This is a genomic window from Streptomyces jumonjinensis, assembly GCF_009600885.1.
GTDB classification, from domain to species: Bacteria; Actinomycetota; Actinomycetes; order Streptomycetales; family Streptomycetaceae; genus Streptomyces; species Streptomyces jumonjinensis.
In genome coordinates this window covers 1-41864 of the sequence record NZ_VCLA01000047.1, presented here as the reverse complement: position 1 = coordinate 41864, position 41864 = coordinate 1, and the positions used below count along the sequence as shown (strand labels likewise).

Annotated in this window: 35 protein-coding genes; 19 read left to right on the top strand and 16 right to left on the bottom strand. The window is 71.3% G+C overall.

From position 1 onward, the window contains the following. Both FF041_RS06175 and FF041_RS06170 read right to left on the bottom strand, forming a co-directional pair. Positions 1 to 2301, bottom strand: a 2301-nt coding sequence (locus FF041_RS06175; protein WP_153521384.1) for an ATP-binding SpoIIE family protein phosphatase, incomplete at its 3' end; no start/stop codon positions are given. Between the two features lie 263 nt (positions 2302 to 2564). Beyond that, positions 2565 to 3032 carry an SRPBCC family protein gene (locus FF041_RS06170; protein ID WP_153482518.1) on the bottom strand — a complete coding sequence of 156 codons (468 nt, stop codon included), beginning with the start codon at positions 3030 to 3032 and terminating at the stop codon, positions 2565 to 2567. 163 nt (positions 3033 to 3195) lie between these two features. Here FF041_RS06170 and FF041_RS06165 point away from each other — a divergent pair, with 163 nt between their 5' ends. Both FF041_RS06165 and FF041_RS06160 read left to right on the top strand, forming a co-directional pair. After that, complete coding sequence (locus FF041_RS06165) at positions 3196 to 4242, top strand: Rv2578c family radical SAM protein (RefSeq protein WP_153521383.1); 1047 nt, start codon at positions 3196 to 3198, stop codon at positions 4240 to 4242. 43 nt (positions 4243 to 4285) lie between these two features. Beyond that, positions 4286 to 4696, top strand: a complete 411-nt coding sequence (locus tag FF041_RS06160; protein ID WP_153521365.1) for a RidA family protein — start codon at positions 4286 to 4288, stop codon at positions 4694 to 4696. Positions 4697 to 4739: 43 nt separating this feature from the next. Here the strand turns inward: FF041_RS06160 and FF041_RS06155 are convergent, their stop codons facing one another. Continuing rightward, entirely contained in the window at positions 4740 to 6200 is a 1461-nt protein-coding gene (locus FF041_RS06155; RefSeq protein ID WP_153521364.1) for a helix-turn-helix transcriptional regulator, read from the bottom strand. A 187-nt stretch (positions 6201 to 6387) separates the two neighbouring features. On the opposite strand from FF041_RS06155, the gene FF041_RS06150 reads away from it, so the two are divergent. Beyond that, the gene (locus tag FF041_RS06150; protein ID WP_153521363.1) at positions 6388 to 6990 is read left to right on the top strand and encodes a hypothetical protein; all 603 of its coding nucleotides are present in this window, start codon (positions 6388 to 6390) and stop codon (positions 6988 to 6990) included. Between the two features lie 75 nt (positions 6991 to 7065). Here the strand turns inward: FF041_RS06150 and FF041_RS06145 are convergent, their stop codons facing one another. Then, positions 7066 to 7638: an adenylosuccinate lyase gene (locus tag FF041_RS06145; protein WP_153521362.1), complete on the bottom strand. Its 573-nt coding sequence runs from the start codon at positions 7636 to 7638 to the stop codon at positions 7066 to 7068. Between the two features lie 373 nt (positions 7639 to 8011). Here FF041_RS06145 and FF041_RS06140 point away from each other — a divergent pair, with 373 nt between their 5' ends. The 12 genes from FF041_RS06140 (at position 8012) to FF041_RS06085 (ending at position 24076) form a co-directional block, all read left to right on the top strand. Continuing rightward, the gene (locus tag FF041_RS06140; RefSeq protein ID WP_153521361.1) at positions 8012 to 9793 is read left to right on the top strand and encodes a 3-hydroxyacyl-CoA dehydrogenase family protein; all 1782 of its coding nucleotides are present in this window, start codon (positions 8012 to 8014) and stop codon (positions 9791 to 9793) included. Between the two features lie 256 nt (positions 9794 to 10049). Then, positions 10050 to 10907 (top strand): TetR family transcriptional regulator, encoded by an 858-nt coding sequence (locus FF041_RS06135; RefSeq protein WP_194291944.1) that lies wholly within the window; start codon positions 10050 to 10052, stop codon positions 10905 to 10907. 514 nt (positions 10908 to 11421) lie between these two features. After that, complete coding sequence (locus FF041_RS06130) at positions 11422 to 14190, top strand: glycosyl hydrolase family 95 catalytic domain-containing protein (RefSeq protein ID WP_228388049.1); 2769 nt, start codon at positions 11422 to 11424, stop codon at positions 14188 to 14190. Positions 14191 to 14568: 378 nt separating this feature from the next. After that, complete coding sequence (ccrA, locus tag FF041_RS06125; RefSeq protein WP_323391347.1) at positions 14569 to 15906, top strand: crotonyl-CoA carboxylase/reductase; 1338 nt, start codon at positions 14569 to 14571, stop codon at positions 15904 to 15906. Between the two features lie 10 nt (positions 15907 to 15916). After that, positions 15917 to 17938 (top strand): protein meaA, encoded by a 2022-nt coding sequence (locus FF041_RS06120; RefSeq protein ID WP_153521358.1) that lies wholly within the window; start codon positions 15917 to 15919, stop codon positions 17936 to 17938. After that, positions 17935 to 18903 (top strand): HpcH/HpaI aldolase/citrate lyase family protein, encoded by a 969-nt coding sequence (locus FF041_RS06115; protein WP_153482670.1) that lies wholly within the window; start codon positions 17935 to 17937, stop codon positions 18901 to 18903. Before FF041_RS06120 ends, FF041_RS06115 begins: the two co-directional genes overlap by 4 nt. Positions 18904 to 18909: 6 nt before the next feature. Further along, positions 18910 to 19467 (top strand): MaoC family dehydratase, encoded by a 558-nt coding sequence (locus FF041_RS06110; RefSeq protein ID WP_153521357.1) that lies wholly within the window; start codon positions 18910 to 18912, stop codon positions 19465 to 19467. Beyond that, a complete protein-coding gene (locus FF041_RS06105; protein WP_153521356.1) occupies positions 19467 to 20672 on the top strand; it encodes an acyl-CoA dehydrogenase family protein in 1206 nt (401 codons plus the stop codon). The genes FF041_RS06110 and FF041_RS06105 overlap by 1 nt, the downstream gene beginning before the upstream one ends. 169 nt (positions 20673 to 20841) lie before the next feature. Further along, positions 20842 to 21489, top strand: coding sequence for a phosphatidylserine decarboxylase (locus FF041_RS06100; RefSeq protein WP_153482666.1), 648 nt, complete (start codon positions 20842 to 20844; stop codon positions 21487 to 21489). Continuing rightward, complete coding sequence (pssA, locus tag FF041_RS06095; protein ID WP_153482665.1) at positions 21476 to 22336, top strand: CDP-diacylglycerol--serine O-phosphatidyltransferase; 861 nt, start codon at positions 21476 to 21478, stop codon at positions 22334 to 22336. The genes FF041_RS06100 and pssA overlap by 14 nt, the downstream gene beginning before the upstream one ends. 171 nt (positions 22337 to 22507) lie before the next feature. Further along, on the top strand, positions 22508 to 23578 hold the full coding sequence (locus tag FF041_RS06090) for an ADP-ribosylglycohydrolase family protein (protein ID WP_153521355.1): 1071 nt from the start codon (positions 22508 to 22510) through the stop codon (positions 23576 to 23578). A 15-nt stretch (positions 23579 to 23593) separates the two neighbouring features. Then, complete coding sequence (locus FF041_RS06085; RefSeq protein ID WP_153482718.1) at positions 23594 to 24076, top strand: NUDIX domain-containing protein; 483 nt, start codon at positions 23594 to 23596, stop codon at positions 24074 to 24076. 136 nt (positions 24077 to 24212) lie between these two features. On the opposite strand, the gene FF041_RS06080 is transcribed toward FF041_RS06085, so the two are convergent. The 4 genes from FF041_RS06080 to FF041_RS06065 all read right to left on the bottom strand — a co-directional run bounded on the left by FF041_RS06080 (position 24213) and on the right by FF041_RS06065 (position 28234). Beyond that, positions 24213 to 24707: a methylated-DNA--[protein]-cysteine S-methyltransferase gene (locus FF041_RS06080; RefSeq protein ID WP_153482662.1), complete on the bottom strand. Its 495-nt coding sequence runs from the start codon at positions 24705 to 24707 to the stop codon at positions 24213 to 24215. 13 nt (positions 24708 to 24720) lie between these two features. Continuing rightward, positions 24721 to 26196 (bottom strand): AlkA N-terminal domain-containing protein, encoded by a 1476-nt coding sequence (locus FF041_RS06075; protein WP_153521354.1) that lies wholly within the window; start codon positions 26194 to 26196, stop codon positions 24721 to 24723. A gap of 101 nt (positions 26197 to 26297) precedes the next feature. Next, complete coding sequence (locus FF041_RS06070; RefSeq protein ID WP_407698116.1) at positions 26298 to 26822, bottom strand: O-acetyl-ADP-ribose deacetylase; 525 nt, start codon at positions 26820 to 26822, stop codon at positions 26298 to 26300. Continuing rightward, positions 26819 to 28234 carry a phytoene desaturase family protein gene (locus FF041_RS06065; RefSeq protein ID WP_153521381.1) on the bottom strand — a complete coding sequence of 472 codons (1416 nt, stop codon included), beginning with the start codon at positions 28232 to 28234 and terminating at the stop codon, positions 26819 to 26821. Before FF041_RS06065 ends, FF041_RS06070 begins: the two co-directional genes overlap by 4 nt. A gap of 126 nt (positions 28235 to 28360) precedes the next feature. Here FF041_RS06065 and FF041_RS06060 point away from each other — a divergent pair, with 126 nt between their 5' ends. Then, entirely contained in the window at positions 28361 to 29134 is a 774-nt protein-coding gene (locus tag FF041_RS06060; protein ID WP_153521353.1) for a nucleotidyltransferase domain-containing protein, read from the top strand. A gap of 195 nt (positions 29135 to 29329) precedes the next feature. Here FF041_RS06060 and FF041_RS06055 read toward each other — a convergent pair whose 3' ends face one another. After that, entirely contained in the window at positions 29330 to 30154 is an 825-nt protein-coding gene (locus tag FF041_RS06055; protein WP_153521352.1) for an inositol monophosphatase family protein, read from the bottom strand. A gap of 41 nt (positions 30155 to 30195) precedes the next feature. Continuing rightward, entirely contained in the window at positions 30196 to 31965 is a 1770-nt protein-coding gene (locus FF041_RS06050; protein WP_323391340.1) for a gamma-glutamyltransferase family protein, read from the bottom strand. A gap of 183 nt (positions 31966 to 32148) precedes the next feature. On the opposite strand from FF041_RS06050, the gene FF041_RS06045 reads away from it, so the two are divergent. Further along, on the top strand, positions 32149 to 33207 hold the full coding sequence (locus FF041_RS06045) for a lipoate--protein ligase family protein (RefSeq protein ID WP_153521351.1): 1059 nt from the start codon (positions 32149 to 32151) through the stop codon (positions 33205 to 33207). A gap of 169 nt (positions 33208 to 33376) precedes the next feature. On the opposite strand, the gene FF041_RS06040 is transcribed toward FF041_RS06045, so the two are convergent. The 6 genes from FF041_RS06040 to FF041_RS06015 form a co-directional block, all read right to left on the bottom strand. After that, positions 33377 to 34378, bottom strand: coding sequence for a TIGR03842 family LLM class F420-dependent oxidoreductase (locus FF041_RS06040; protein ID WP_153482656.1), 1002 nt, complete (start codon positions 34376 to 34378; stop codon positions 33377 to 33379). A gap of 76 nt (positions 34379 to 34454) precedes the next feature. Continuing rightward, the gene (gene hydA / locus FF041_RS06035; RefSeq protein ID WP_153482655.1) at positions 34455 to 35861 is read right to left on the bottom strand and encodes a dihydropyrimidinase; all 1407 of its coding nucleotides are present in this window, start codon (positions 35859 to 35861) and stop codon (positions 34455 to 34457) included. 132 nt (positions 35862 to 35993) lie between these two features. Then, a complete protein-coding gene (locus FF041_RS06030) occupies positions 35994 to 37271 on the bottom strand; it encodes an aspartate aminotransferase family protein (RefSeq protein WP_323391337.1) in 1278 nt (425 codons plus the stop codon). Beyond that, the gene (locus FF041_RS06025; RefSeq protein WP_153482653.1) at positions 37268 to 38110 is read right to left on the bottom strand and encodes a nitrilase-related carbon-nitrogen hydrolase; all 843 of its coding nucleotides are present in this window, start codon (positions 38108 to 38110) and stop codon (positions 37268 to 37270) included. The genes FF041_RS06030 and FF041_RS06025 overlap by 4 nt, the downstream gene beginning before the upstream one ends. Positions 38111 to 38260: 150 nt before the next feature. Continuing rightward, entirely contained in the window at positions 38261 to 38653 is a 393-nt protein-coding gene (locus FF041_RS06020) for a PPOX class F420-dependent oxidoreductase (RefSeq protein ID WP_153521350.1), read from the bottom strand. Positions 38654 to 38847: 194 nt separating this feature from the next. Further along, a complete protein-coding gene (locus FF041_RS06015) occupies positions 38848 to 39840 on the bottom strand; it encodes a GlxA family transcriptional regulator (protein ID WP_153521378.1) in 993 nt (330 codons plus the stop codon). Between the two features lie 136 nt (positions 39841 to 39976). Between FF041_RS06015 and FF041_RS06010 the strand changes: the two genes are divergently transcribed. Together FF041_RS06010 and FF041_RS06005 are read left to right on the top strand one after the other, a co-directional pair. Next, positions 39977 to 40567, top strand: a complete 591-nt coding sequence (locus FF041_RS06010; RefSeq protein WP_153521349.1) for a cysteine hydrolase family protein — start codon at positions 39977 to 39979, stop codon at positions 40565 to 40567. Between the two features lie 202 nt (positions 40568 to 40769). Beyond that, positions 40770 to 41864: hypothetical protein (locus tag FF041_RS06005; RefSeq protein WP_153521348.1), on the top strand; the 1095-nt coding region annotated here is incomplete at its 3' end.

Here is a 41864-nt window from a genome sequence, read left to right as displayed (position 1 = left end):
CCCCCACTCCCGCGCCAGCGCGGCGACCACCCGCAGTCCCCGGCCCGACTCCGCCAGCGGCCCCGCGTCACAGAGCGTCGGCAGGGTGGGGTCCTCGTCCATCAGCTCGCACTGGAGGGACCCGGCCAGCACCAGCCGCAGTTCGGCACGGTGCCCGCGCGCATGGCGTACGGCATTGGCGACCACCTCGCCGACCAGCAGCTCCACCGTCTCCAGCAGCGGGGAGAGCCCCCAGGAGCGCAGCTGCCCGCGGACCAGTCGCCGTAACCTGGGGGCCTCCGCCGGCTCCAGCGTCAGCTCCCAGGACGCCACCGACTCCTCGGGAATGCCGTTGAACCGGGCCATCAGCAGTGCGAGATCGTCCTTCCGCCCGCCCTTGGCGCGCAGGGTGCGGATGATGGTGTCGCAGGCGTCGTCCATGGAGGCGGCGGGATGGGCCGCGGACTCGCAGAGCGCGGCCAGGCCCACGGCGATGTCCTCGCCCCGCACCTCCACCAGCCCGTCCGTGCACATGACCAGCCGGTCGCCGGGCGCCACCGGCACGGTGACGGACTCGAAGGGCACCCGGCCGACGCCGATAGGTGCCCCCGTCGGCAGTTCGAGCAGCTCGCCGCGGCCGTCGGCGGCGCGGACGATCACCGGCGGCACATGCCCCGCGTTCGCGATCACCAGCTCCTCGCGGATGGGGTCGTAGACGGCGTACAGACAGGTGGCGAGCGAGCTCTCGCCGAGCCGCTGGGCGAGTGCGTCCAGCTGGCTCAGCAGTCGCGCGGGCGGCAGATCGAGGGCGGCCATGGTCTGTACGGCCGTACGGAGCCGTCCCATCATCGCCGCCGAGTCGATGCCATGGCCCATCACATCGCCGACCACCAGCGCGGTGCGCGCGCCCGGCAGCTTGACGGTGTCGAACCAGTCGCCGCCGACCCGGCCGAGCAGGGTGGCGGGGAGATAGCGGGCGGCGATGTCGCAGCCGGCTCCCTTCGGCGCGGCCTGCGGCAGCATCGAGTCCTGGAGGGTCCCGGCGGCGTTCTCCTGGTAGGTGTACATCCGGGCGTTGTCGAGGACCAGACCGGCGCGGGCGGCCAGCTCCGCTCCGGTGCCCCGGTCCATGGCGGTGAAGTCGGCGCGGCCCGGGCGGCGCAGCAGGATCATGAACCCGAGGACCGCGTCGCGCGCCGTCAGCGGCACGGCCAGCAGGGAACGGCCGTTGATCAGCGGCCGGATGTCCCGCTTCTCGAACCGTGCGGCGATGGCGGCGGCCATGGGCTCGTCGATCCGGGGCACCAGCACCGGTTCGCCGGTGGTGACGCACTGGAAGAAGGGGGTGTGCTCGGGGAAGGGCAGGGACTCCCCGACCGGCACCGGATCGTCCCAGCGGCCCGGCTCGCCGGCCTGTTCGACGGCGACCCGGTGCCAGAGCGTGGTGGCGTCCGGCGGTCCGCCGAGGAATCCCTCGCCCGCGACGACCTGTTCCCGCAGATAGACGTCGGCGATGTCGGCGAAGCGCGGTACGACGGCGGTGCTGATCTCCTGGACGGTCCGGGCGAGATCGAGCGAGGAGCCGATGCGTCCGCTGACCTCGTTCAGGAACTCCAGGCGCTCGCGCACGGCCGCGTAGGGCGGGTCCGCCCCGGCTCCGGCGGCGGACCGGCCGGGCTCGGCGCACTGGGCCGCCGCCCCGTCGGGGATGACCGGGACCCGGTCGTGACGGCTGAATTCCAGGACCGGATAGCCGAGGTCGAGGAGCTGGGAGACGATCCGGGCCGAGTCCCGGACGCTCAGCCCGGGAAGGAGCTCCGGCAGTGCCCGCGCGAGCGCGTCCGCGCCGGGCACTTCGGTGTGCGGTGCGAATCCGGGCGCTATCCGGCGTCCCCGCTCGCCCTCGCCGCCCTCTCCGTCCTCGGCGAACCGGGCGGCGTCCGTGGCCAGGACGATCAGCCGCTCGTCCCCGGGTCCGGCCATGGGGTACGCCCACCACAGCGCGTCGACCCGGGCCCGCCCGGGGCCGGAGAGCCGGGCCCGGCCCGCGGTGGGGTAGAGCGTACGGCCGGTCAGCGGTCCGTCCAGTCCCGGACCGCCGTCGTACGCCGCGTACTCGCCGGCCGGGGCGAGCGCTCCGGAGACCGGGAGCAGATCGAGTGCGGGGCTGCCCACCGCGGACTCGCGGGTGGGCCCGAAGAGCTGTCGCGCGCCGGCCGACCAGTGGGAGACCAGGCCGCTCCGGTCCACGACGACCACGGCGAGCGGCATCCGGCCCACGGCGTACCGCTGTGGCTCGCTCGGCGGCGCACCACGGTCCATGGGTGGAAGGCTCCTTCCCCGCCGCCGGGATGCGCGGCCTCGCCACCCACGGTACGGGCCTGCGCACACCGCGCGCGGGGCAACGGCCGAAGAAGTCGTGCGCCCGCGCACTTCCGGTGCGGCTGTGCTCCGTTGTACGGGGCGGGAGAGGCGGGGCGGGCGCACCGAAGGGGCTTTCCCGTGGTCCGCCGCGCCGGATCACCGGCCGATACCACGGGAAAACCACCTGAAATGGTGATGAGCGGCGCGAAACGCTCCGGAGGTTACTCCTTGCCGGCCGCCCCGGCGGGCTTCTCGGCCTCGGCCGCGAGATTGGCGAGAATGGCGTCGTAGATACGGGCAAGCCCCTTGGGGGCGAAGGTCCGCTCGAAGAACCCGCCGATGCCGCCCGCGCCCTTCCAGACGGTGGTGACGACGGTCTTGGACCTGTTCTCACCGGCCGGGGTGACGGTCCAGGTGGTGACCATGGTGGAGTTGCGGTCCTTCTCGACGAGCTGGCCGTCGGTCGGCTCGGTGACCTCCAGCAGACAGTCACGGACCCGCTTGCTGGTCGCCTGGAGCTTCCAGTGGACGAGCGTGCCCTCGCCGTCGCCGCCCTCGCGGACCTCGTACTCGCTGAACTGGCCGGGCAGCAGAGACGCGCGCGTGTTCGCGTAGTCGGCCAGTGTGTCGATCACGGTCTCCGCGTCCGCCGCGATGATCCGTTCCGTCGTGGCCTCGACCTGCGCCATAGCTGTTCCTCCAGCACTCGGTTGTTCGGGGGTGCCGCTTGGGCCTGGCTTAGCCAACCACCTCGGGTGCGGGCGCCCAAATCCGGGGCTCCCGCCCTCCGCCCCAAAGCGATCATGGGAACAAATGTTCTATTCTCAGACCAGAGCAACCGAGGAGGCGACCATGCGCTGGGACCATCTGGCCGAGAACCCCGCGGCCGGCCCGAACGCCGCGCTGTTCGGTACATCCGCCGTGACCACCAGAACCTTCGACGCACCCGAGTTCAGCGGCATCACCTTCCACGAGGTGAGAGCGCGTTCGATTCTGAACCGGGTGCCGGGAGCCTCCCGTATGCCGTTCGAATGGACGGTCAACCCCTACCGCGGCTGCACACACGCCTGCGTCTACTGCTTCGCCCGCAAGTCCCACGGCTATCTGGACCTCGACACCGGACTCGGCTTCGACTCCCAGATCGTGGTGAAGATCAACGCGCCCGAGCTGCTCCGCCGCCAGCTCGCCGCGCGCGGCTGGCAGGGGGCGCATGTGGCGATGGGCACCAACGTCGACTGCTACCAGCGGGCGGAAGGCCGCTACCGGCTGATGCCCGGGATCATCGCGGCGCTGCGCGATCGCGCCAATCCGTTCTCGATCCTCACCAAGGGGACGCTGATCCTGCGCGATCTGGAGCTGCTGCGCCAGGCCGCGGAGGTGACGGAGGTCGGTGTCTGCGTCTCGGTGGGCTTCCTGGACCACGCTCTGTGGCGCGATGTGGAGCCGGGCACTCCGGCCCCCGGGCGGCGGCTCGACGTCGTCCGCACCCTGACCGGCCACGGCATCGGCTGCGGGGTGCTGATGGCTCCGGTGATCCCCTTCCTCGGCGACCACCCCGACCAGCTGCGCGCGACGGTACGGGCGATAGCCGCCGCGGGGGCGACCTCCGTGACCCCGCTGACGCTGCATCTGCGGCCGGGCGCGCGCGAATGGTTCATGGCCTGGCTCGGGGAGCGTCATCCGCATCTGGTGGCGCGCTACGAGCGGCTGTACGCGGCCGGTGCGTACGCGCCCACCTGGTATCAGCGCCGGATCACCCGCCAGGTGCACGAACTGGCGGCGGAGTTCGGCATCGGCCCGGCGGACCGCGGGCTGCCCCGGCGGCCCGGGACCCCGGAGCGGTCGGCGGACCCGGACCCTGGATCGGACCCCGGACAGACCCAGCTGACCCTGTTGTGAGCACCGGCCCGGCCGCCGCACCCGGATGGGCGATCATGATCGTATGAGCACAGAGATCACACGTGTACAGGCCCCCCGGGGCGTCGCCGCCAGCGCCCACTACAGCCATGTCGTCTGGGGCTCCGGCCGTTTCGTCGCGGTGTCCGGGCAGTGCGCCTTCGACGAGCGCCGCGAGGTGGTGGGCGTCGGCGACCCCGGGGCGCAGGCCCGGCAGGTGTTCGAGAATCTGCGCCGCTGTCTGGCCGAGGCGGGCGCGACCTTCGACGATGTGGTGAAGCTGACCTACTTCGTCACCGACATCAGCCACATGGAGCAGGTCAGGATCGCCCGCGACGAGGTACTCCACCCGGACCGGCTGCCCGCGAGCTCCGCCGTACAGGTCTCCGCGCTGATCCTGCCCGAACTGCTGGTCGAGATCGAGGCGTACGCGGTCCTCGGCGAGGACGCCCCATAACGGCGGCGGCTCCGGTGCGGGAGGGCCGCACCGGAGCACGGGCTCACCCGGCGGGGATCCAGCGGCCCGCGATGGTGTCGTACTCGTAGGCGGGGCGGTCCCGGACCCCGCTGGTGCGGAACGGGCGTCCGCCGTCGTCGATGCGCACGGTCCCCGAGCGGTCGCCGCTGCTCCAGTCCAGCTCCAGATACCAGTCGCAGTCGCACTCCGTCGTACGGCCGGTGACCAGCAGAACCTCCGGGTCCCGTACCGAGACCCGATAGGGCAGCGCGACGGCCGGGATCTCCACGCCCGCGTCGCTGCCCGCCACCGAGCGGACGGTGGGGCGGGGCCGGTCGAGGTCGACGTCGAACACCCGGGGGGTGATCGCGCCGCCGCAGCCGAGGCTCATCCGGTAGGCGTTCCGCTGGAGCGGCGCGCGTTTGGCTGCCACCCGGACCCGCAGCGCCTGGAGGACCACCGCCCGCTCGTCCCTGCCCTGCACGGTGAGCCTGACGACGGTGTCGCCGCCGTGGACCGCGCGGAGGGCGCCGGCCCAGGGCCGTGCGTCGGCCTCGGCGGGCGGCGGAGGGACGTCGCCGGGCGGGCGGTCGACGAGATAGGTGTGCTGGCAGGAGTGCTGCCAGCGGTGCTGATCGGCTGTCACGGTGAACGGAATGCCGCGGCCGGGGCGTTTCACCGGGGCGGGCGGCTCCGCCTCGGCGGACGCCTTCGCCGATGGGCCGCGCGCGCCCGGACGGCTCGCGCCGGCGGTCCCGCCCGCCCGCTTCGAGGGCTCGGCCGAGGAGCCGGATGCCCCAGATGATCCGGACGGGGACGCGGTGGGGGCGGAGACGGAAGCGGACGGGGAGCGGGCGGCGGGGCCGGGGCCGCCGCCACGGGTCAGCTGGGCCTCGGTCCCGTCACGGCCGGACCCGGTGAGCGCGATCCGGTCGAAGGCCACCAGGACCATCAGAGCGATGACCGTCGTCAACACCACGGCGGCGGCATAGGCGGTACGGCGGCGCGGACGGCGATCACGGACGGCGGCTCCGCCGGGGCGGCCGGGGCCTTCGCCCGGAACCTCGGCGCCGCCGGGGACAGGGCCCGGGTCAGGGTCGGCATCGGCATCGGCGCCGGAGCCGGGATCAGAGCCCGGACCGCCGGTCGCCCGGACCGGTCCCGGAGCGCCCCCGGTCTCCGGGACCCCGGCCCCGGACGGCACGAGCCCGTCCCCACCCCCGGCGCCGCTCGCCGTCTCCTGACGGCGGCGGCGCTCCGCGTCCGCGAGCACCCACAGCCGGTGCAGCGCGACCAGTTCCTCCCCCTGGCAGCCGCACACTCTCGCCAGCCGCTCGACCGGGGCGAACTCCATCGGCACCGTACGGCCCGAGCAGTACCGGTGCAGCGTGGACGCGCTGACCCCCACCCGGCGTGCCAGCGCGCCGAAGCTGCGCCCCGACTCCTCCCGTATCGCGTGCACTCTCCGCGCGAACGCCTCCGTGTCCGTCTCACGCGTGCTCAACCGCCCCAGCTCCCCCGGCCGTTCCAGGGCGGCATTCCACCCCCTCTGAATAACCCCACGTCAGCGGGGGTGGAATGGTTCCACCGTTCCAGCGGCGCCGGATCGCTTGTCCCAGCCGGGACCGGCTGGCCAGGCTGATGACCGTTCAGCCAAGCCCATCGGCGCCTCATCAGGGGGAAGCAACTCCATGAACGTGTTCCGCACCGCGGCCGTCACCGCCGCGACCGCCGTCCTGACCGTCGCATCGCTCTCGGCGGCCACCGCCGCTCCGGCCCCGGCCCCGGCCCCCGAGTTCCTCGCCGCGAAGGAGCTGCCCGCCTCGCAGACCCCGTGGACGGCGAGCAAGGTGAAGGAGGGCGTCGCCGACGACTTCTGCACCGGGAAGATCGCGCCGAAGTCGTCCAGCACGTACCGCACCTTCAGGACGGAGCTGGACACAGGGGCCCATCAGACGGTCACCGTCGCGGCGACCGGGGCCGAGGCGAAGGCGCTCGTCGGCAAGCTCCGCTCCTCGGTCGAGGACTGCCTCGGCAAGCTCAAGAAGGAGTACCCGGGCCTCAAGGGCACCTCCCGCTACCAGGGCAAGGTCTCCGTAGAGGAGGGCGCGTACGTCTACAGCATCGACACCGCCGACCCGAAGTCGGGCTCCGACGACATCCGGCTCTACTCGGTCGGCCGGGACGGGAAGACCGTGACGGTGATCGGCTGGGGCCGGCTCGGCGATCTCGACGGCACGCCGCTGAAGGGCTTCAAGAAGACCACGCGCACCGCCGTCGCCAAGCTCCGCTGACCGACGCGCCCGGCGCACCCGGCGCACCCGTCCGCCCGGCGACACTCCGGGCGGACGGGACTTCGACGACACGGCCTACGCCGCGCCCAGTCTCGCCAGCGCCGCCTCGGCGGCGGCCACCAGCCGGGGATGGGCGCGCGCCACCGTCAGCACGCCGTCCGCCCGTCCGTCGCCGAGCGCGCCCAGCCCTTCGACGCACGCCAGCGCCAGCCGCCAGTAGGGATCGCCCGGCGTCAGTCTGCGGTGCAGCACGGTGATCAGCGCCGGTACGGACTCGGGGGCGCGCAGCCGGATGAGCAGCCGGACCGGCACCAGGGCGTAGGCAACCCGCAGTTCATTGGTGGCGAGCGCGGCAGCGGCGCGCGCCGTGCGGGGATCGGCCAGTTCGAACAGGGCGTGGGCCGCCGAGACACAGCGCTCGGGGTCGCGGTGGTTGAGCAGCAGCACCAGGGACTCGAAGGCCCTGCGGTCTCCGGCGCGGCCGAGTCTGAAGGCCGCCATCTCCCGTGCCCACAGGGGGCGTTCCCGTTCGGTGAGTACGCTCGCCAGTTCTTCGTGGTCCCCTGTCACGAGCAGTCGCTCATACGCCGCCGACCCGCCCGACTCACCCCTCAGCCGCTGAGCCAGTGACCGTAACTCGTCGTCCATGCACTCAGCGTATCGACGGGCGGGCCGGTGGACACCCGGCGATCCAGATCACATCCGCTCACATCCGCACGGGTCTGGTGCGCTCGTTACTCGCGAGTTAATCTCATGTGAGCGGATTACCCCCGCACAGCTCCCGGTGGCCTGGTGACGCAGCCACCGCGAGTGCAGTCGGTTCGGCACAGCCGTGGTGCGCGCGTCGGTCGCGCACCGATCACGGCGCGGCTCCGGGACAGAGTCCGCCGCCCCCGTAACACGCCCCGCGACCGGCGTGCGCCCAGCGAGCTCCGGCGCGCGTTCCCGTTCACCGCCGCGCCCGGCGGCCGGGGTCCGCGTGTGTCCTCTTCTCAGCCGTCACTCACCCTGGAGTCCCCCGATGGACACCTCTCTGCACACCATCGCCGTCGTCGGCCTCGGCACCATGGGCACCGGTATCGCCGAGGTGCTCGCCCGCGCCGGACACGAGGTCGTCGGCGTCGACGTCAGCGCCGCCGCGGTCCGGCGGGCGGTCGCCGCGCTCGAAGCCTCCACGGCGCGCGCCGTGGAGCGCGGACGGATCACCGGGGAGGAGCGCCGCGCGACCCTCGCGCGGTTCCGCGCCTCCGGCGATCTCACGACCGCCGCCGGCGCCGACCTCGTGATCGAGGTGGTGTCCGAGTCGTACGAGGCCAAGCAGCGGGTCTTCCGTGAGCTGGACGCGATCGTCCGGCCCACCGCGATCCTGGCCACCGGCACCAACGCGCTGTCCGTGACCCGGCTGGCCGCCGAGTCCGCCCGTCCCGAGCGGGTGCTCGGGATGCACTTCTTCCATCCCGCTCCGGCGATGAAGCTGGTCGAGGTGGTCTCCTCGGTGCTCACCGCGCCCGCCGTCGTCGAGGCAGTCACCGCGCTCGCCCGGGAGCTCGGCAAGGAGCCCGTCGCGGTGGGCGACCGGCCCGGCTTCGTCGCGGACGGGCTGCTGTTCGGATATCTCAACCAGGCGGCGGCGATGTACGAGTCCCGGTACGCGTCCCGGGAGGACATCGACGCGGCGATGCGGCTGGGCTGCGGACTGCCGATGGGACCGCTCGCGCTGCTCGATCTGATCGGCGTCGACACGGCCCGTACCGTCCTCGAAGCGATGCACTCCGCGTCCCACGACCGGCTGCACGCCCCCTCCCCCATCCTGCGGCAGCTCAGCGACGCGGGGCTGACCGGGCGGAAGGCGGGGCGCGGCTTCTACACCTACGCGGCGGCCGACACCGCCGAGGTGGTTGCGGACTCCCTCACTCCGCAGCCGGTCGCGCCGCAGGGGATGGGCCGCCAGGTGCGTTCCGTGGGGATCGCGGGCTCCGGCACCATGGCGAGCGGCATCGCCGAGGTCTTCGCCAAGGCGGGTTACGAGGTGGTGCTCGCCGCCCGTTCGGCGCGGAAGGCGGAGGACGCCCGGTCCCGTATCGCCGCCTCGCTCGCGCGCTCCGTCGACAAGGGGCGGATCACCGCCGAGGCCGGGGCGAGGACCCTGGCGCGGATCGTCACGGCCGACGCGCTGGACGCCTTCGCCGAGGCGGATCTGGTACTGGAGGCCGTGGCGGAGGATCTGGAGGTCAAGCGGGAGCTGTTCGCCGCGCTGGACAAGGTCTGCCGGCCGGGCGCGGTGCTCGCCACCACCACCTCCTCGCTGCCGGTGGTCGCCTGCGCCCGCGCCACCGCGCGCCCGCAGGACGTGATCGGGCTGCACTTCTTCAACCCGGCTCCGGCGATGAAGCTGGTCGAGGTGGTGCGTACGGTGCTGACCTCGGACGATGTCCACGCCACCGGGCGCGCGGTGATCGCGACCCTCAAGAAGCATCCGGTGGACTGCACGGACCGGGCCGGTTTCGTCGTGAACGCGCTGCTCTTCCCGTATCTGAACAACGCCGTCAAGATGGTCGGCGAGCACTACGCCTCGCCGGATGACATCGACGCGGCGATGCGGCTGGGCGGCGGCTATCCGATGGGGCCGTTCGAGCTGCTCGACACCGTGGGGCTCGATGTCTCGCTGGCGATCGAGAAGGCGCTGCACCGCGAGTTCCGCGACCCGGGGCTGGCCCCCGCGCCGCTGCTGGAGCATCTGGTGGCGGCGGGCTGCCTCGGCCGTAAGACAGGGCGCGGCTTCCGCGAGTACGCCCGGCGCTGAGAGCGCCCCGTACCGACGCCCGGCGCTGAGCGCCCCGTACCGACGCCCGGCGGGTCCGGCGGTCCCGGATCCGCCGGGCGGCGGGGCACGGGCGGCCCCGGCGGCACGCGCCCCGCGGCTGCTGGATCCATGCGCTCCGCCGCCCCGGCCGACGGCCGCGGACGTGCCCGTTCCGCACCGTCGGCGGCCCGCGTCCGGGAGCGGCGCTCCTCCCCCGCAGGCGCGCTCTCCTGCGCGGATGCAGTACGTTCGGGTCATGTCCCAGCCCGCCAAGGCCCCTCGCCCGAAGACCTCCGCCGACGCCCCCGAGAGCGCCGCCGGTACCCGCGCCGCCGCCCAGCGGCTCAAAATGCGCCGTGAGCTGGCGACGGCGGCCATGGAGCTGTTCGCGACCAAGGGGTACGAGACGACGACCGTGGACGAGATCGCGGCTGCCGCCGGAGTCGCCCGACGGACGTTCTTCCGCCACTTCCGCTCCAAGGAAGAGGCGATCTTCCCGGACCACGACGACACTCTCGTCCGCGCGGAGGCGGTGCTGCACGCGGCCCCCGCCCATGAGCATCCGCTCGACACCGTGTGCCGGGGCATCAAGGAGGTCATGCGGATGTACGCGGCCTCCCCGGCGATCTCCGTGGAGCGCTACCGGCTGACCCGGGAGGTGCCCACGCTGCGGGAGCGGGAGATCGCCTCGGTGGCCCGTTACGAGCGGCTGTTCACCCGCTATCTGCTGGGCCATTTCGACGAGCGCGACCATCACGTGGGCAATGACGATCCGCTGCTGGCGGAGGTGGCCGCGTCCGCCGTCGTCACCGCGCACAACCATGTGCTGCGCCGATGGCTGCGGGCGGGCGGTCAGGGCGATGTGGAGGCGCAGCTCGACCACGCGTTCGCAATCGTCCGGGAGACCTTCGGCACGGGCATCGGCGCGGGCCGCTCGCTCGCCGTGGAGCCGTCCCCGGAGGCCCGGGAAGCCCGGGAGACCACAGCCCCGGCCGCCGCCCCGGTCTCGGTGAAGAGCGGGGACGAGGTGCTGGTGGCCGTGGCCCGGACGGACGCGCCGCTGGACGATGTGATGCGCACCATCGAGCGGGCGCTGAAGGAGCACCGCGCCTGACGCGCCCGCGCGGGTGAGCCGCCGGAACCGGGGGCCGTCCGCACCTCATCCCTCCGGCGGGCCCCGCGAGCCTCGTGCACCCCGCACATCCGGCACACCCCACGTACCCCGCGTACCCCAGCGGGCCCCGCACATCCGGCACACCCCACGTACCCCGCGTACCCGACACACCCCACGTACCCCGTGCACCCGCCCGCGCCCCCCGGCGACCGCTCGCCGCGCCGCTCCCGGGCACCCGGGGCCTGTCTGATGTGGCCCATACCCCACCCCCTCAATCCCCCGATGATTCATCCCCCTTGACGCCTCAGTAGTCTCTTCCTACGCTCCACACCAGTTCAATCATCGGATCAATGTGCACGTCCTTAGACGGAGTTGATCAGTGATGCCGGTAAGCAGGCGTGGGTTCCTGGGACGGATGGCCATCGGAGCGGCAGCGGGTACCACCGGCTCGATGGCGACCGGAGCCCCGGCCGGAGCCTCCCCGGCGGGCGAACAGCGACCCGGTGTACGGGGCATGAGCACCGATCACGAGTGGGAGCGTTTCCTCGCGGATCAGGACCTCATCTGGAAGCGGCTTCCGCGCACCTGGTACGAGGGCCCCTTCCTCGGCAACGGGCTGCTCGGCTCGATCCTCTACGCCGAGCCCGGCGACGACGCGCTGCGCTTCACCGTCCACCACAGCCAGGTCCAGGACCACCGGCCGGAGTTCGGCAACGAGTGGGGCGTGGCCCGGCTGCCCGTCGGCAATCTCGTCCTCACCCCGGTCGGTGCCGTCACCGGCGTCGATCTGCGGCTGGATCTCTGGAACGCCGAGATCGTCGGCACCGTGACCACCGACCGGGGCACGCTCCGGCTCCGCGCCTTCGTCCACAACGACCGCACCCTGCTGAGTGCGACGGTCCGGGCGAGCCGGGGCGAGGAGGACTTCCGCTGGGAGTTCCGGCCCTCCCCGGCGGTCAGCCCCCGGATCGTCCGGGAGAACCCGCCGAAGGGCTTCGCCCCCAATCCGCCGCCGGTCGCCCGGCAGGAGGAGGACGGCACCGGAGTCGTCACCCAGGAGCTGTACGCGGGCGGCCAGACCGCCTCCGCCCACCGGGAGCGCCGCCGGGGCCGCGAGCGCACCATCCTGCTGGCCGTGTCCCACTCGTACCCCGCGAGGGACGCCGAGGAGCAGGCGCTCGCCGCCGTACGCGACGCCGCCGCGCGCCCGCTCACGGCGCTGCGGCGCACCCACCGGGAGTGGTGGCACTCCTTCTACCGCAAGAGCTTCATCTCGGTGCCCGACCAGCTGATCCAGAGCTTCTACTGGATCCAGCTCTACAAACTCGCGTGCGCCGCCCGCGCCCACGCCCCGGTGATGGCGACGACCGGTCCCTGGCTGGAGCCGACCCCCTGGCCGAGCGTGTGGTGGAATCTCAACGCGCAGCTGGAGTACTGGCCGGTGTACGGCTCCAACCATCTGGAGCTGGACGCGATCCCCCGTACCCTCCGGGAGAACACCGACATCCTCATCGGCGCGCTCAAACCCCCCTATCGGCATGACTCCGCGGGCCTGCGGCGCTCCACCGACGCCCAGTGCGACGACGCGGGAACGGTGGGCGTGCCGGGGGTGGGCGACCCGGAGGTGGGCGATCTGCCCTGGGCGCTGCACAACGTCTGGCTGAGCTACCGGCACAGCCTGGACCTCACCATCCTGGAAGAGGTGCTCTATCCGCTGCTGCGCCGCTCCACCAACTACTATCTGCACTTCCTGTTCCCGGGCTCGGACGGGAAGCTGCATCTGCCCAGGACCTTCTCGCCGGAGTACGGCAGCGCGCCCGACTGCACCTACGATCTGGCGCTGCTCCGCTGGAGCTGTGAGACGCTCCTGGAGACGGTACGGCTGCTGAAGCGGAGCGATCCGCTGGAGTCGGCCTGGCGGGAGGTCCTGGCGAAGCTCACCGGCTACGCGGTGGACGAGAAGGGCTTCATGGTCGGCGCGGGGGTGCCGTTCGCCAAGTCCCACCGCCACTACTCGCATCTGCTCGCGGTCTATCCGCTCCACCTCGTCAACTGGGACCAGGTGGAGAACCGCGATCTGATCGCCCGTTCGCTCCAGCACTGGATCGGCTTCGAGGGCGCGCTGCGGGGCTACAGCTTCACCGGCGCGGCCTCCATCTCCGCGCAGATGGGCCGGGGCGATGACGCGCTGAGGCAGCTGCGCGAGCTGGTGGACCGGTTCATCCAGCCGAACACGATGTACTACGAGGCCGGGCCGGTGATCGAGACTCCGCTCTCGGGTGCGATGACGGTGCACGACATGCTCTGCCAGAGCTGGGGCGGCGTGATCCGGATCTTTCCGGGGGTGCCCGGGGAGTGGCGGGACGCGGTGCTCCACGACTTCCGCACCGAGGGCGCGTTCCTGGTCAGCGCGGTACGCCGGGACGGCGCCACCCGCTGGGTGCGGGTGCTCAGCGCCGGCGGGCCGCCGGGACGGAGCCCGGGCGACGGGGAGCCCTGCCGGGTCCGGCACTCGATCGAGGGCCGGGTGCGGGTCTCGGGCATCGGCGGTCCGGCTCCGAAGTGGCGCGATCTCGGCGACGGCTCGGTGGAGCTGGAGCTCGCGCCGGGTGATGAGGCCGTGATCCACCGGGTGGGGCCGCGCCCCGATCTCACCGTCCGGCCGGTGCCGGTCACCAGGCCCGCCGAGCCGTGGGGGCTGCCGCCGCTCGCGCCGGTCGGCGGGGTGGTCCCGGTCGATCTGACCGGCGACTTCGACAACGACGGCATCACCACCGAGATGTTCTTCGCGGACGGCGACTTCGACGGGACCGGCCGCACCCTGCCGATGGCGCAGCTGCCGCAGACGGGCCGTACGACGGACGACGGCATCGTCTTCTCGTTCGCCAATGGCGGGGAGGGCACGAAGAACAATGTGATCGCGGCGGGCCGGCGGATCGCGGTCCCGGCCGGTTCCTATGCCCGGCTCCATGTGCTGGGCGCGGGCGATCTGGGCCATGTGACGGTGCCCGTCCTGCTCTCGTACGAGGACGGTTCGACGGCCACCGTGCCGGTCCGGCTCACGGCCTGGCTGTCGGGTCCGGCGTACGGGGAGACGGAGGCCGTGCGGACCAGTCAGATCCACACCCGGGGCGGCCCGCTGGGCGTCAAGGCGGCGCTCTTCCATCAGCGGGCGGCGCTGGATCCGGCCAGACGGCTGGTGGCCGTCACGCTGAACGCCCCGGCGTCGGGCTCCGCGCGGGCCCATGTCTTCGCGCTCTCGCTGGAGAGCCCCGCAGGCTGAGGCCGCGCGCATGAGCGGCGGTGGCCGCCGACCCGGTCCGGGGTCGGCGACCGCCGCCGCTCATGCGTGTCCGGGCGACACCATATGAGAGAAAATTTGGCACCCAGTGTCTTGTCAGCTGACACGCAGTGCCATAGCTTGAAGTCGTCCGGGCGGCCGGCGTGCAGAGACCTTTCGTACGCCGGCTGTCCCCGCGAACCATCGTGTCCGCGCGCCCGGACGCCTGCGTCACAGGCTCTCCACCCCGCGCCCACCGGCGCTGCCCGCAGTACCGCCCTCGCCGAACCGACGGCACACCTCCACAGCAGCACGCACTGGCCCTCATCTCACGCGGGGTTCCCTCCGGGACCCCCGACGCGCTTCGCCGGAGGCACCACCGTGAAGGAAATCCTGGACGCGATCCAGTCGCCGGACGCCACGCCCGCCGACTTCGCCGCGCTGACCGTCCCCGAGTCCTACCGCGCCGTCACGGTGCACAAGGACGAGACGGAGATGTTCGCGGGGCTCACCACCCGGGAGAAGGACCCCCGTAAGTCCCTGCACATCGAGGACGTCGCGGTGCCGGAACTCGGCCCCGGCGAGGCGCTGGTGGCCGTGATGGCCAGCTCGGTGAATTACAACTCCGTCTGGACCTCGATCTTCGAGCCGCGCTCCACCTTCGGCTTCCTGGAGCGGTACGGAAGGCTCTCCGAGCTCACCCGGCGGCACGATCTGCCGTACCACGTCATCGGGTCGGACCTCGCGGGCGTGGTGCTGCGCACCGGCCCCGGGGTCAACGCCTGGCGGCCCGGGGACGAGGTGGTCGCCCACTGTCTCTCGGTGGAGCTGGAGTCCTCCGACGGGCACAACGACACCATGCTCGACCCCGAGCAGCGCATCTGGGGCTTCGAGACCAACTTCGGCGGGCTCGCGGAGCTCGCGCTGGTGAAGTCCAACCAGCTGATGCCCAAGCCGGGCCATCTGAGCTGGGAGGAGGCGGCGGCCCCGGGCCTGGTGAACTCCACCGCGTACCGCCAGCTCGTCTCGCGCAACGGCGCGGGGATGAAACAGGGCGACAATGTGCTGATCTGGGGCGCCAGCGGCGGACTCGGCTCCTACGCCACCCAGTTCGCGCTGGCCGGCGGGGCCCATCCGATCTGCGTCGTCTCCAGCGAGCAGAAGGCGGACATCTGCCGGGCGATGGGCGCGGAGGCCGTCATCGACCGCACCGCCGAGGACTACCGGTTCTGGAAGGACGAGCGGACCCAGGACCCGCGCGAGTGGAAGCGGTTCGGCAGCCGGATCCGCGAGCTGACCGGCGGAGAGGACGTGGACATCGTCTTCGAGCACCCCGGCCGGGAGACCTTCGGCGCGAGTGTCTACGTCACCCGCAAGGGCGGCACCATCGTCACCTGCGCCTCCACCTCGGGCTACACCCATGAGTACGACAACCGCTATCTCTGGATGTCGCTCAAGCGGATCGTCGGCTCCCACTTCGCCAACTACCGCGAGGCGTGGGAGGCCAACCGGCTCGTCGCCAAGGGGAGGATCCACCCCACCCTCTCCAAGGTCTACTCCCTGGAGGAGACCGGCCAGGCCGCCTACGACGTGCACCGCAATCTCCATCAGGGCAAGGTCGGCGTGCTCGCCCTCGCCCCGGGCGAGGGGCTCGGCGTCCGCGATCCCGCCCTGCGCGCCCGGCACCTCGACGCCATCAACCGCTTCCGCAGCCTCTGAGGTCCCCCTGATGACTGAGCGCCACAAGGACCGGCCATGGCTCATGCGGACCTACGCCGGTCACTCGACCGCCGAGGCGTCCAACGAGCTCTACCGCCGCAATCTCGCCAAGGGCCAGACCGGACTGTCGGTCGCCTTCGATCTGCCGACCCAGACGGGGTACGACCCCGATCACCTCCTCGCCCGGGGCGAAGTGGGCCGGGTGGGCGTCCCGGTGGCGCACCTCGGCGATATGCGGCGGCTGTTCCAGGACATCCCGCTGGAGCGGATGAACACCTCGATGACCATCAACGCCACCGCGATGTGGCTGCTGGCGCTCTATCAGGTCGTCGCGGAGGAGCAGGGGGCGGACCTCGCCGCGCTCCAGGGGACCACCCAGAACGACATCGTCAAGGAGTATCTGTCGCGCGGGACCCATGTCTTCCCGCCGGGCCCCTCGCTCCGGCTGACCACCGACATGATCGCCTACACGGTGAACCGCATCCCCGCCTGGAACCCCATCAACATCTGTAGCTACCACCTCCAGGAGGCCGGGGCCACCCCGGTCCAGGAGATCTCGTACGCGATGTCCACCGCCGTCGCCGTCCTGGACGCGGTGTTCGCGTCCGGCCAGATACCCGAGGAGCGCCGGGGCGAGGTGGTCGGCCGTATCTCCTTCTTCGTGAACGCGGGCGTCCGGTTCATCGAGGAGATGTGCAAGATGCGGGCCTTCGCCCGTATCTGGGACCGGATCGCCCGGGAGCGGTACGGCGTCGAGAACCCCCGGCAGCGCCGCTTCCGCTATGGCGTCCAGGTCAATTCGCTGGGGCTGACCGAGGCCCAGCCGGAGAACAACGTCCAGCGGATCGTGCTGGAGATGCTGGCCGTCACCCTCTCCAAGGACGCCCGCGCCCGCGCCGTACAACTGCCGGCCTGGAACGAGGCGCTGGGGCTGCCCCGGCCCTGGGACCAGCAGTGGTCGCTGCGGATCCAGCAGGTGCTGGCCCATGAGTCGGATCTGCTGGAGTACGAGGACATCTTCGCCGGCTCCCATGTGATCGAGGCCAAGGTGGCCGCGCTGGTCACGGAGTGCCTCGCCGAGATCGGCCGGATCGAGGAGATGGGCGGCGCGATGGCCGCCGTCGAGTCCGGCTATCTCAAATCGAGGCTGGTCTCGTCGCACGCCGAGCGGCGGGCCAGGATCGAGACCGGCGAGGAGAAGATCGTCGGGGTCAATGTCTTCCAGTCGACCGAGGAGAACCCGCTCACCGCGGATCTCGACACCGCCGTCATGACCGTCGACCCGGCGAACGAGGCACGGGTCGTGGCCGCCCTGCGGGAGTGGCGGGACGGCCGTGACGAGTTCCGCGTCGCCGACGCGCTCACCGCACTGAAGAAGACGGCGGCCGGAACCGGGAATCTGATGACCGCCACCCTGGAGTGCGCCCGCGCGGGCGTCACCACCGGGGAGTGGTCCTGGGCGCTGCGCGATGTGTTCGGCGAGTTCCGCGCGCCGACGGGGGTCTCCGGGGCGCCGGTCGCGGTCGCCGCCGAAGCGGGCACCCCGCTGGCGCTGGTCCGCGAGAAGGCGGCGCGGACCGCCGGGGAGCTGGGCTCGGGGCGGCTGCGGCTGCTGGTCGGCAAGCCCGGTCTGGACGGGCACTCCAACGGCGCGGAGCAGATCGCCGTACGGGCGCGGGACGCCGGGTTCGAAGTGGTCTACCAGGGCATACGGCTGACGCCCGAGGAGATCGTGGCCGCCGCGCTCGCGGAGGACGTGCACTGTGTGGGCCTGTCGATCCTCTCCGGCTCGCACGCCGCGCTGGTGCCGGATGTGCTGGAGCGGCTGCGCGCGGCCGGCTCCCCGGCGGACCCTCCGATTCCGGTGATCGTCGGCGGGATCATCCCGCAGGCCGACGCCGCCGCGCTGAAGGCGGCGGGGGTGGCCGCCGTCTTCACCCCCAAGGACTTCGGAATCACCGAGATCATCGGTCGTATCGTCGACGAGATCCGTACAGCGAACAAGCTCGACCCTCTGGAGGTCTCCCCATGACCGGCCCGTCTGTGAACCGTCTGCGCCCGCGCCGCTCCTGTCTGGCGGTTCCCGGCTCCAATCCGCGTTTTCTGGAGAAGGCGCAGGGGCTCCCGGCCGACCAGGTCTTCCTGGATCTGGAGGACGCCTGCGCGCCGCTCGCCAAGCCGGACGCCCGGCACACCATCGTGAAGTTCCTCAACGAGGGCGACTGGAGCGGCAAGACCCGGGTGGTGCGGGTCAACGACTGGACCACCGAGTGGACCTATCGCGATGTGGTCACCGTGGTGGAGGGCGCCGGCCAGAATCTGGACTGTGTGATGCTGCCCAAGGTCCAGGACGCGCAGCAGATCGTGGCGCTGGATCTGCTGCTGACGCAGATCGAGCGGACGATGGGCTTCGAGGTCGGCCGGATCGGCATCGAGGCGCAGATCGAGAACGCGGCCGGGCTGGTGAACGTGGACGCGATCGCCGCCGCCTCGCCCCGCCTGGAGACCATCGTCTTCGGCCCGGCCGACTTCATGGCGTCGATCAATATGAAGTCGCTGGTCGTGGGCGAGCAGCCGCCCGGGTATCCGGCGGACGCCTACCACTACATCCTGATGCGGATTCTGATGGCCGCCCGGATGCACGATCTCCAGGCGATCGACGGCCCCTATCTCCAGATCAGGAACGTCGACGGCTTCCGGGAGGTCGCCGGGCGCTCCGCCGCGCTGGGGTACGACGGGAAGTGGGTGCTGCACCCCGGCCAGGTGGACGCGGCCAATGAGGTGTTCTCGCCCGCACAGGAGGACTTCGACCACGCCGAGCTGATCCTCGACGCCTACGACTACTGCACCTCGGAGGCGGGCGGCCGGAAGGGCTCGGCGATGCTCGGCGACGAGATGATCGACGAGGCCAGCCGGAAGATGGCGCTGGTCGTCTCCGGCAAGGGCCGCGCGGCCGGTATGACCCGTACATCCATCTTCGTACCCCCGGAGGCGTGAACCAGTATGCAGTTCGGCCGCACCTATGAAGAGTTCGCCGTCGGGGACGTGTACAAGCACTGGCCCGGGAAGACGGTCACCGAGTACGACGACCACCTCTTCTGTCTGCTGACGATGAACCACCATCCGCTCCATCTGGACGCCCACTACGCCGAGCAGTCCACCGATTTCGGGCGGAATGTCGTGGTGGGGAACTATGTCTACTCCCTGCTGCTCGGCATGTCCGTGCCCGACGTCTCCGGCAAGGCGATCGCCAATCTGGAGGTCGAGTCGCTGCGGCATGTGGCCCCGACGTTCCACGGGGACACGATCTACGGCGAGACGACCGTGCTCGGCAAGACCCCGTCGAAGTCCAGGCCGGACCGCGGGATCGTCCAGGTGGAGACCCGGGGCCATAAGCAGGACGGCACGCTGGTCTGCGTCTTCCGGCGCAAGGTCATGGTCCCCACCGAGGCGTATGTCAAGGAGCGCGGGGGCGAGCAGCCCGGCCGCCCAGAACCGGTCGCACCCCCGGTGCGGAGCACCCCCGCCGCGCGGCCCGCCGAGAAGACGGAGGAGCGGTGATGGCGCGACTCGCCCGGACCCATGGGCTGACCGAGGTCCAGCAGGAGATCCTGGCGACCGTCCGGGACTTCGTCGACAAGGAGATCCTCCCGGTCGCCACCGAGCTGGAGCACCGGGACGAGTACCCGACGCGGATCGTGGAGGGGCTCAAGGAGCTCGGGCTCTTCGGTCTGATGATCCCGGAGGAGTACGGGGGGCTCGGCGAGTCGCTGCTCACCTACGCGCTCTGCGTGGAGGAGATCTCCCGGGGGTGGATGTCCGTCTCGGGCATCGTCAATACGCATTTCATCGTCGCGTACATGCTGAAGCAGCACGGCACCCGGGAGCAGCGGGAGACCTTTCTGCCGAGGATGGCGCGGGGAGAGGTGCGTGGCGCGTTCTCGATGTCGGAGCCCGGACTCGGCTCGGATGTGTCGGCGATCACGTCCAAGGCGGTGCGGGACGGGGACGACTACATCCTCGACGGCCAGAAGATGTGGCTCACCAACGGCGGGACCTCCACCCTGGTCGCCGTTCTGGTGCGCAGTGACGAAGGACACCCGGAGGGGACCGCGCCGCACAAGTCGATGACGGCCTTCCTGGTCGAGAAGGAGCCCGGTTTCGGCGAGGTCCGGCCCGGTCTCACTATCCCGGGAAAGATCGACAAGATGGGATACAAGGGGGTGGACACCACTGAGCTCATCATGGACGGACTACGCATTCCGGCCAATCGGGTACTCGGCGGGGCCACCGGCCGAGGGTTTTACCAAATGATGGACGGAGTCGAGGTCGGCCGGGTCAATGTGGCGGCGCGTGGCTGCGGGGTCGCCCAGCGTGCCTTCGAGCTCGGCGTCTCCTATGCCCAGCAGCGACACACTTTCGGCCAGGCGATCGCGTACCACCAGGCCATTCAGTTCAAGCTGGCGGAAATGGCCACCAAGGTGGAGGCCGCCCATGCGATGATGGTGAATGCGGCACGCAAAAAGGACTCCGGGGAACGAAACGACCTGGAGGCGGGGATGGCGAAGTATCTCGCCTCCGAGTACTGCAAGGAGGTCGTCGAGGATGCATTCCGTATCCACGGCGGCTATGGATTCTCCAAGGAGTACGAGATCGAGCGGCTCTACCGGGAGGCGCCCATGCTCCTGATCGGTGAAGGTACGGCCGAGATCCAGAAAATGATCATCGGACGCCGACTCCTGGAGGAGTACCGCCTCCCGGGATGATTGTCACATTTGATGTAGTTTGACCGCGAAGAAGATCACACCCAGTCATCCTCTTCCGGCCGCCGACTCGGCTGCTGGCTTTCCCAGTTGCGGCCCTCACCGGATAGCATCGATGGAAAGCCGCCGTCCCCGTCAACCAGTGCGGCATCGTCCGCTACGAAGGTCATTCATGCCCCACAGCCAAACCTCTGCACCTCGCGGCCGGGTCCGCCTCGCGCGCGGAGCATCGCCGTGGCTTCTGCCGACCGTCGCCACCGCCGCACTCAGCCTGGTCCAGGCACGCCGGTCCCGGCGCGCGGCGGCCATCGCCGTGCCCGCCACCGCGCTCGCGGCGGGCATGCTGTGGTTCTTCCGCGACCCCGAGCGCGAGATCGCCCAGGGCCGGGTCATCTCGCCCGCCGACGGTGTGGTGCAGAGCATCATGCCGTGGAAGGACGGACGCACCCGCGTCGCGATCTTCATGAGCCCGCTGAACGTACATGTCAACCGCGCCCCGCTGGCGGGCACGGTCACCTCCGTCGAGCATGTGCCCGGCGGCTTCGTACCGGCGTTCAACAAGGAGAGCGAGAACAACGAGCGCGTTGTCTGGCACTTCGACACCGAGCTCGGTGACATCGAGATGGTGCAGATCGCCGGTGCCGTCGCCCGTCGCATCGTGCCGTATGTGCCCCAGGGCACCAAGGTCGAGCAGGGCGATCGCATCGGTCTGATCCGCTTCGGCTCGCGCGTCGACATCTACCTGCCGGAAGGTGTCGAGGTCGCGGTCGAGGTCGGTCAGACCACGACCGCGGGGGTGACTCGCATTGACCGTGATTGATCCTGATACACAGGCCGGCTGGGTCGCCGAGGCAGAGGCGGACGCCGAGGACGACGCGGAGGAGATGCCTCTCTCACTCCGGCTCTCGATAGCGGACACCCTCACTCTCGGTAACGCGACCTGCGGATTCATGGCGGTGTACTTCACCACCACCGGAATCCTCATCCCGCACCTCACGAGCAGCCAGGAATCCGGCATGGCGCGGCACAGCGCCGCGACCGCCGTGATCCTGATGCTGCTCGCCGCGATCTTCGACCTGTGCGACGGGCTGGTGGCGCGCAAGCTCCGCAGCTCCCCGATGGGCGCGGAGCTGGACAACCTCTCCGACCTGATCAGCTTCGGACTCGCGCCGGCCTACTTCGTCCTGGTCTACGGCATGGTCGCCGACGACGCCCACCAGAAGGTGTCGGCGGTGGCCGCCATCGTGGTGCTGCTGGCGGTGGTGCTACGGCTTGCGCGGTTCTCGTGCGTGACCATGAAGGACGGCATGTTCCAGGGCATGCCGAGCCCGTTCGGCGCGCTCACGATCGTCTCGATCGTGCTGCTGGAGCTGCCCTTCATCCCGACCCTGCTGGCGATCATCGGCACGGCATGGCTGATGGTGAGCCGGGTCGAGTACCCCAAGCCCCGCGGCGTCCTCGCGGTGGCGATGCTCGGCTGGATCGTCTCCGCGATGGGGCTGCTGGCGGCCTGGGCGTTCGACGCGCCCGGCGGCCATCTGCTGCTCCAGACCGGCTGCGCGCTCCAGGTGGTGCTGGGCGCGGTGATCCCGCTCTTCGCCACGGCTCGCCGGGTGAACACCTTCCGTGACAATCGCCGGGAGGCGCGGGCGGCCCAGCTGCCCTGACGCCCCTCCCGCAGCGGGGACTGACGTGGGCCCGGACGCCATCGGCGTCCGGGCCCACGTCGTCCCCGGCGGCCCCTGCTCCCCACCGCTGCTCCCCGCCGCGCCGAAGCCGGTGCCGACGCGCCGCCCGGGTGACGGACATGCCGCCCTCCGCCGGGGTACACCCCATCCATGGGTCTACAACATGCGGAGCTGTCCGACCGGATCCTCGGCGGCTGGCTGGGCAGAATCGCGGGCAATATGCTCGGCAAACCCGTGGAACGCGGCGAGTACTGGACACGCGAGCGCATCGACCGCTATCTGCGCCGTACGGACGCGCTCCCCCTCACCGACTATCTCCCCCCTCCCCCGCCCGACGCACCGCCCGGCGAGTTCGAGCTGCGCCCGGAGTGGCCGAGTTGCGTACGCGGCCGGATCAACGGCAGCTGCCGTGACGACGACGTCGACTACGCGATCCTCGGGCTGCATCTGCTGGAATCCCACGGCTTCTCCTTCACCACCGAGCAGGTGGGCGAGATGTGGCTGCGGCGGCTGCCGTATCTCCAGACGTTCACCGCGGAACGGGTCGCGTACCGCAATCTCGCGAACGGGCTGAAACCGCCGCAGGTCGCGTCGCACGACAATCCGTACCAGGAATGGATCGGCGCGCTGATCCGCGCGGATGTCTTCGGCTGGACCTCGCCGGGCGATCCGTCCCGCGCCGCCGCGCTCGCCCGCCGCGACGCGGTCCTCTCCCACCAGGGGAACGGCGTCTGGGCCGCGATGTGGGCCGCCGCGCTGATCTCCGCCGCGTTCACCGCGAGCGGACCGCGCGACGCGATCGGCACAGCGCTCGAACAGATCCCCGCGAGCAGCAGACTGGCCCGCACCGTCCGCCACACGACGGCGCTGTACGAGGCGGGGGCCGACTGGTCCGACACCCTGGACGAGCTGGCGTCCCGCACCGGGGAGCTCCACTGGATCCACTCCGTGCCCAACGCCGGCGTCATCACCGCCGGGCTGCTCTACGGCGAGGGCGAGTTCACCAGCACCCTCGCGCTCACCGTGCGGGGCGGGCTGGACACCGACTCCAACGGGGCGACCGCGGGATCGGTCGCGGGGGTGCTCCGCGGGGCCGCCGCGATCCCGGCCCAGTGGACCGAACCACTGCGGGACCGGGTGCGCAGCGCGGTGTTCGGCTTCGACAACGCGCGCATCGGTGAACTGGCCGAGCGTACGGTCCGGTTGGCCGTCACCGCCTAGGGTGCTGCTGTGACCATGGACTATGCGGCGTATATCGCCTCCCTGCCTCGTTGTCTGGCCGCTGCCGCCACCCTCTTCCGTGACACGGAGGGACGGATTCTGGTGGTGGAGCCCAACTACCGGGAGGGCTGGGCGCTGCCCGGCGGGACGGTGGAGGCGGACCGGGGCGAGACTCCGCGCCAGGCCGCCCGCCGGGAGACCCGGGAGGAGATCGGGCTGGACCTGGCGCCGGGCGCGCTGCTCGCGATCGACTGGGGCAGGGGTCCGGCACGTCCGCCGATCGCGGCCTATCTGTACGACGGCGGGGTGCTGGCCGAGGAGGCGCTGAACGGGATCCGGATCCAGGAGGAGGAGCTGCTCTCCTGGCGTCTGGTCTCCCGTGCGGAGATCCCGGCGCATCTGCTGGGGGCGCTGAGGGGACGGGTCCTGGCGGCGCTGGACGCGCTGGACGCGGGGAGCGGGCCGGTGGAGCTGGTGGACGGGCTGCCGGTGGGGTGAGCGGGCCCCTGGGTCGGGGCGGGCAGCCGGCCTCTGGGGCCGATCGGCATGGCGCTGCCCCGGCTCCTGGAGGGTCTGGCGTGGCCAGGGGGGCGGTGTCCCCCTGGTCACGGTCGGCGGACGGGTCCCGGAGGGATCAGAAGAGGGCGTCGTCCCGGGTAGCCGATTCGAAGGCCAGCAGGCGCTTCTTACGGGGCAGCCCTCCCCCGTACCCCACCAGGCTCCCCGTGGAGCCGATCACCCGGTGGCACGGCACGATGATCGACACCGGGTTCTTCCCGTTCGCCAGTCCCACCGCCCGTGACGCGCTCGGCTTGCCCAGCTCCTCGGCGAGCTCCCCATAGGTCCGGGTCTCTCCGTAGGGGATCGCCAGCAGCCGCTCCCATACGCTGCGCTGGAACTCCGTCCCCTCCAGCCGCATCGGTACGTCGAACTCGGTGAGCTCGCGGGCGAAGTACGCCTCCAGCTGGCGGATCGTCTCGCCGAAGGGCGTGGCGTCCGGCTCGCCGAAGGTCGTCTCGTCCGGGCGGTGGCGCTGGTCGGTCATATACAGGCCGCTCAGCACCCCGTCGGTCGCGACGAGCGTCAGCGCTCCATAGGGGCTGTCGACGACCGTGTACTGCCTGGTCATGGCTTCGACTTCCTTATTCCGGGAGGTAGTTGATCGGATGGGTCTCGGTGGCCCAAAGATATTGGACCGCGTACGCCCGCCAGGGCCGCCATGCCGCCGCGTGCGCGGTGAGGGCCGCCGGGGTGGCGGGCAGACCGAGTCCGGCGGCGGCCCGGCGCATGCCGAGGTCGGAGGGGAGGAAGGCGTCGGGGTCGCCGAGGGCGCGCATGGCGATCACCTCGACCGTCCAGGGTCCGAAGCCGGGCAGCGCGCGGAGCAGGGCGCGGGCCTCCTCCCAGTCGCTGTCGGCCCCCAGCCGCAGCGATCCATCGGCGAGCGCCGCCACCAGGGTGGTCAGCGTGGTCCGGCGGCTGCGGGGCAGCGCGAGGGTCCCGGGGTCCAGCGCCGCCAGGGCCGTGGGGGACGGGAAGAGATGGGTGAGCCCGCCCTCGGGGTCGTCGACGGGGTCGCCGTACGCGGTGACCAGCCGGGCCGCGTGGGTGCGGGCGGCGGCCGTGGAGACCTGCTGGCCGAGCACGGCCCGTACGGCGAACTCGGCCGCGTCCACGGTCCTCGGGACCCTGCGGCCGGGCGCCTGGTCCACCAGCGGCCGGAGCAGGGGGTCGTCGCGCAGCCGGTCGTCGATCGCCACGGGATCGGCGTCCAGGTCGAGCATCCAGCGGCAGCGGCTGATCGCGATGGTGAGATCACGCGGATCGGTGAGGGAGAGCCGGCAGGCGATATGCCGGGGCCAGGGGGCGAGGGCGACGATGCCGTGCCCGTAGGGGAGGCGGAGGGTGCGCCGGTAGGAGCCCTCGCGCCACTCCTCGACCCCGGGGACGCCGGTGGCGGCGAGATGGCCGAAGAGATTGCTGGGGTTGAGCGGCTCCCGGTACGGCAGCCTCAGCTCGATCGCGCCGGGGGCGGGCGGGGGTGTGGAGCCGCCGCGGGCGGCGCGGGCGCGCAGTTCGCCGGGGGCGAGCGCGAAGACCTCCCGTACGGTGTCGTTGAAGGCGCGTACGGAGGAGAATCCGGCGGCGAAGGCGATCTCCGCCATGGGCATGGCGGTGGTCTCGACGAGCAGACGCGCGGTCTGGGCGCGCTGGGCGCGGGCCAGGGCGAGCGGGCCCGCGCCCAGCTCGGCGCGGAGCTGGCGCTCGATCTGGCGGGTGGAGTAGCCGAGGCGGGCGGCCAGGCCCGGTACGCCCTCGCGGTCCACGATGCCGTCTCCGATCAGCCGCATGGCGCGGGCGACGGCGTCGGCGCGGGCGTTCCACTGCGGTGAGCCGGGGCTGGTGTCGGGGCGGCAGCGCTTGCAGGCGCGGAATCCGGCCTGCTGGCAGGCGGCGGCGCTCGGGTAGAAGGTCATGTTCTCGGGCTTGGGGGGTACCACGGGGCAGCTGGGACGGCAGTAGATGCCTGTGGTCAGTACGGCCGTGAAGAACCAGCCGTCGAATCGGGAGTCCTTCGACTGAACGGCTCGTACACAGCGCTCGGTGTCGGCGTGCATGACTCAAGCATGGGACATGGGAGTACGAGCCGCTGGCAGAAAAACGACATCGTCCTCGCCCTGCCAGGGGCTGCGCGCCTCTCATGTCTCAGCTCGCCTACTCAGCGCAGCTGGGCCGCGAACTCTCCGTACGCGTATGCGTCGAACAGCACGAACCAGACCGTGGTCACCGGCGGGAGCGCCGCTTCCCGGACCGTGCGGAGCGCGATCCGCGCGCCGTCGTCCATCGGCCAGCCGTAGATCCCGGTCGAGATCGCGGGAAACGCGACGGACTGAGCGCCGAGCTCCGCCGCCACCCGCAGTGACTCCCGGTAACAGGAGGCGAGCAGCGCGCTGCGGTCCTCCTCGCCCGACCAGACCGGGCCCACGGTGTGGATCACATGGGCCGCGTCGAGGCGTCCGGCGGTGGTGGCGACCGCCTGGCCGGTCGGCAGCCCCCGGCCGTAGCGCGAGGCGCGCAGGGCGCGGCACTCGGCGAGGATCCCGGGGCCGCCCCGGCGGTGGATCGCGCCGTCGACTCCGCCGCCGCCGAGCAGCGAGGAGTTGGCGGCGTTGACGATGGCGTCCACGGACATCGTGGTGATGTCGCCTTGGACGAGATGGATGTCCACACCGGTTCCGGTCACCGCGCATCGGCCTTTCGGAGCGCCCGCCAGACCGCTTTGGCCGCATTGTGACCGGACATGCCGTGCACTCCGGGGCCGGGCCAGGCGGCGGAGGAGCAGAGGAATACCGAGGGGTGCCGGGTCCGGTAGGGGAAGAGGGAGATCCCGGGCCGGAAGAGCAGTTGCAGCCCGGCCGCCGAGCCGCAGGCGATGTCGCCGCCGACATAGTTGGCGTTGCGGGCGGCGAGCTCGGCGGGTCCGGCGACGGCCCGGGCGAGGACCCGGTCGCGGAAGCCGGGCGCGAAGCGTTCGATCTGCCGCTCGACGGCGTCGGTGAGATCGCCGTCCCAGCCGTGCGGGACATGGCCGTAAGCCCAGAAGACATGTCTGCCCTCGGGGGCCCGGGACGGATCGACGAGACTCGGCTGGGCGGTGATCAGAAACGGGGTGTCGGGGGCGGTGCCGGTGGTCGCCTGCCGCAGCGCGGTGGCGATCTCGCCGCTGGACGGGCCGATCTGGACCGTGCCCGCGCGGCGGGCCTCGGCCGCCGTCCAGGGGACCGGCCCGTCCAGCGCGTAGTCGATTTTGAACGCGGCTGCCCCGTACCGGAAGTTCTCGTAGGCGCGGCCGAGGCCGGCGATCCGGGCGACGGCGGTGGGCGAGGTGTCGAAGACATAGGCGCGGGCCGGCGGGAGATCGTCCAGCCGCTTGACCTCGAAACCGGTGTGCACGGCGCCGCCGAGGTCCTTCAGATAGCGGGTGAGCGCGTCGGGGATCGCCTGGGAGCCGCCGCGCGGCAGCGGCCAGCCGTTCTCATGCGCGGCGAGCGCGAAGAGCATGCCGACGCCGCTGGTCGCGACGGAGCCGAGCGGGGCGATCACATGGGCGACGAGCCCGGCCATCAGGGCTCTGGCCCGGTCGTCGCCGAAGCGGCGCATCAGCCAGCTGTACGGCTGGAGCCCGACGGCGCCGAACCGGGCGAGGCCCAGCGGGTCGCGCGGCAGCGCGCTCAGCGGCAGGGACATGAAGTCCTTGGCCAGCACATCCCAGCGGCCGAGGTAGGGCGCCATCAGCCGGCGGTAGACGCCCGCGTCGCGCGGCCCGAAGGAGGCGGCCGTCTCGGCGACCGAGCGGGAGAGCACCGCGGCCGTGCCGTCGTCGAAGGGGTGCGCCATCGGCAGCTCCGGGTGGAGCCACTCCAGTCCGTACCGCCCGAGGGGCATGTTCCCGAAGGCCGGGGAGCCGATGCCGAGGGGGTGCACCGCGGAGCAGGGGTCATGGCGGAAGCCGGGAAGGGTCAGCTCCTCGGTCCGCGCGCCGCCCCCGACGGTCTCCTTCGCCTCGAAGACTTCGACATCGAAATCCCTGCGGGCCAGTTCGACCGCGGCCGTCAGCCCATTGGGGCCCGCCCCCACGACGACCACATCGAGCATCGACGACACTCCTGGACTCCTTCGATCAGCCGGCGGCCGGAAGTCCCAGGATATTCCCGGGCGCCGACAGCGCGGGCTCCGGTACCGTGCCAGCCGATGATCAACATGCCTTCCTTTCTCGAAACCATGACAGAACGACTGACGGAGGTGGCCGGCGTACGGGCGGTGTCGCTGGGCGGCAGCCGCGCCCGGGGCGCCCACCGGCCGGACTCGGACTGGGATCTCGGCGTCTACTACCGGGGCACGGTCGACACCGGCGCGCTGGCGTCGCTGGCGGCCGGGATCACCGGCGGGCCGGTGGAGGTGGCCGCTCCGGGCGACTGGGGACCCTGGGTCAACGGCGGGGCCTGGCTGCGGGTGGACGGCGTCGCGGTGGACTGGATCCTGCGGGATCTGGACCGGGTGGAGCGGGTCTGGGAGGAGTGCCGCCAAGGCCGTTACGAGGTGGGGGCGCAGGCCGGGCATCCGCTGGGATTCTGGTCGCCCGCGTATCCGGGCGAGGTGGCGCTCTGCCGGGTGCTGGCCGATCCGGGAGGGGAGCTGACGGCGCTGCGGGAGGAGACCCGGCGCTATCCGGAGGCGCTGCGCGAGGCGCTGACGGCCGCGTCGTGGGAAGCGGAGTTCTCGGTCGCGGCGGCGGCGAAATCGGCGGGGGCGGGGGACGCCCTGCATGTGTCGCTCTGTCTGGCGCGGGCGTTCGGCCTGCTGACCCAGGCCCTCTTCGCGCACCACGGGGAGTGGTGTCTGAACGAGAAGGGCGCGCTGGCGGGGGCGGCGGCCCTGCGTGACACTCCGGAGGGTTTCGCGGAGCGGGTGTCGCAGGCGCTGCGGACGCTGGACCGGGGCGCGGTGGAACAGGCGGACGAGGTGGTCCGCGAGGTCCGGGCACTGTGGGCGTGAGCGCACCGGACGCGCGCCCGCCCGTCGGGAAGCGCCGGGTGCGCCGCGCCTGGTGAGGAGCGCCGGGCGGGAAGCGCTGGCTGGGAAGCACCCGGTGAGTGCCGGGCGCTTCCCGACGGGCGGGCGCGTGCCCGGCGCACCGGACACGCCCGCCCGGCGGCGGCTCCCCCGCTCCCCTCGGCGGGCGAACGCGCGTCAGCCGGAGGCCAGCAGGGCGCGGACGCGCTCCGCCGTCTCCGGGGTGCGCGCGGCCGTGAACGGCAGCGTGTTCCCCCCGGCGATACGGAACGGCTCCCCCGTGAGCGTCAGATCGGCGCCCCCGGCCTCCGCCACCAGCAGCAGCCCCGCCGCGTGGTCCCACGCGAGCTCCCAGGAGAACGCCACCGCGTCCACCATGCCGCGGGCGATGCCCAGATACTCCAGACCGGCGGAGCCGCACGGACGGCCGCGCACGCCCGCCGTGTCGAGGGCGAGCAGCGCGCGCTTCTGCTCATCGGTCGTGTAGTCCGGGTGGGACATGGCCACTTCCAGGTCCGCCCCGGGCTCGGGCGCCCCCGGGAGCAGCCGCTCGGATCCCAGCCAGGCGCCCGCGCCCTTGCGGGCCGTCGCCATCTGGTCGAGCGCGGGAGCATAGGTCCAGGAGGCCAGCACCTCGCCCCGTACCGCGAGCGCGACCAGGGTGCAGAAGCCCTGTTCGCCCCGGACGAACTGCCGTGTCCCGTCGACCGGGTCGACGATCCACACGGGCGCTTCGCCGCGGATGGCGTCGTATATCGAGGGGTCCGCGTGCACCGCCTCCTCGCCGACCACCACCGAGCCGGGCAGCAGAGCGGTCAGCGAGGCGGTGAGGTGCTCCTCGGCGAGGCGGTCGGCCGTGGTCACCAGGTCGTGCGGACCGCTCTTCTGCACGATCTCGTGCGCGGCGAGCTGACGCCATCGCGGCATGATCTCGGCAGCCGCCGCCTTGCGGATCGCCTCCTCGACGTCGGAAAGGTCCCCGGTCAGAAAGTCATCGATCATATGACCAGCTAAGCATGGGTGCGCGACATCCGGTCACCGGGTCACCGCCCCACCGCGTAACCCTGCATTCCCCTGGGGTTCGCGGCGGCCGAGAGCACTCCCGTACGGGGGTCCCTGGCGACCGCGCAGAGCCTGCCCTCCGACCAGGGGCCGCCGACCGTGACGTCATGGCCCCGGGCCCGCAGTCCGGCGATCACCCCGTCCCCGATGCGGGACTCGACGGTGACGCTGCCGGGCCGCATGCCCCGGGGGTGGAAGGATCCGGGGAAGGAGTCGTTGTGCCAGTTGGGCGCGTCGATCGCGCCCTGGAGGTCGAGCCCGCCGCGGACCGGGGGCCGGAGCGCCGCCGCGAGCAGGAAGTGCAGCTGCCACTGGTCCTGCTGGTCTCCGCCGGGGGTGCCGAACGCGAGGACCGCCTCGCCGTCCCGCAGGGCGATCGACGGGGTGAGGGTGGTGCGCGGTCTGCGGCCCGGGGTCAGGGAGTTCGGCAGCCCGGGGTCCAGCCATGCCATCTGGAGGCGGGTGCCGAGCGCGAAGCCCAGTTCGGGGACGACCGGGTTGGACTGGAGCCAGCCGCCGCTGGGGGTCGCGGCGACCATATTGCCCCAGCGGTCGACGATGTCGAGCTGGCAGGTGTCGCCCCGGCTCAGTCCGGACCGGGCGACGGTCGGCTCGCCGCCGCCCGGGGCCGCGGGCCGCGCGGCGTCCAGGGCGCGGGGGCTCAGCCGGGGCGTGAGCCCGCCGGGGCTGCCGGGGCGCAGCTCGTACGAGGCCCGCTCCCCGATCAGCTCGCGCCGGGCGGTGTTGTACCCGGGCGAGAGGAGCTCGCCGAGCGGGACCTCGGCCGCGTCGCCGTACCAGGCCTCCCGGTCGGCCATCGCCAGTTTGCAGCCCTCGACCAGCAGATGGACGTACTCCTCCGAGCCGGGCTCGGGCAGCTCGTCCGGGAGCAGCGCCAGCTGTTGCAGCAGGGCGGGGCCCTGGCTCCAGCCGCCGGCCTTGCACACGGTCCAGCCGTTCCAGTCGTGGGTCGCGGGCGGCTCCCACCCCGCCGACCAGTTCGCGAGGTCGGCGGCGGTCAGGGTTCCGGTGTGACGCTCTCCGCTGGTGTCCAGGGTGGGACGGGCGGACTGGCGCAGCAGCGCTTCGGCGATGAAGCCCTCGCGCCAGATCCGGCGGGCGGTCTCTATCTCCTGTTCCCGGCCGCCGCCGGCGCTCTGGGCGAGCAGCCGCCGCCAGGTCGCGGCGAGGGCGGGGTTGCGGAAGAGCTCGCCGGGGGCGGGGGGACGCCCGCCGGGCAGATAGACCGCGGCGGACGAGGTCCACTCCTTCTCGAAGAGCTCGCGGACCGTTTCCACGGTCTGGCCGACCCGTTCGACGGGCGGATGGCCGTCCTCGGCGTAGCCGATGGCGTACCGCAGGACCTCCGCGAGGGACCGGGTGCCGAGGTCGCGCAGCAGCACCAGCCATGCGTCGAAGGCCCCGGGCACGGCGGCGGCCAGCGGCCCGGTGCCGGGGACGAGATCGAGTCCGAGGGAGCGGTAGTGGGGGATGCTCGCCCCGGCGGGCGCGGGCCCCTGGCCGCAGAGGACCCGTACCGCGCCGCCGGCGGGGGCGACGATGACGGGGACCTCGCCGGCGGGTCCGCACAGATGCGGTTCGACGACCTGGAGGACGAAACCGGCGGCGACGGCGGCGTCATAGGCGTTGCCGCCGTCTTCGAGGACGGCCATCGCGGACTGCGAGGCGAGCCAGTGGGTGGAGGACACCATGCCGAAGGTGCCCTGGAGGGTGGGGCGGGTGGTGAACACGACGGACCTTTTCTGACGGCGGGGGCGTGTACCGGACGTTCGCGCAGGTTATCGGTCTGCCCGCCGTCCGCCGCAGGCGATGAGCACCCGGCGTCGCACGGCCCGGGGCCCGCCGTCCGCCGCGGAGTACGATTTGCGTGTTCACCGCATGTATGCGGGCGGGTCAAGCCGGAGGACTACGGGATGCACGGCGAGTACAAGGTTCCGGGCGGCAAGCTCGTGGTCGTCGATCTCGACGCGGAGGACGGCGTACTGCGGAATGTGCGGGTCGCCGGGGACTTCTTCCTGGAGCCCGACGAAGCCATCGTCGCGATCGACGGCGCGCTGGAGGGCGCTCCGGCCGATACGGACGCCTCGGGTCTCGCGGCCCGTATCGACGCGGCGCTGCCGCCCGGCACGGAGATGTTCGGGCTGACCTCGGAGGGCATCGGCGTGGCGGTCCGCCGGGCGCTCGCGCACGCCACCGACTGGACCGACTACGACTGGCAGCTCGTCCACGACGGTCCCCAGTCGCCCGCTCTGCATATGGCCCTGGACGAGGTCATCACCGCCGAGGTGGCCGCCGGGGTGCGACCGCCGACGCTGCGGGTGTGGGAGTGGGGTGCGCCCACTGTGGTGATCGGGAGCTTCCAGTCGCTCCGCAACGAGGTGGACCTCGACGCGGCGGAGCGGCACGGGATCACGGTGGTGCGCAGGATCAGCGGCGGCGGGGCGATGTTCATCGAGCCCGGCAACACCATCACCTACTCGCTCTCCGTGCCGGACGCCCTGGTCTCGGGGCTCTCGTTCGCCGACAGCTACGCCTATCTGGACGACTGGGTGCTGGGCGCGCTCGGCGATATGGGGGTGAAGGCCTGGTACCAGCCGCTCAACGACATCGCGACCGAGGCGGGGAAGATCGCGGGCGCGGCGCAGAAGCGGCTGGCGGGCGGCGGACAGGGGGCGGTGCTGCACCATGTGACGATGGCGTACGACATCGACGCGGACAAGATGCTGGAGGTGCTGCGCATCGGCCGGGAGAAGCTCTCCGACAAGGGCACCAAGAGCGCGAAGAAGCGGGTGGATCCGCTGCGGCGGCAGACGGGGCTGCCGCGCGAGGCCGTCATCGAGCGGATGATCGACTCTTTCCGGGGCCGGTACGGGCTCACGGACGGCGGGGTGTCGGAGCGGGAGATGGCCAGGGCGCGGGAGTTGGCGGCCGGGAAGTTCGGCACGGCGGAGTGGACCGCGCGGGTGCCGTGACCGGGAGCGCGTCCAGGGGAGCCGGGGGCCGGCCGCCCGAAGGGCGGCGGGTCCGGCGGGTCCGGCGAGTCAACGGGGCAGCAGGCCAGCCAGTCAGTCAGTCGGCCAGCGGGTCAGCAGGGCGGCGGGCCCGCAGGTCAGCGCGGCAACGGGCCAGCGGGTCAGCGGGTCAGCGGGTCAGCGCGGGGATGATCTCGGAGCCGTACACGTCGATCGTCGCCTCCTTCGCGTCGTGCATGTCGTACACGGCGAACTGGTCAACCCCCAGGCCGCGCAGCGTCCGCAGCTTCTCGATATGCGCCTCGGCCGGGCCGAGCAGACAGAAGCGGTCGACGATGTCGTCCGGCACGAAGTCGGCGGACGGATTCCCGGCACGGCCGTGGTGACTGTAGTCATAGCCCTCACGGGCCTTGATGTACGCGGTGAGGGCCTCGGGCACCAGCGCGGAGTGCTCGCCGTAGCGGGCGACCAGATCGGCGACATGGTTGCCGACCATGCCGCCGAACCAGCGGCACTGGTCCCGGGCGTGGCCGAGGTCGTCGCTGACATAGGCGGGCGCGGCCACACAGACCGTCACCGCGTCCGGGTCCCGTCCGGCGTCGGACGCGGCGGTACGCACGGCGGTGACCATCGACTCGGTGAGATAGGGGTCGGCGAGCTGGAGGATGAAACCGTCGGCCTTCTGGCCCGCGAGCGCCAGCGCCCTCGGCCCGTACGCGGCCATCCACACCGGCAGCTTCCCGTTCCGCACCCAGGGCAGCCGGAGCGGCTGTCCGCCGACGACGGCCTCCCGGCCCTCGGCGAGATCGCGGATCGCGTCGATGGCGTCGCCGAGCCGGGCGAGGGTGTTCGGCTTCCGCCCGGCGACCCGCATCGCGGAGTCCCCGCGGCCGATGCCGCAGACCGTGCGGTTGCCGTACATGTCGTTGAGCGTCGCGAAGGTGGAGGCGGTGACCTCCCAGGTCCTGGTGCCGGGGTTGGTCACCATGGGGCCGACGATCAGATTCCGCGTATGGTCCAGAATCCTGCTGTGGACGACGAAGGGCTCCTGCCAGAGCACCGCCGAGTCGAAGGTCCAGCCGTAGCGGAAGCCGTTCCGTTCCGCACGCTGCATCAGCTCGACGACGGCGGAGGCCGGCGGGTCCGTCTGGAGGACGATTCCGAAGTCCATGGGCCTCACTCACTCACTCTCTCAACTGCTCGGCCGGGCGCGGTTTTCGAAGGTTCGGACGACGTTCGGACGACGTTCAGACGAGGTACTGACAGGTGCCGCGCGGGATGTACCGGCCGTGCCCGGCCCGGCCGGTGTAGGTGCGCTGGTCGATGACGACCTCACCGCGGGAGAGGACGGTCTCCACCTGGCCGGTGATCCTTCTGCCCTCGTAGGCGTTGTAGTCGACGTTCATATGATGGGTGGTCACGGAGAGGGTCTGCTCGGCGTGCGGATCGTAGATCACGATGTCGGCGTCCGCGCCCGGTGCGATGGTGCCCTTCCTCGGATAGAGGCCGAACATCCGGGCCGGGGTGGCGCAGGCGATCTCGATCCAGCGGCGGCGGGTGAGATGACCGTCCAGGACGGCCTGATGGAGGAGGTCCATCCGGTTCTCCACCCCCGGCAGCCCATTGGGGATCTTGGAGAAGTCGCCCCGGCCCAGCTCCTTCTGCCCGGTGAAGCAGAACGGGCAGTGGTCGGTGGAGACCACCTGGAGGTCATTGGTCCGCAGCCCCCGCCAGAGCGCCGCCTGGTGCTCCTTGGGCCTCAGGGGCGTACTGCACACATACTTCGCGCCCTCGAAGTCCGGCTCGGCGAGCTGGTCGGTGGAGAGGAAGAGATACTGCGGACAGGTCTCGCCGAAGACGTTCAGCCCCTTGTCGCGGGCCGCGGTGATCTCGGCGACGGCCTCGTCGGCGGAGACATGGACGACATAGAGCGGGGCTCCGGCGACCCGGGCCAGCTGGATGGCGCGATGGGTCGCCTCGGCTTCGAGCACGACCTTGCGGACCTCTCCGTGGTAGCGGGGGTCGGTGCGGCCCTCGGCGAGCGCCTGCTCCACCAGGACGTCGATGGCGATCCCGTTCTCCGCGTGCATCATGATCAGCCCGCCGTTGCGGGCGGAGCGCTGCATGGCCCGCAGGATCCGGCCGTCGTCGCTGTAGAAGACCCCGGGGTACGCCATGAAGAGCTTGAAGGAGGTGACGCCCTCCTCCACCAGCCGGTCCATCTCCTTGAGCGACCGCTCGTCGACGTCGGAGAGGATCATATGGAAGCCGTAGTCGACGGCGCACACGCCGTCCGCCTTGGCGTACCAGGCGTCCAGGCCCGCGCGGAGCGAGTGCCCGACGGACTGCACGGCGAAGTCCACGATGGTGGTGGTGCCGCCCCAGGCGGCGGCGCGGGTGCCGGTCTCGAAGGTGTCGGAGGCGGAGGTGCCGCCGAAGGGCAGCTCCATATGGGTGTGCGCGTCGACGCCGCCCGGGATGACATAGCGGCCGGTGGCGTCGATGACCCGGTCCGCGGTCCAGGACTCGGCGGCGGCGGAGCCGTGCGCGGCGAGGGCGGCGATCCTGCCGTCCTCGGTCAACACATCCGCGTGGATCTCGTCCGCCGCGGTGATGACCAGACCACCGCGGATCAGGGTGCGGGCGCTGCTCATTGCTGGGACGCTCCCTCTCATACGTACGGAAAGACTGGTCATCGGGCCCCTGGCCCGGATCGGATCGGGCCGGGCCGGGCTCGATCCGGGCCGGGCTCGATCCGGGCCGGGCTCGATCCGGGCGGGCGGCCTTCAGACCTCGCGCAGGGCTTCTTCGAGGATCGACGCGCCTTCTTCGGCCTCGGCGACGGTCAGGGTGAGCGGCGGGGCGATGCGGAGCACGCTGGTGTCGTGGCCGCCGCCCTTGCCGATCAGCAGTCCGCCCGCGCGGGCGGCCTCCAGTACCGCCGACGCCGCCTCGGGGTTCGCCTCGTCGGTGCCCGGTACGACCAGTTCGACGCCGATCATCAGCCCCCGGCCGCGTACCTCCCGTACCACCGGCGTCCCGGCGGTGATCGCGCGCAGCCGCTCGATCAGCAGCCCGCCGACCCGGCGGGCGTTGCCCTGGAGGTCGTGCTCCAGCAGATAGGTGAGGTTGGCGAGACCGGCGGCCATGGTGACGGGGGAGCCGCCGAAGGTCGAGATGGAGTTGGCGTCGAGACAGTTCATGATCGCGGCGGGGGCGACGACTCCGCCGATGGACATGCCGTTGCCGATGCCCTTGGCGAAGGTGAGGATGTCGGGCGGGCCGTTGCCGTCATGGGCCTGCCAGCCCCAGAAGTGGTCGCCGGTGCGCCCCCAGCCGGTCTGCACCTCATCGGAGATCCAGAGCACCCCGTGCCGGGAGAGCACCTCGCGGAAGGCGGCGAAGAGCCCGTCGGGCGGGGAGGTGAATCCGCCGACGCCCTGGACGGGTTCGGCGATCAGGGCCGCGGCCTCGCGGGTATGGCCGAGGAGATCCTCCAGATCGGCGACGCACGCCTCGATGAACCGCTCGTCGGAGAGCTGGGCGTAGGGGCCCCGGCCGCGGACCCCGCCGTGGACGTAGAGCGTCTGGAGCGGGGAGAGGCTGGTGGGCGACCAGGCGCGGTTGCCGGTGATGGAGACGGCCGAGAAGGACCGGCCGTGGTAGCTGTTGCGCATCGCCAGCACCTGGTTGGAGCGCCGGTAGGCGGTGGCCAGCAGCAGGGCGGTGTCATTGGCCTCGGTGCCGGACGTGGTGAAGAAGACCCGGGCGTCGGGGATGCCGGAGAGGGCGGCGACCCGCTCGGCGAGCTCGATCATCGGGCGGTTGAGATAGAGGGTGGACGAGTGGATGATCCGTCCGGCCTGTTCCGCGACGGCCTTGGTGACCTCGGGGAGCGCGTGGGCGGTCATGGTGGTGAGGATGCCGCCGAAGAAGTCGAGATAGCGGTTGCCGTCCGCGTCCCAGACATGGCGGCCCTCGCCGTGGGTGAGCTCGATGGGCCGCCGGTAGTAGAGGGCCGCCCAGTCGGGGATGACGGCCCGGTGCCGGTCGTGGAGGGTCACGGCAGCACCAGCCCCTCATAGGCGTCGGGGCGCCGGTCGCGGTAGAAGGCCCACTGCTGCCGCACGGTGTCGATGAGATCGAAGTCCAGGTCGCGCACGAGGAGTTCCTCGGCCTTGTCGCCGGCCGGCTCGCCGACGAGCTGTCCCCGGGGGTCGACGAAGTAGCTGGTGCCGTAGAAGTCGTTGTCGCCGTACTCCTCCTGGCCGACGCGGTTGATGGCGGCGATGAAGTACTCGTTGGCGACGGCCGCCGCGGGCTGTTCCAACTGCCAGAGGTAGGCGGAGAGTCCGCGCGAGGTGGCGGAGGGGTTGTAGACCAGCTGGGCTCCCTGGAGCCCGAGTTGCCGCCAGCCCTCCGGGAAGTGGCGGTCGTAGCAGATATAGACGCCGATCTTGCCGACCGCGGTGTCGAAGACGGGCCAGCCCGCGTTGCCCGGCCTGAAGTAGTACTTCTCCCAGAAGCCTTTGACCTGCGGAATATGGTGCTTGCGGTATTTGCCGAGATAGGAGCCGTCGGCGTCGATGACGGCGGCGGTGTTGTAGTAGAAGCCCGCGCCCTCGATCTCGAACACCGGCGCGACGATCACCATGCCGGTCTCCCGGGCGAGCTCCCGCATCCGCTGGACGGTGGGGCCGTCGGGCACCGGCTCGGCCCAGCGGTAGTGCTCGGGCTCCTGGACCTGGCAGAAGTACGGCGCGTTGAAGACCTCTTGGAAGCCGATGACCCGGGCGCCCTGGCGGGCCGCCGCACGGGCGTGCTCCTCATGTTTGGCGATCATGGATTCGGTGTCGCCCGTCCAGGTCGCCTGGACGAGCGCGGCGCGTACGACATGGGCCATGGCTGCTCCTTGGGCCGGGCGTCAGCGAGCCTCTACGCACGTAGACGCGGTACGTAGAGAGAGAACGTAAGCCCCGTCACACACTGGGGCAAGACCATCGCCGCGAACCTACGCATTCGATCTTGTTTCACCCGGGCGGTGGACAGGGGGCTACCGCGGAGCGTCGCCCGAGAGGGTCACCGCGATGGCGGTGTGGGGGCGCTTCCCCCGTCGTACGAGGGCGGCGGGCCAGTCCACCAGCCAGAACTGCCAGGTGTACTTACGGACCAGCAGCCGGCGGACCGCGACGGCGTCGTCGAGCAGCTCCGCCGTGCCCGAGGCGCTCACCGCGCCCTCGGCGATGTTTCCGCGGATGTCGCACACGGTCACCGTCACCCGGTTGTCATGGCGCAGCCGCTTGACCTTCCAGGAGTCGCTGTTGGTCCACACATACAGTTTTCCGCCGTCCTGGGCGAACCAGACGGGGGTTGCGACCGGAGTGCCGTTCTTACGGAAGGTGGTCAGGCTGATGTACTTGGCGGCGGCGAAGTCGTCGGCGGTCATTCCGCGAGCGTACGCCGCGCCGGGACGCCGGGGCACCGGGACGGGCACCCTGTGCCGTCGGGTGGCTGGGCCTGGCCGGGCGGGGGCGGGCGTGGCGACCCGGCTGGGGGCGACGCAGGCCCGGCAGAGGGTGGCCGCGCGGGCCCGGCAGCCGGAGGCGGCCGGCCGGGCCGCGATGAGGCGGTCTCCTTATCTCAGCGGGAGCCGGCTCGGAACCGACGCCGATACTCCGTCGGCGTCGTGTCCAGCTGTCGGCGGAACGCCCGGATGAGGGTGTCGGTCGTGCCGAACCCGCAGGTGGACGCGATCCGCTCAAGAGTGACATCGGTGGCTTCGAGTTGGTTGCGCGCCGCCTCGACACGGGCCGACTCGATGTACGCGGCCGGGGTCGTCCCGAGCTCGGACTTGAAGATCCGGGCGAGCTGCCGCTCGCCGACATGGGCGTACGCGGCGATGTCCGCGGCGGTGAGCTGATCGCTGATGTGACGCATGACGTAGTGGCGCAGGTCCTCGACGCGCCGTGTCATGGAGACGGGCTCCAGGGGGACGCTGAACTGACTCTGCCCACTCGGCCGCTTCAGATACATCACGAGCTGCCGGGCGACGCGCAGCGCGACGGTCTCGCCGAAGTCGTCGGCGACCAGGGCGAGCGACAGATCCAGGCAGGCGCTGATCCCCGCGCCGGTCCATACATCGCCTTCCCGGATGAAGATCGGGTCGGCGTCGACCTCGACCATCGGGTGGTCGGCGGCGAGTTGCTGTGCGGTCGACCAGTGGGTGGTGGCGCGCTTGCCGTCGAGCAGCCCGGCGGCGGCCAGGATGTGCGCTCCGACGCAGACGGATGTGATCCGGCGTGTCCTTGTGGCGAGCGTCTTCACCCAGTCGACCACCACCGGGTCGGCGAGGGCGTGCACCCGGCCCTCGCTGTCGACCTCGACCGAGCCGGGCACCAGCAGGGTGTCGATACTCCTCGTGGACGCCTCGCGGAAGGTGATGTCGGGGAGGACCCGCACCCCGGCCGAGGTGGTCACCGGGTCCAAGGTCTCTGCCGCCAGGGCGATCTGATAACTCGTCACCTCACAGGTCTCGCGCTGGACCAGGGAGAACACTTCCGGCGGCCCGGTGACGTCCAGCAGGTCGACGCCATCGAAGAGAACGATCACGATCAGCCGTCTAAGGGGGCCCATGGGCGCAAAAGTAATGTCCATATCTGCATGCTAGATGCCATTGTTGACACGCGTCAGTCGGATTAGCGTTCTACTCGCAGCTCACCGCGACGACGTGAACTGCGCATCCTGGCACAAGACTTGAGGTGGCACTTCCATGCCTACGACGACGCTGCGTGAACTCAATGGCTTCGATGACACGCCCGCGTCCCTTGCCGACGCGACCCTGATCCTGATCGACTATCAGAACACCTATGTCCATGGCGTGATGGAGCTTTACGGCTGGCGGGATGCGCTCGACTCCGCCGCCGCACTGCTGCGAAGGGCCCGGGCGGCCGGCACGAAGGTCATCCACGTCATCAACGACGGCGGCGAGGGCACCCCGTACGACATCCGAGCGGAGATCGGCCAGATCCACCCGAGCGTGGCGCCGATCGCGGGCGAGCCGGTCGTGGTCAAGCAAGCGCCGAACGCGTTCCTTGACACCGATCTCGGTGAGCATGTCGATGCCGCAGGTCACAAGGATGTCATCGTCGCGGGGTTCATGACGCACATGTGCGTGGCGTTCACCGCGCAGGGTGCGTTCCTCCGCGGGAACCGGCCCACGGTGGTCGCCGACGCCTGCGCGACACGGTCTCTGCCGTCGGCGGGCACCGAGCTGCACGCGTGCCAGATCCACCACAGTGCGCTCGCGACGATCGCCGACCTCTACGGGGTCGTCGTCCCGTCCGAGAAGTCCCTGGTCTGAGTTCGCGCACACCACGGCCGCAAGCGCTTCTCCACCCCACCGGATATTTCCGCTTGCCCATGCGCGATCCCGTGCAACTCGCGGGCTGGACCCCATAGCCGCCCGCATGCATTTCCCCATCCCCCACGGAATAGACCCCTGCAATGCCCCCCCACGCAATGGCAGAGCACACGCCTTTCAAACGAAGACGGAAGGGAAGACAATGGCCACACGAAGAGGTTTCATCGGCGGCGCTTCCGCAGTCAGCGCCGTAACCCTCCTGGGCAGCGCCACCCAGGCATCCGCCGCCACCGCTCAGGCGGCCACGGCCGAGACGGCCGCCGAGACGCAGGCACGCGCCGCGATACGCGCCGTCAACGCCGGTATGCGCACAAACTATGCCACGCTCAAGTCCGACCTGATCAAGCGCCTGAGCCCGGTCGTCGTCGTCCAGAATGACGCCAAGGGCGGCAAGTTCACCCTCATACACGACGGAAAGCAGCTGGAGACCGTCAACCCCGTCGGCGAGATCTTCGAGCTGGCGAAGTCGATCAGCCATGTGCCTCTGGGGATCTTCTCGGTCATGGCTCCGTATCTGAGCGACAAGGTGCCCAACCTCCCCATCGGCAGCCGCATCGACCCGCACGACCTGAAGATGGTCGCGTTCAAGGGGCCCGCGACGGACGGCTGGATCACCCCGCTTCAGGACTACGCCGCCACGCTCATCAACGCCCGCCAGCAGCTCGACAAGGCGAATCTGCCGCCGGAGCTGGTGACTTCCTGCGGAAAGGTCCTGGATGAGGCGGTCGCGTTCATCCAGGCTTCCGTGCGGAGCAAGACATTCGACATGGCGTCGTTCGCGGACTTCTCGGCCAAGGTGTACCCCAGCATCCGTACGAACATGACGCATGCGGCGGCGGCCCAGATCTCCGGTGTGGAAGGCGTCATGAACCGGTGGCGGGCCCAGATCGGAGAGGCGGCGTGGAAGGACCTGTACACGGTCGTGCTGTCGATCTGGACGACCGCCGATCTGAACCAGGCTTCGATCATCATCAAGCGGTGCATGAACGCGGCCAAGGTCGCCACCCACCTGATCGACCTGCCGACCGTCGAGACGCCCAGTGACCCGATATTCGTCGCTCTGGACAATCTCGCCCGGATCGTGCAGGACAACATCGCGGCCGAGATGGTGTTCCCCACCGATCAGAAGGTCGCGGACGCCCTCAAGGGCAAGGAAGACCTGCTCTCCGACGAGATCCTGAAGCAGCTCGGGGTGCCCGCCGCCGGGGCGCGGACCGCCTCCACCGCGTCGGCGACG

What these genes read in the sequence shown, in the direction of transcription:
- FF041_RS06100 (WP_153482666.1), top strand. Translation starts at nt 20,842, where the DNA reads ATGCCCCACAGCCAAACCTCTGCACCTCGCGGCCGGGTCCGCCTCGCG.
- FF041_RS06075 (WP_153521354.1), bottom strand. Translation starts at nt 26,196, where the DNA reads ATGCACGCCGACACCGAGCGCTGTGTACGAGCCGTTCAGTCGAAGGAC.
- FF041_RS06020 (WP_153521350.1), bottom strand. Translation starts at nt 38,653, where the DNA reads ATGACCGCCGACGACTTCGCCGCCGCCAAGTACATCAGCCTGACCACC.
- FF041_RS06065 (WP_153521381.1), bottom strand. Translation starts at nt 28,234, where the DNA reads ATGCTCGATGTGGTCGTCGTGGGGGCGGGCCCCAATGGGCTGACGGCC.
- FF041_RS06060 (WP_153521353.1), top strand. Translation starts at nt 28,361, where the DNA reads ATGACAGAACGACTGACGGAGGTGGCCGGCGTACGGGCGGTGTCGCTG.
- hydA (WP_153482655.1), bottom strand. Translation starts at nt 35,861, where the DNA reads ATGAGCAGCGCCCGCACCCTGATCCGCGGTGGTCTGGTCATCACCGCG.
- FF041_RS06055 (WP_153521352.1), bottom strand. Translation starts at nt 30,154, where the DNA reads ATGATCGATGACTTTCTGACCGGGGACCTTTCCGACGTCGAGGAGGCG.
- FF041_RS06080 (WP_153482662.1), bottom strand. Translation starts at nt 24,707, where the DNA reads ATGACCAGGCAGTACACGGTCGTCGACAGCCCCTATGGAGCGCTGACG.
- FF041_RS06110 (WP_153521357.1), top strand. Translation starts at nt 18,910, where the DNA reads ATGCAGTTCGGCCGCACCTATGAAGAGTTCGCCGTCGGGGACGTGTAC.
- FF041_RS06090 (WP_153521355.1), top strand. Translation starts at nt 22,508, where the DNA reads ATGGGTCTACAACATGCGGAGCTGTCCGACCGGATCCTCGGCGGCTGG.
- FF041_RS06165 (WP_153521383.1), top strand. Translation starts at nt 3,196, where the DNA reads ATGCGCTGGGACCATCTGGCCGAGAACCCCGCGGCCGGCCCGAACGCC.
- FF041_RS06150 (WP_153521363.1), top strand. Translation starts at nt 6,388, where the DNA reads ATGAACGTGTTCCGCACCGCGGCCGTCACCGCCGCGACCGCCGTCCTG.
- FF041_RS06170 (WP_153482518.1), bottom strand. Translation starts at nt 3,032, where the DNA reads ATGGCGCAGGTCGAGGCCACGACGGAACGGATCATCGCGGCGGACGCG.
- FF041_RS06120 (WP_153521358.1), top strand. Translation starts at nt 15,917, where the DNA reads ATGACTGAGCGCCACAAGGACCGGCCATGGCTCATGCGGACCTACGCC.
- FF041_RS06140 (WP_153521361.1), top strand. Translation starts at nt 8,012, where the DNA reads ATGGACACCTCTCTGCACACCATCGCCGTCGTCGGCCTCGGCACCATG.
- FF041_RS06130 (WP_228388049.1), top strand. Translation starts at nt 11,422, where the DNA reads ATGAGCACCGATCACGAGTGGGAGCGTTTCCTCGCGGATCAGGACCTC.
- FF041_RS06010 (WP_153521349.1), top strand. Translation starts at nt 39,977, where the DNA reads ATGCCTACGACGACGCTGCGTGAACTCAATGGCTTCGATGACACGCCC.
- FF041_RS06115 (WP_153482670.1), top strand. Translation starts at nt 17,935, where the DNA reads ATGACCGGCCCGTCTGTGAACCGTCTGCGCCCGCGCCGCTCCTGTCTG.
- FF041_RS06160 (WP_153521365.1), top strand. Translation starts at nt 4,286, where the DNA reads ATGAGCACAGAGATCACACGTGTACAGGCCCCCCGGGGCGTCGCCGCC.
- FF041_RS06040 (WP_153482656.1), bottom strand. Translation starts at nt 34,378, where the DNA reads ATGGACTTCGGAATCGTCCTCCAGACGGACCCGCCGGCCTCCGCCGTC.
- FF041_RS06085 (WP_153482718.1), top strand. Translation starts at nt 23,594, where the DNA reads ATGGACTATGCGGCGTATATCGCCTCCCTGCCTCGTTGTCTGGCCGCT.
- FF041_RS06135 (WP_194291944.1), top strand. Translation starts at nt 10,050, where the DNA reads ATGTCCCAGCCCGCCAAGGCCCCTCGCCCGAAGACCTCCGCCGACGCC.
- FF041_RS06045 (WP_153521351.1), top strand. Translation starts at nt 32,149, where the DNA reads ATGCACGGCGAGTACAAGGTTCCGGGCGGCAAGCTCGTGGTCGTCGAT.
- FF041_RS06015 (WP_153521378.1), bottom strand. Translation starts at nt 39,840, where the DNA reads ATGGGCCCCCTTAGACGGCTGATCGTGATCGTTCTCTTCGATGGCGTC.
- FF041_RS06025 (WP_153482653.1), bottom strand. Translation starts at nt 38,110, where the DNA reads ATGGCCCATGTCGTACGCGCCGCGCTCGTCCAGGCGACCTGGACGGGC.
- FF041_RS06105 (WP_153521356.1), top strand. Translation starts at nt 19,467, where the DNA reads ATGGCGCGACTCGCCCGGACCCATGGGCTGACCGAGGTCCAGCAGGAG.
- FF041_RS06145 (WP_153521362.1), bottom strand. Translation starts at nt 7,638, where the DNA reads ATGGACGACGAGTTACGGTCACTGGCTCAGCGGCTGAGGGGTGAGTCG.